The 57036-nt window shown below is 60.0% G+C and carries 51 protein-coding genes (1 of these 51 only partly in view); 25 read left to right on the top strand and 26 right to left on the bottom strand.

From position 1 onward, the window contains the following. The first annotated feature begins 69 nt into the window (after positions 1–69). From VFO93_RS14360 to VFO93_RS14370, 3 genes are all read left to right on the top strand, one after another. A complete protein-coding gene (locus VFO93_RS14360; protein WP_325135077.1) occupies positions 70–675 on the top strand; it encodes a pseudouridine synthase in 606 nt (201 codons plus the stop codon). Between the two features lie 151 nt (positions 676–826). Further along, a complete protein-coding gene (locus tag VFO93_RS14365) occupies positions 827–1279 on the top strand; it encodes a cold shock domain-containing protein (RefSeq protein WP_325135078.1) in 453 nt (150 codons plus the stop codon). 207 nt (positions 1280–1486) lie between these two features. Beyond that, the gene (locus VFO93_RS14370) at positions 1487–1966 is read left to right on the top strand and encodes a cold shock domain-containing protein (protein WP_325135079.1); all 480 of its coding nucleotides are present in this window, start codon (positions 1487–1489) and stop codon (positions 1964–1966) included. 270 nt (positions 1967–2236) lie between these two features. On the opposite strand, the gene VFO93_RS14375 is transcribed toward VFO93_RS14370, so the two are convergent. Continuing rightward, positions 2237–4243, bottom strand: coding sequence for an amidohydrolase family protein (locus tag VFO93_RS14375; protein WP_325135080.1), 2007 nt, complete (start codon positions 4241–4243; stop codon positions 2237–2239). Between the two features lie 153 nt (positions 4244–4396). Here VFO93_RS14375 and VFO93_RS14380 point away from each other — a divergent pair, with 153 nt between their 5' ends. After that, entirely contained in the window at positions 4397–6763 is a 2367-nt protein-coding gene (locus tag VFO93_RS14380) for an AAA family ATPase (RefSeq protein WP_325135081.1), read from the top strand. A gap of 82 nt (positions 6764–6845) precedes the next feature. Here VFO93_RS14380 and VFO93_RS14385 read toward each other — a convergent pair whose 3' ends face one another. The 14 genes from VFO93_RS14385 to VFO93_RS14450 all read right to left on the bottom strand — a co-directional run bounded on the left by VFO93_RS14385 (position 6846) and on the right by VFO93_RS14450 (position 21160). After that, a complete protein-coding gene (locus tag VFO93_RS14385) occupies positions 6846–7199 on the bottom strand; it encodes a nucleotidyltransferase domain-containing protein (RefSeq protein ID WP_325135082.1) in 354 nt (117 codons plus the stop codon). Beyond that, positions 7175–7567, bottom strand: coding sequence for a HEPN domain-containing protein (locus tag VFO93_RS14390; RefSeq protein WP_325135083.1), 393 nt, complete (start codon positions 7565–7567; stop codon positions 7175–7177). The genes VFO93_RS14385 and VFO93_RS14390 overlap by 25 nt, the downstream gene beginning before the upstream one ends. A gap of 80 nt (positions 7568–7647) precedes the next feature. Continuing rightward, entirely contained in the window at positions 7648–9054 is a 1407-nt protein-coding gene (gene lpdA / locus VFO93_RS14395; RefSeq protein WP_325135084.1) for a dihydrolipoyl dehydrogenase, read from the bottom strand. 167 nt (positions 9055–9221) lie between these two features. Continuing rightward, on the bottom strand, positions 9222–9725 hold the full coding sequence (locus tag VFO93_RS14400) for a DUF4126 domain-containing protein (protein ID WP_325135085.1): 504 nt from the start codon (positions 9723–9725) through the stop codon (positions 9222–9224). Between the two features lie 225 nt (positions 9726–9950). Further along, a complete protein-coding gene (locus VFO93_RS14405; RefSeq protein WP_325135086.1) occupies positions 9951–10619 on the bottom strand; it encodes a carboxypeptidase-like regulatory domain-containing protein in 669 nt (222 codons plus the stop codon). 77 nt (positions 10620–10696) lie between these two features. After that, positions 10697–11146, bottom strand: a complete 450-nt coding sequence (locus VFO93_RS14410) for a hypothetical protein (protein ID WP_325135087.1) — start codon at positions 11144–11146, stop codon at positions 10697–10699. A gap of 513 nt (positions 11147–11659) precedes the next feature. Beyond that, positions 11660–12367, bottom strand: a complete 708-nt coding sequence (locus VFO93_RS14415; protein WP_325135088.1) for a Crp/Fnr family transcriptional regulator — start codon at positions 12365–12367, stop codon at positions 11660–11662. 201 nt (positions 12368–12568) lie between these two features. Beyond that, positions 12569–14233 (bottom strand): 2-oxoglutarate dehydrogenase complex dihydrolipoyllysine-residue succinyltransferase, encoded by a 1665-nt coding sequence (gene odhB / locus VFO93_RS14420; protein ID WP_325135089.1) that lies wholly within the window; start codon positions 14231–14233, stop codon positions 12569–12571. Between the two features lie 33 nt (positions 14234–14266). Beyond that, positions 14267–14677, bottom strand: coding sequence for a HEPN domain-containing protein (locus tag VFO93_RS14425; RefSeq protein WP_325135090.1), 411 nt, complete (start codon positions 14675–14677; stop codon positions 14267–14269). Further along, a complete protein-coding gene (locus VFO93_RS14430) occupies positions 14667–14987 on the bottom strand; it encodes a nucleotidyltransferase domain-containing protein (RefSeq protein WP_325135091.1) in 321 nt (106 codons plus the stop codon). The genes VFO93_RS14425 and VFO93_RS14430 overlap by 11 nt, the downstream gene beginning before the upstream one ends. A 68-nt stretch (positions 14988–15055) precedes the next feature. Next, a complete protein-coding gene (locus VFO93_RS14435) occupies positions 15056–17986 on the bottom strand; it encodes a 2-oxoglutarate dehydrogenase E1 component (RefSeq protein WP_325135092.1) in 2931 nt (976 codons plus the stop codon). A 250-nt stretch (positions 17987–18236) separates the two neighbouring features. Then, complete coding sequence (locus VFO93_RS14440) at positions 18237–19427, bottom strand: SMP-30/gluconolactonase/LRE family protein (RefSeq protein WP_325135093.1); 1191 nt, start codon at positions 19425–19427, stop codon at positions 18237–18239. Positions 19428–19621: 194 nt separating this feature from the next. Continuing rightward, positions 19622–20638, bottom strand: coding sequence for a hypothetical protein (locus VFO93_RS14445; RefSeq protein ID WP_325135095.1), 1017 nt, complete (start codon positions 20636–20638; stop codon positions 19622–19624). A gap of 120 nt (positions 20639–20758) precedes the next feature. Continuing rightward, complete coding sequence (locus VFO93_RS14450) at positions 20759–21160, bottom strand: hypothetical protein (protein WP_325135096.1); 402 nt, start codon at positions 21158–21160, stop codon at positions 20759–20761. 148 nt (positions 21161–21308) lie between these two features. Between VFO93_RS14450 and VFO93_RS14455 the strand changes: the two genes are divergently transcribed. The 3 genes from VFO93_RS14455 to VFO93_RS14465 all read left to right on the top strand — a co-directional run bounded on the left by VFO93_RS14455 (position 21309) and on the right by VFO93_RS14465 (position 23695). Continuing rightward, complete coding sequence (locus VFO93_RS14455) at positions 21309–21716, top strand: hypothetical protein (protein WP_325135097.1); 408 nt, start codon at positions 21309–21311, stop codon at positions 21714–21716. Between the two features lie 165 nt (positions 21717–21881). Then, the gene (locus VFO93_RS14460) at positions 21882–22520 is read left to right on the top strand and encodes a sigma-70 family RNA polymerase sigma factor (RefSeq protein ID WP_325135098.1); all 639 of its coding nucleotides are present in this window, start codon (positions 21882–21884) and stop codon (positions 22518–22520) included. 71 nt (positions 22521–22591) lie between these two features. Then, complete coding sequence (locus VFO93_RS14465) at positions 22592–23695, top strand: energy transducer TonB (RefSeq protein WP_325135099.1); 1104 nt, start codon at positions 22592–22594, stop codon at positions 23693–23695. Positions 23696–23784: 89 nt separating this feature from the next. On the opposite strand, the gene VFO93_RS14470 is transcribed toward VFO93_RS14465, so the two are convergent. From VFO93_RS14470 to VFO93_RS14480, 3 genes are all read right to left on the bottom strand, one after another. Next, positions 23785–24270, bottom strand: coding sequence for a hypothetical protein (locus VFO93_RS14470; protein WP_325135100.1), 486 nt, complete (start codon positions 24268–24270; stop codon positions 23785–23787). Next, a complete protein-coding gene (locus VFO93_RS14475) occupies positions 24252–24854 on the bottom strand; it encodes a proline iminopeptidase-family hydrolase (RefSeq protein ID WP_325135101.1) in 603 nt (200 codons plus the stop codon). Before VFO93_RS14475 ends, VFO93_RS14470 begins: the two co-directional genes overlap by 19 nt. 139 nt (positions 24855–24993) lie before the next feature. Beyond that, a complete protein-coding gene (locus VFO93_RS14480; RefSeq protein ID WP_325135102.1) occupies positions 24994–25170 on the bottom strand; it encodes a hypothetical protein in 177 nt (58 codons plus the stop codon). 183 nt (positions 25171–25353) lie between these two features. Between VFO93_RS14480 and fumC the strand changes: the two genes are divergently transcribed. From fumC to VFO93_RS14510, 6 genes are all read left to right on the top strand, one after another. Beyond that, the gene (fumC, locus tag VFO93_RS14485; RefSeq protein WP_325135104.1) at positions 25354–26754 is read left to right on the top strand and encodes a class II fumarate hydratase; all 1401 of its coding nucleotides are present in this window, start codon (positions 25354–25356) and stop codon (positions 26752–26754) included. A 208-nt stretch (positions 26755–26962) separates the two neighbouring features. Further along, a complete protein-coding gene (locus tag VFO93_RS14490) occupies positions 26963–27178 on the top strand; it encodes a hypothetical protein (protein WP_325135105.1) in 216 nt (71 codons plus the stop codon). A 125-nt stretch (positions 27179–27303) separates the two neighbouring features. Beyond that, positions 27304–27897 carry a GNAT family protein gene (locus tag VFO93_RS14495; protein WP_325135106.1) on the top strand — a complete coding sequence of 198 codons (594 nt, stop codon included), beginning with the start codon at positions 27304–27306 and terminating at the stop codon, positions 27895–27897. Continuing rightward, entirely contained in the window at positions 27890–28309 is a 420-nt protein-coding gene (locus VFO93_RS14500) for a diacylglycerol kinase family protein (protein WP_325135107.1), read from the top strand. The genes VFO93_RS14495 and VFO93_RS14500 overlap by 8 nt, the downstream gene beginning before the upstream one ends. Before the next feature lie 76 nt (positions 28310–28385). Further along, the gene (locus tag VFO93_RS14505) at positions 28386–28853 is read left to right on the top strand and encodes a DUF6970 domain-containing protein (protein WP_325135108.1); all 468 of its coding nucleotides are present in this window, start codon (positions 28386–28388) and stop codon (positions 28851–28853) included. A 131-nt stretch (positions 28854–28984) separates the two neighbouring features. Continuing rightward, complete coding sequence (locus tag VFO93_RS14510) at positions 28985–29476, top strand: DinB family protein (RefSeq protein WP_325135109.1); 492 nt, start codon at positions 28985–28987, stop codon at positions 29474–29476. Between the two features lie 193 nt (positions 29477–29669). On the opposite strand, the gene VFO93_RS14515 is transcribed toward VFO93_RS14510, so the two are convergent. From VFO93_RS14515 to VFO93_RS14525, 3 genes are all read right to left on the bottom strand, one after another. Further along, positions 29670–31166: a TolC family protein gene (locus VFO93_RS14515; RefSeq protein WP_325135110.1), complete on the bottom strand. Its 1497-nt coding sequence runs from the start codon at positions 31164–31166 to the stop codon at positions 29670–29672. A gap of 114 nt (positions 31167–31280) precedes the next feature. Then, entirely contained in the window at positions 31281–32663 is a 1383-nt protein-coding gene (locus tag VFO93_RS14520) for an HlyD family secretion protein (protein WP_325135111.1), read from the bottom strand. Continuing rightward, entirely contained in the window at positions 32656–33678 is a 1023-nt protein-coding gene (locus tag VFO93_RS14525) for an ABC transporter transmembrane domain-containing protein (protein WP_325135112.1), read from the bottom strand. Before VFO93_RS14525 ends, VFO93_RS14520 begins: the two co-directional genes overlap by 8 nt. A 449-nt stretch (positions 33679–34127) precedes the next feature. Here VFO93_RS14525 and VFO93_RS14530 point away from each other — a divergent pair, with 449 nt between their 5' ends. Then, positions 34128–34742 carry a class I SAM-dependent methyltransferase gene (locus VFO93_RS14530; protein ID WP_325135113.1) on the top strand — a complete coding sequence of 205 codons (615 nt, stop codon included), beginning with the start codon at positions 34128–34130 and terminating at the stop codon, positions 34740–34742. A 76-nt stretch (positions 34743–34818) separates the two neighbouring features. Here VFO93_RS14530 and VFO93_RS14535 read toward each other — a convergent pair whose 3' ends face one another. After that, positions 34819–37869 (bottom strand): AsmA-like C-terminal region-containing protein, encoded by a 3051-nt coding sequence (locus tag VFO93_RS14535; RefSeq protein ID WP_325135114.1) that lies wholly within the window; start codon positions 37867–37869, stop codon positions 34819–34821. 371 nt (positions 37870–38240) lie between these two features. On the opposite strand from VFO93_RS14535, the gene VFO93_RS14540 reads away from it, so the two are divergent. Continuing rightward, positions 38241–39719, top strand: coding sequence for an alkaline phosphatase PhoX (locus tag VFO93_RS14540; RefSeq protein WP_325135115.1), 1479 nt, complete (start codon positions 38241–38243; stop codon positions 39717–39719). A 319-nt stretch (positions 39720–40038) separates the two neighbouring features. Next, positions 40039–41907, top strand: a complete 1869-nt coding sequence (locus VFO93_RS14545) for a cytochrome-c peroxidase (RefSeq protein ID WP_325135116.1) — start codon at positions 40039–40041, stop codon at positions 41905–41907. Between the two features lie 184 nt (positions 41908–42091). On the opposite strand, the gene VFO93_RS14550 is transcribed toward VFO93_RS14545, so the two are convergent. Then, entirely contained in the window at positions 42092–44137 is a 2046-nt protein-coding gene (locus VFO93_RS14550; protein ID WP_325135117.1) for a sensor histidine kinase, read from the bottom strand. 137 nt (positions 44138–44274) lie between these two features. Then, positions 44275–45897, bottom strand: a complete 1623-nt coding sequence (locus tag VFO93_RS14555; RefSeq protein WP_325135118.1) for a carboxylesterase/lipase family protein — start codon at positions 45895–45897, stop codon at positions 44275–44277. Between the two features lie 162 nt (positions 45898–46059). Between VFO93_RS14555 and VFO93_RS14560 the strand changes: the two genes are divergently transcribed. Beyond that, positions 46060–46509 (top strand): DUF7674 family protein, encoded by a 450-nt coding sequence (locus VFO93_RS14560; RefSeq protein ID WP_325135119.1) that lies wholly within the window; start codon positions 46060–46062, stop codon positions 46507–46509. 123 nt (positions 46510–46632) lie between these two features. On the opposite strand, the gene htpG is transcribed toward VFO93_RS14560, so the two are convergent. Further along, complete coding sequence (gene htpG / locus VFO93_RS14565) at positions 46633–48462, bottom strand: molecular chaperone HtpG (RefSeq protein ID WP_325135120.1); 1830 nt, start codon at positions 48460–48462, stop codon at positions 46633–46635. A gap of 123 nt (positions 48463–48585) precedes the next feature. Continuing rightward, positions 48586–49092 carry a hypothetical protein gene (locus VFO93_RS14570; RefSeq protein ID WP_325135121.1) on the bottom strand — a complete coding sequence of 169 codons (507 nt, stop codon included), beginning with the start codon at positions 49090–49092 and terminating at the stop codon, positions 48586–48588. Positions 49093–49558: 466 nt separating this feature from the next. Here VFO93_RS14570 and VFO93_RS14575 point away from each other — a divergent pair, with 466 nt between their 5' ends. The 8 genes from VFO93_RS14575 to VFO93_RS14610 all read left to right on the top strand — a co-directional run. Beyond that, positions 49559–49894, top strand: coding sequence for a hypothetical protein (locus tag VFO93_RS14575; protein ID WP_325135122.1), 336 nt, complete (start codon positions 49559–49561; stop codon positions 49892–49894). A gap of 277 nt (positions 49895–50171) precedes the next feature. Beyond that, positions 50172–52631 (top strand): TonB-dependent receptor, encoded by a 2460-nt coding sequence (locus tag VFO93_RS14580; RefSeq protein ID WP_325135124.1) that lies wholly within the window; start codon positions 50172–50174, stop codon positions 52629–52631. A 143-nt stretch (positions 52632–52774) separates the two neighbouring features. After that, positions 52775–53671, top strand: coding sequence for a hypothetical protein (locus tag VFO93_RS14585; protein ID WP_325135125.1), 897 nt, complete (start codon positions 52775–52777; stop codon positions 53669–53671). Positions 53672–53763: 92 nt separating this feature from the next. Beyond that, positions 53764–54720, top strand: coding sequence for a cation diffusion facilitator family transporter (locus tag VFO93_RS14590; protein WP_325135126.1), 957 nt, complete (start codon positions 53764–53766; stop codon positions 54718–54720). Between the two features lie 113 nt (positions 54721–54833). Further along, positions 54834–55220: a hypothetical protein gene (locus VFO93_RS14595; RefSeq protein WP_325135127.1), complete on the top strand. Its 387-nt coding sequence runs from the start codon at positions 54834–54836 to the stop codon at positions 55218–55220. A gap of 93 nt (positions 55221–55313) precedes the next feature. After that, complete coding sequence (locus tag VFO93_RS14600; RefSeq protein WP_325135128.1) at positions 55314–55754, top strand: DUF6526 family protein; 441 nt, start codon at positions 55314–55316, stop codon at positions 55752–55754. Positions 55755–55883: 129 nt separating this feature from the next. Next, the gene (locus VFO93_RS14605; RefSeq protein WP_325135129.1) at positions 55884–56186 is read left to right on the top strand and encodes a DUF4286 family protein; all 303 of its coding nucleotides are present in this window, start codon (positions 55884–55886) and stop codon (positions 56184–56186) included. Between the two features lie 289 nt (positions 56187–56475). Beyond that, positions 56476–57036 carry the 5' portion of an SDR family oxidoreductase gene (locus VFO93_RS14610; protein WP_325135130.1) on the top strand. It continues 435 nt past the right edge of the window, so only the first 561 of its 996 coding nucleotides appear in the window; its start codon is at positions 56476–56478; the stop codon falls past the right edge of the window.

Genomic DNA, 57036 nt, shown 5'->3' on the forward strand with positions numbered 1-57036 from the left:
TCGGCTCCCCCTCTTTTTTGGAGAGGGGGTTGGGGGGTGAGGTTCACCCGGTGGGGCTACTTTTGGGCAGTGAACCCCGAATCCGACTCCCCCACCGCCCACCGCCATTTCCTTCTCTACAAGCCCTACGGCTACCTCAGCCAGTTTGTGAGCGCCTTCGGGCGCGAGGCCCGCAAAAAGCGCTTTCTGGGCGAACTCTACGACTTTCCGGACGGCACGATGGCCATCGGCCGGCTCGATGAGGACAGTGAGGGCCTGCTGCTGCTCACCACCGACGGGCGCGTGAGCGAAACCATCCGCAGCCGGCACGTGGAGAAAGAGTACTACGTGCAGGCCGATGGGCTCGTGACGGACGAGGCGCTGGCGCGGCTGCGGGCGGGCGTCGACATCAGCATTCAGGGCGTAGGCTACCGCACGGGGCCGTGCCAGGCGCGGCGGCTGCCCGAGGTGCCCGCGCTACCCCCGCGCGCCCGCCCGGTGCGCGACGACCGCCACGGCCCCACCAGCTGGCTTTCCCTCACGCTCACCGAAGGTAAGTTTCGGCAAGTCAGGAAGATGACGGCCGCCGTGGGCTTCCCCACGCTGCGGCTGGTGCGGGTCCGCATCGGGGCGCACGGGCTGGCGGGGCTGCTGCCCGGCGGCGTGCGCGAGGTGCCCGACCCGGCAGCGAGCTGAATTTTAAGTAGTCGCCCTATTTCTTAAGACTATAAGCTGGTTTGGGGCGCGATTTATCCCGTATCTTGGCCCCCAATAGCGGGAATCTATCAGCTCGCTTTTTCCTTTGTTAACGAAAGCCTAACCGGCTATTCCGCGACCAGTACCCCTCATGGCAAAAGCACAGACTAATTTCGGCAAACAGGAAGCCGAAAAAAAGCGTCAGCAAAAGAAAAACGAGAAAGAGGAACGCCGCCTCGCCCGCCAGGCCAACAAGGGCCAGGGCGAAGAGGACATGATTGCCTACGTCGATGAAAACGGCAACATCACCTCGACCCCGCCCGACCCCACCAAGAAAAAAGAAGTTGCCCTCGAAAGCATCCGCATCGGCGTGGCCCGGCAAGAAGACCGTGAGCCCGAGGATGCTACCCGCACGGGCACCGTCACGTTCTTCAACTCGGCCAAGGGCTACGGCTTCATCAAGGATGCCGCCAGCCAGGAGAGCATTTTCGTGCACGCCAACAACCTGGGCGGCCTCACCATCACGGAAGGCGACAAGGTCACCTTTGAAACGGAGCCCGGCATGAAAGGCCCCACCGCCGTGCGCGTGAAAAAAACCGCCTAGCGGCGCACGGCCGGGTAGCCGCCCGCCTTTTGTTTTTAGTACTTCCCAAAGGCCGACCAGCTTTTTGCAGCTGGTCGGCCTTTGTTTTTAGTGGCAGGGCCGAGCGCGTTTTTTGTGCCGCCGACGGAATTTAAAGCCGCCCCAATCGCTTATTACTAGTTGCCTGCTTGCGCGCAAGCCGGTTTTTTGACCACCCAATCCCCCTTCATGGCCAGAGCCCAAACCTCATTCGGTAAAAAAGAAAACGAGAAGAAGCGTTTGCAGAAACGTAACGAAAAAGAAGAAAAGCGCAAAGAGCGCCAGGCCAACGCCGTTTCGGGCCAAGGCCTGGAGGAAATGCTGGCCTACGTGGATGAGAACGGCAACATCACTTCGACGCCGCCCGACCCCACGCGCAAGCGCAAGGAAATCAGCGCCGAAAGCATCCAAATCGGCGTACCCAAGCAGGAAGACCGTGAGCCCGAGGACACGCTGCGCACCGGCACGGTGTCGTTTTTCAACGACTCGAAAGGCTACGGTTTCATCCGCGATGCGGCCAGCCAGGAAAGCATCTTCGTGCACGCCAACAACCTGGGCGGCCTCACCATCACGGAGGGCAACAAAGTGACCTTCGAGGTCGAGCCGGGCATGAAAGGCCCCACCGCCGTGCGCGTGAAAATGGCCAGCACCGTCCCGGCGGCTTCGTAGTTTTTGAGGTGTTAAGGCTGCCTGTTGCGCCTTTCGTCTCGCATTATCAACACGCCCCGCGCTACTTTGGTAGCGCGGGGCGTGTTGGGTTTTGCTGATTTCTGTTGGGGGTAACTACTCGACCGCAGCGCCTCACCCCCCGGCCCCCTCTCCGAAAAGGAGAGGGGGAGCCGACTGTTAGCGGACGCGAGTAGTCGTTGAGTAGTCGTCAGGCTCCCCCTCTCCTTTTCGGAGAGGGGGCCGGGGGGTGAGGCGACCACGCTCGCACAATTATCGCGGCCCCGCCAGCTCCGAATAATCAGCCAACTGCCGCATCTGGGCGGGCTCGTACACCTGCCCGGCCTTCACTACCAGCCGCACCTGCCGGATAGCGCGGATGTTGGCCAGCGGGTCGCCGTCGATAATGACCAAATCGGCCTGCTTGCCCACGTCGAGCGAGCCGGCGCGGGCGTCGAGGTTCATGGCGCGAGCGGCATTGATGGTGGCCGTTTGCAGGGCCTGCATGGGCGTGAGGCCGCCCTGCACGTACAGTTCCAGCTCGCGAGCGAGGCTGGTGCCGGGAAAACCCATGTCGGTGCCCGCCACGATGGGGATGCCGTGGTCGTAGAGCGCCTTCACGAGGCGCGGGTAGCTGGCGATGTACGGGACCGCCTTAGCGGCATCGGCCGGTTCCTGGCCCATGTTCACGTACAGCGCCTGCAAGGGCTGCGGCAGCCGCAGGTAGCCGGGCTCGATGGCCATAATATCGTCTTTATTCGAGCGATAGGCCAGCTCAAACACGCCCACCGTGGGGTCGATAACGGTGCGGTGGGCTTTCAGAAAAGCAAACACGCGGGCGGCCGTAGTATCGGTGAGGATAAGCGAGCCATCGGCATTGCGCCGCAACGGCCGCACCACGTAGTTGAGGTGGTTGACTTGGTCCATGCCCGCCGCCACGCCCTGCGTAATGGTCATCTCGTCGGGGATGTGGCCCGTGACGGTGAGCCCCAGGCGGTGCGCCTCGGCGCACACGGCCCGCACAATTTCCGGCTTCACCGAGCTGTAGAGCTTGATTTGGGCAAAGCCATTGGCCTTATAGCGCTGCACCAGGCGCACGGCCTCGGCGGGCGTGTTGGCCAGCTCGATGCCCAGCGTGCGCGGCCCACTGCCGTCGATGAGGCCGGCCTTGAGGATGCGCGGCCCCACGCCCTGCCCCGTGTCGATGGCGCGCTGCACGGCATTGAGGTAGGCAAACTCGTTGCCGCAGTCGCGCACCGTAGTCACGCCGGCCGCCAGGTAGGCCGGCCCCCACTCGGCCTGCTGAAAGTGGGCGTGCATGTCCCAGAGGCCCGGCAGCACGGTTTGGCCCTCGGCGTGCAGCACGCGGGCACCTTTCGGGATGGGCACGGCAGCGGCCGGGCCTACGCGCAGCACCTTGCCGCCTTGCAGCAGCACCGTGGCCTGGGGGATGCGGCGGCCCCGCATCACGTCGACCACCGTGCCGCCCACCACGGCCAGCAGCGGGACCGGGGCGGCAGTTTTGGCGGTGGCCGCCGCGCCCATCTCGGCTCGAAAAAGCCGCATACCGTGCCGGGCCGCCCGCCCCACCAGCGCCGGTAGCAGCGCCGCGTAGGGCTGGGCCAGCAGCTCTAGCTTGTCGCCCTCAGCATCGATGGTGATGAGGCCCACGAGGCGGCCCTGCTGGTCGGTCCAGAGCAGCTCGTTTCCCCACACGAGGCCCTTGAGCACGTAGCGCCGCAGTAGCAGCGGTCGGCTCTGAAATTGCAGCGTGTCCGTCCCGTCTTCGCGGATGCGGACCGTGCCGCCGGGCAGCAGCGCCAGGCGGGCGGGGCGGCCGTGCTGCTGCCAGTAGCGCAGCAGCAGCCACTGCCCCGTGCCCGGCGCGTAGCCCGCCACCGGGAAGCTCAGGGCCGGCCGCGGCTCCGTCCGCACGGCGTCATCGACGCGGATGCGGGCCTGCCCATCGGCCCCCAGGCGCACCGTGTCGTTGATGCTGCTGAAGCGCGAGGTCTGCCCCTTCACGGCCAGGCGCAGCGGCTCGCCGGCGGGCGTGGTGGCGATTTGGGCGGTGAGCGCCACCGGCGAGCCCCGGTCTACGAACCGGAACGCGACGTCGTAGGTGCAGGCTTGCGGGGTGCGCGTGAGGCGGTAGGTTTCCTTACCGATGCGCTGCGCGAACTTGTGCAGCAGGAAGGTGGCCGTGTCGGCGGGGGCCGTTTGGGCGCGGGCGGCGAGCGGGAGGGCTAGGGCGGCGGCGAGAAGGAGCGGAGGGCGCATGAGTTTTACTAATGGCACAGACAACAAAATAAAAATTGTGCTAACTTGGCTTCTCTAAGCCCTTACTAACCTTTTGCTAGCTTAGCCTTAACGATTTAATTTGACTTAGAGCCGTTATTGCCAACCTCTACCTACCTTCTCATAAGCAGAGCCATGATACAAAAGATAAACATCAAAAAGTTTGGCATCTTCTCTTCCTACAAATGGAACAACAATTTATCAGGAGATACAAATTTTAACCTTTTGAATATAATATACGGGCGTAACTATTCAGGCAAAACCACTTTGTCTAGAATATTCAGGTGCATTGAAAAACAGGAATTACACAAACACCATTTAGATGGAGATTTCATCATTGACTGTCGAGACGGAAAATCTATAAGTCATGTCACTCTCGACTCACCAATTGAAGAGAACCAGGTAAGAGTTTATAATACTGACTTTGTTAGCGAAAATCTCAGCTGGATTCATAATGAAGACGGCCTTATTCTACCATTCACAATTCTGGGCGCTAAAAATATTGAAATAGACAACGAAATTAAACAGATAACAAAAGAACTCGGTACCAACACTACTAATGGACTTTTATTTGACTTGACAAAGTTACAAGACAAATATAAGACCGGAATCAAAAAGCTTAATTCCTTAAAACTAGACTTAGAAAACAAGCTTAAGACTAAGGCGAATGATAAGGTCAAATTAGATAAGACCCTATTTTTAGCATCTACCGGCAAAAAAACTTATAATATAAGAGATATCGAAGCAGAAATCGAAAGTATAAAATCAGATTTTTCATCTAGTATACTGAGCCCTGCCCAGAAGGAATTCAGAAAAAAGTTCCTTACTGAGGAACCAAGATTATTTATCAATCTTTTCCCTGAGCAAAAGCCAAATTTCAGTAAGTACAGCCAGGAAGCGGAAGCTCTGTTACTCAAAGAAATCAAGCCAAATGAGCAGATTAGCATTTTAATAAATGACAGCCTCTTGCAAGAATGGGTCAGACATGGAATCGACAATCACAAAGGCAAGCATGAAAAATGCGCATTCTGTGGGGGTACCTTACCGCTCGATATTTGGACAAAGCTTGATGCTCATTTCAACAAGGAATCTGAGGAGCTAAGAGAAAGTATTACTAGCTTAATCGCAACTATCAACAGCGCAATTGAGCGCATAAATAATTTTATATTCATAAATAAGGACAATTACTATTCTAGCTTACACGACAAAATTTCCCCACTGATAATTCGCTGGGAGCAGGCAAAAGCAAATTACTCACAAAGCTTACGGCTACTTGTTGATGAACTTGACATTAGAAAGCAAAACATATTTAAATCACGCCAAATAAAGGATACGGAGGATTTTTCAACTGAAATATTAAACCTAATAGTCGAAATCAATTTGGTTGCAAAGGAGAATAATGCAAAAGCAAACACATTAATAAACGACCAACATCAAGCTCGTTACGAACTCAGAATATCTGAAGTCGCACAATTTGCTATTGATATTGATTTTATCAAGAGGACCTCTGATATTGCATCCCTAAATAGCAGCAACCAATTATTAAATAACGAAATATCAGCTAAAAAGGCGCAAGCAAATCAACTTGTATTGCGAAAAGAGCTTCTAGAATCTCAAGCTAGAGATGAGACCAAAGGAGCTCAATTAGTTAATCAACATATTTCAGATTTTTTCGGACATGGCGAGTTGAAGCTAATTGCTGAAGGCGAATCACCTAATATAAAATTCAAAATAACTAGAGAGGGAACAGACGCCAAAAATCTTAGCGAGGGCGAATGCAGCTTGATTTCTTTCTGTTACTTTATAGCAAAGCTTGAGGATGAAATTCAAGGTCAAGAGGAAACAAGGAACCTCATCGTTTATATTGACGACCCAATATCGAGCCTTGATAGCAATCACATATTTTTCGTATTTAGTCTCATTGAAAAAATTATTGCCAAGCCAAATAGATATAAGCAATTATTTATTTCTACACATAATTTAGATTTTTTAAAATACCTAAAAAGACTAACATCACCCAACGGCAAAGGCAGTGTGAGTCATTATCTTATAGAGAGAAGGCAAAAAGGAAATGAGAAAGGAAGCTTTCTTGTACCTATGCCTATTCATTTAAAAGACTATGTAACTGAATTCAATTACCTTTTCAATGAGATATACAAGGTATACAAAGAAGTAGGTGGCGATAAAAAGGCCATGATATCGAATACATACAACCAGTTTTATAATCTACCAAATAACATGAGGAAATTTCTTGAATGTTATTTATTCTACAAGTTTCCTAATAGTGAAAGCCCTTTAGATAATCTAAGCAAAATATTTAATGGAAATACTCCTATTATCATTAACAGATTCATTAATGAGTATTCTCATTTAACATATATAGATAGAGGATGGAAGCCTATTGATGTTGATGAAGCAGAGGAATGCGCTAAACTTTTAATTGAAAAAATAAAAGAGCAAGACCCTGAGCAATTTGAAGCTCTGCTTCAAAGCGTTATGTAAAGCAGGTTATCTTAGTAACACAAAAGAGGCTGAAGCTACAGGAGCTTCAGCCTCTTTTGCGTTTCTGCCGCAGGGCAGGGGACTACATATGAGTGGCTCGGTTTTCCGTGGCGGCCGGCTCCCACTCGCCCACCACAATACCCGTGCGCTTGATTTCCTGCACGAACGGATTCCAGTCGGTGAATTGCTCGGGCGAGAAGGTATGCGGCTCGATGTCGATGTGCCGAGCCAATGACCGCACAAACGGTTGAATGTCCTCGGCCCGAAAGCCGGTGAAGGAATCGGCAATCAACGCTACATCAATATCCGACCACTCATGCTGCTCGTTGCGGGCAAACGACCCGAACAGAATAACCTGACGCAGGGGAATGGCAAGTTGTCGCAGTTCGCTGGCGAACTGATTGACCTCTATTAAGGCAGTTTGCTGAGTAACCATGAGCGTAAATCATCAGTGTCTTGCAACAACGCACGGGTAAACGATTCAGTTGCCCGCTGGTAAGCAATGCGTTGGTAGTCGGGATAGCGACCATCCATCTGAAATGTATTCAAGGTGCTACCTATACCTTCTTGTGCCGGAGTAGGCGCTAAGGTAGTGGCACTCCATAAACGCAGAATGTCGTGAATACGCGGCGGATGGTCGCTGGCGTTATCCTGTATCCAATGCGCCTTGCTTAGCTTCTCGATAGCCAAATGTGCGAAAAACAAGCTTTGAAGAAAGCGCTTGCTTCTGAACAAGTCCTGCGCCGCTAGCCAGTCTTCTTCGGCCGTGTTTTTCCAGTGGGCAACGTGGTCTTGTTTTGTCATGATTAGCAATCTATTAAGTACTCCATATAACTAGGGTACCGCTGGGCTATTCCATTTGTTACCAAGACCACGTTCACTTTTTACATATGAATGGCCCGGTTTTCCGTAGCCGCCAGGCAGGCTTCCTTCATGGCCTCGGCGTAGGTGGGGTGCGAGTGGCTCATGCGGGCCACGTCCTCGGCCGAGGCGCGGAACTCCATGGCCGTCACGGCTTCGGCGATGAGGTCGGCGATGCGCGGCCCTATCATGTGTACGCCCAGGATTTCGTCGGTGGTTTTGTCGGCCAGCACCTTCACGAAGCCATCGGTGTCGCCGCTGGCGCGGGCGCGGCCGCTGGCTTTGAACGGGAACGAGCCCACTTTGTAGGCCTTGCCCTGCTCCTTGAGTTGCTCCTCGGTGTAGCCCACGCCGGCCACCTCGGGCCAGGTGTACACCACGCCGGGAATGAGCAGGTAGTTGATGTGCGGCTTCTGGCCCACGATGGTTTCGGCCACGAACACGCCTTCTTCCTCGGCCTTGTGGGCCAGCATGGCACCGCGCACCACGTCGCCGATGGCGTAGATGCCGGGCACGTTGGTTTGCAGGTGCTCATCGACCTTGATGCGGCCGCGCTCTTCCATCTGCACACCGGCGGCCTCCAGGTTGAGGCCGGCGGTGTAGGGCACGCGGCCCACGGCCACGAGGCAGTAGTCACCCTCAAATTTCACCTCCTCGCCCTTGGCGTTGGTGGCGGTCACGGTCACGTTGTCGCCGTCGCGGGTGGCGCCGGTCACTTTGTGCGAAAAGAAGAACTCGATGCCGATTTTGCCCAGCACACGGCGCAGCTCCTTGCCCAGGCCCCGGTCCATGGTCGGGATGATGCTGTCCATGAACTCCACCACCGATACTTTGGCACCTAGGCGGGCGTACACGGAGGCCATTTCCAGGCCAATCACGCCGCCGCCAATCACTATCATGTGCTTGGGCACTTCGCGGATGTTCAGCGCCTCGGTGCTCGTGATGATGCGCTGCTTGTCCTGCTTGATGAACGGCAGCACCGTGGGCTTCGAGCCGGTAGCGATGATGACGTTCTTGGTTTCAATCTGCTTGGCTTCACCACCTTCGAGCGGCGTGATGCTGAGGTGATTTTTATCAACAAAAGCGCCGACGCCTTGCAGCACGTCGATTTTGTTCTTTTTCATCAGGTAGGCGATGCCGTCCACGTTGGCCTTCACCACGCCCGCCTTGCGGTCTATCATGCGGTTCATGTCCACCGTCAGGTTGTCGAGCCCGATGCCGTGGTCGGCAAACGCCGTGTGGGCGTTGTGGTAGTGCTCGCTGGAGTCGAGCAGCGCCTTGCTCGGGATGCAGCCCACGTTGAGGCAGGTGCCGCCCAGGGTCGGGTATTTCTCGATGAGGGCGGTCTTCAGGCCCAGCTGGGCGCAGCGGATGGCGGCTACATATCCGCCAGGGCCCGAGCCGATGACGGTGACATCGTATTGATTCATACTCACAAAAGACAAGTTCAACCAGCCAGCCGGCCAGCCCGGCAAAGATACGCTAGGCTGTAGCTTGGACTTTGTAGTCCGAGCGCGCTTAGCGCGCATTCACGGGCGAACGGCTACAGACGTTGATGCGCGCTGCGCGCGCGCTCGGGCTACAAAGTCCAAGCTACTTAGCTCGCCTGGCTCTTAGACAATAGCGCGCCCAGGCCCAGCACCAGCGCATCTTCACCCGCCCCCACGAGGCCCGTGTCTACGTCGGCTTTTTCGCTGATGGTCTTGCGCAGGTAGAAGGTCAAATACGTGGCCGCCACCGCGCCCAGCGCGCCCACCAGCGCGCCACTCACGAGGCTGCCGCCCTTGGCTTTGTAGAGGGTAGCGCCCACCAGCGCCCCCGATACGGCCCGCGCGCCCAGCTGCTGCGGTACGATGCGGTCGGGCGTGTTGGGCAGCTTATCGCCCACAAACTCGCCGGCAATCAAGAACTTGAGGGCCGTGCCCACGCCGGGCTTGCCCAAAAAGCGCAGCGGCGAGCCCGCTAGCGCCGGGGCCAGTGCCTGTTGCGAAAGAAACTGGCTGAGAAAGGCCGGCCCGGAAGTAGCCCGCGAGCCCGCCAGCGCGGCAAAGCCCAGCGCGGGCCAGAATTTAGCCCCACGGGGCTGAGAAGAAGATTTCATCAGAAGAGGTATCAATTAGGAATGCAGCCGTAGTACGCGAAAAAGCTACTGGCTGACTAACCGACCGCCCCCAAAACGCACAAAAGCCCACCCGAAGCCGGATGAGCTTTTGTACGGACAAGTCGGGTCGCCACCGACTAGTTCTGCGTGGCCACGGGCGGGTGGGCCGCCGGGGCAAAATCTGGCGTTGGCTTTTGGTAAGCCCGAAAGCGCTGCTTTCAGCGGCTAGAAAAACAGCCAGCGCTTACGCTTGGCCTGCTTGGGCTGGAGCACCACTGGGGCGCTGGTGGGGCTGGCAGCGCTCATTTCCTGCTCTACGTAGCCGCCGTAGCCGTATTGTAGCGTGGCCTGGCGCCCAGCCGGCACGGGCAGGCTGTAGTTGCCGTTGGCGTCGGTGGTAGTGCCGTGGGCGGTGCCTTTTTGCAGCACGGTAGCGCCGGCCAGCGGCTCGCCTTTCTCGTTGAGAATACGGCCGTGCAGCACCACAGTGCGCACTTTGCTGAGTTCGGGCATTTCGCTAGCGGCGGCCAGCGAGGCCGACACCCCGGCCACCGGGCGGTTGGCGGTGGGCAGGTGGTTGGCGGCCATAGAAGCGCCGGCCAGCAGCAGCCCCACCAGCCCGAAGCTGAGGGCGCGGCGGCGCAGGCGCTGCGGCTGCTGCCGCACAAAGTGCAGCTGCTTGCCCACCCAGCCGGGGGCCACGGTAGCGTCTTCATCGGCTTGCAGGTGGTGCCAGCGCGTTACCGTCGCGTGGGCTTCGCCGGCATCGCGGCGCAGGTAGTCTTCCACGGCCTGGGCCGACGAGCGGGCGAGGTCGCCGCGCAGGTAGGCATCGCGGTACACGGGCAGCAGTTCGCCGGTGGTAGCGTCGAAGGGGGTAGCGGTCAATTTCATAAGAAGAGAAAAAGAAGTGGAAATCTGGATAGAAGTAAACTAAATAAAATAAGGTAAAAGCTAATTTACTTAAAACGTTACTCACTAGTAGTAAGCTCGTTCACGGCCTGGCGAACCAACTCGCGCGCCAGCGCTAGGTTGGTATCGTGGGCATCTACTACCAGGCCCAGCACGTGCTGGCCGCCGGGCTGCACCCGCAGCAGGTGCAGCTGCGTGGGCAGGGTAGTCAGGATTTCGGCGGGCTGCTCGGCGGGGGCGGCCTGGGCCGCCTGGTGGGCTTGCACCTGCCGCACGGCGGCCGCCCAAAAGGGCGCGACGCTACCCGGCGTCAAGTGCTCGTGGCTGGTGTAGCTGGCCAGCACCTGCCCCGAGGCTGGGGCTACCACTGCCGCCATCAGCAGCTCGGGCAGTTCGGCCAGCAGGTGCCGTAGCGCGGCCTCGGCGGCGGGGGCCCCTGGGGCTGCTACCAGGCGGTGCAGCGGTGGCCGCCCCAGGCTTGGCGAGCGACGTAGAAACGGAAGATTCATACTAGCCGGGCCAACAGATGCCCGGTAGGCTAGGTAAAGGATGGCGTAAAGTTAAGAGAAGTAATGCAGTTACCAAGCAGCATTATTTTCTTCACATAATACAATTATTGCAAACAGATAACCCATTGACGAGCAAAGCATATTTTCCTCAACCAACCACACATTTGTTTTATTCTTAACGACAGCAAATCTCGAACCGCAATAGGTTTAAAAAAATGACCAAAATCATTTATGCTCCTGATTCTACTTAAAATTTGCGCAAAAGTGTCGCAATTAAATCTTGCTTAAATTCAAAAAATAGCTTATTAGCCGATTTCAGTAGCACCACCTATGTGCAATGCACTGATTAGCATTCAAAAACTGGTGGCACAACTTCCCGTTGGTAAGAAAAGCGCCGGACTGCTCTGCGCGCCACTGCCAGTAGGGCACAGGTACTCTATGCCCAGCCCGGTATTACCAGGCCGTAGGTCGCCCACTACCCCAAAAATTAGCCTAAAGCTGGCTAGGCCGGTGCTAGTCGTACATGGTCGCTATCTCGACCAGGCGGTTGGGCTTGAGAATGGTAATCTGGCTGCCCCGCGTGGTGATGATACCCATGTCTTTTAGCTCGGAAAGTAGCCGGCTCACGGTTTCCTTGGCCGTGCCTACCAGCGCGGCCAGGTCTTCGCGGCCCAGCGCTATCCGGAAGGGCAGCTCTTCGCCTTCGCGCCGGAAGGTTTGCATCACAAATAGCAGCGCGCCAGCCAGGCGCTCGCGCACGGGCTTGTAGGCCAGGTGCAGCATGCGCTCTTCGGCCCAACCCAACGAGTGGGCCAGCAGTTGCATGAGGGCCGTGGAAAACTGCGCGTTGGCTTGTACCAGCCGCAAAAAGTCGGGCCGGGGCACTAGGCACACCACGCAGTCTTCGAGGGCCACCGCCGACGACGTATAGCGCGTGCCGGCCAGCAGCGCCCGGTAGCCCAGCACATCGCCCTCGCGGTAAAGCTGCACTATCTGCTCCTTCTGGTCGCCCCCGGCTTTCGAGAGCTTTATCTTGCCCTGATACACGCAGTAGAGGCCCATGGCCGGGCTACCCTCCTGGTAGATTACCTGGCCTTTCTGGTAGTGCTGCGTCACCTTGTTGGCGGCAACAAATTCCAGTTCGTCTAGAGCGCAGCAGCCCATCAGCGGGTTGCTGCGGTGTGGGCACGACTGGCACTGGGGGTTGGTGAATCGTAACATGTAGATTTGTAGACTTGTAAGAAAATATAGCGGACATATCAAAATTACTAAATTTACGAAAAAGTACAAGCTGGAGGATACGTATTTTACGAAACCGCTTACGTATTTCACACAGATTATCAGCCGTTAAATTTACCCTAAAAAAGAAAAAGGTCTGCTCTCTTGTGAGAGCAGACCTTTTGAAAAGACAACTTATGCTGGCTATACGCCCAGTAGCAAGCGCGTCGGGTCCTCAAGGAGTTCTTTCACGCGCACCAAGAACGATACCGATTCGCGGCCGTCGATGATGCGGTGGTCGTAGCTCAAGGCTAGGTACATCATGGGGCGGATAACCACTTGGCCGTTTTCGGCTACGGGACGCTGGATGATGTTGTGCATCCCTAAGATGGCTGACTGCGGAGCGTTGATGATGGGCGTGCTCATCATCGAGCCAAAGATGCCGCCGTTGGTGATAGTGAACGTACCGCCCGTCATTTGCTCGATGGTGAGCTTGTTGTCGCGGGCCAGGCCGGCGAGGCGCACCACTTCCTTCTCCACACCATCGAAGCTTAGCTTCTCGGCATTGCGAATAACTGGTACTACCAAGCCTTTCGGGGCCGATACAGCGATGCTGATGTCGCAGAAATCCGAGTACACGATGCTATCGCCGTCGATGTAAGCGTTCACGGCGGGCCACTCTTTCAGGGCTACGCACACGGCCTTGGTGAAGAATGACATGAAGCCTAAGCCCACGCCGTTTTTCTCCTTGAACTTGTCTTTGAACTTGTTGCGCAGGTCCATGATGGGCTGCATGTTCACCTCGTTGAAGGTGGTGAGCATGGCCGTCTCGTTTTTCACCGACACCAGGCGGCGGGCTACCGTCTTGCGCAGGTTGCTCATGCGCTCGCGGCGCTGGCCGCGCTCGCCGGCCGGGGCGGCAGCAGGTGCCGAAGCAGCAGGAGCAGGAGCAGGAGCCGGGGCCGGGGCCGGAGCAGCCGCCGGGGCAGCGGGCTTAGCCTGGGCATTTTGCGCGTCTTCCTTCGTGATGCGGCCATCGCGGCCCGTGCCGTTTACATCGGCAGCGTTGATGCCTTTCTCACCCAGGATTTTGCCAGCGGCCGGTGAGGGCACGCCGGTGGCGTAGGTAGCCGCGCCACTGGTAGCAGCCTGGGCCGTGGCTGCCGGGGCCGGCGCTGCCGCAGCGGGCGCGCTGGCGGCCGGGGCCGCAGCCGCTCCATTACCACCTTCGATGTGCGCAATAGTAGCGCCGATGCTGATGGTATCGCCTTCCTTCACGGCGTGGCGCAGCGTGCCGCTACCCTCGGCGGGCAGCTCAAACGTGGCTTTGTCCGACTCCAGCTCGGCAATCACTTCATCGCGCGATACTTGCGCGCCGTCGGGCTTCAGCCACTTGGCCACCGTTACTTCGGTGATGGACTCGCCCACGGCGGGAATCTTCATTTCAACCGAGCTGCTGCCAGCCGCGGGGGCAGTAGTGGGGGCGCCGGGAGTAGAAGGGTCAGCGGCGGGGCGGTCGGCGGGCTGGCCGCCGTAGCCGGCCTGGTCGCTGGCCTGGGGGTTTTGCTCGCCCTGGGCGAGGGCGTCGCCGCCGGCGGCGGGCGCGGCCGCCTGGCTGGTGCCGGCCGGGGCGCCAGCGCCATCGAGCTCAGCAATGACGGTCCCAATGCCAATCGTTTCACCTTCCGCCACGCGGATTTTCAGCGTGCCGTCGGCTTCGGCGGGCAGCTCAAACGTGGCTTTGTCCGATTCGAGCTCGGCGATTACCTCGTCGCGCTTCACGGCGTCGCCATCAGCTTTCAGCCACTTGGCAATGGTTACTTCGGTGATGGATTCGCCAACGGCGGGAATTTTGATTTCGGTGGGCATGGGAGGCGGGTGGTAGAAAAGCGTATTTTAAGATTAAATCAAAAAAGCCTGCGCCAGCGGGCGCAGCTTGGTGCGAAAGCGGTCGGCCATCGCCACGAGGTCGGCTGAAATGAAGCTGGGGGCGTCGTCGGTTTCGTAGCGCCATGTTACCGCAAAATCCTGGAGTGCTGCGGCGTTATCCATTTCGGCGGTACTCAGTACAACAATGCCCGCCTGGGTCAATGGTAGAAGCAGCTTGACCAGCACGTGAATAAATGGCGCAGGCAAACCACTGGCAATTAGTACCGCTTTTATGTACTTCTCAACTGCTTGTTGGCAGCTAAAGCCTATGCTTTCGTACAAGTGTGGGGAGTTTTGCATCAACGAGTTCGCGGCTTCCATATCCCGGTCTGCGGCCCGGAGCATAGTTGCAACACGCTGTTGAACTGAGGAGCTAGGCTGCATATAGTAACCGGCCTTGCGTTTCCGCGATTGTTTCTACCGACTGAAATATACCAGCGGCCTTCTCCATTTCCGCTGGTGTACGAATCAGAATATCCATTGCAGGAAACTCGTCATCCCACAGAAGACGCCAGACTTTAATAGCTCGCTCGGCGCGCTTGGCCTCCGCTTTTTCCTTGATAATGAGCAAATCCAGGTCGCTGTGCTCGTGCGGCACGCCGTAGGCATACGAGCCAAACAAGATAATCTTGTCGGGCGCGTAGCCTTCAACGATACGCCGCACTACAGCCTGGATTTGCTCTTCTGAAATCATCGAGTGTAGGGTAAGCTTTGGCTTGCCGATGCGTGGAAAGGCAAGCTAAAGCTTACCCTACACGCTGGCTATTCTTGTTTTTTGGCAATTTCGGCGGTTTCCTCAATTTGCTCGGCGGCTACTTCTTCGCGGCGCTCGCCAAAGGCGCGGGCCACGATTTCCTTTTGCTCTTTTACGTGCACTTTGTTGTAGCCGGTGGCGGGCGAGGCCGAGGGCTTGCGGGCCACCACGTCTTCGAGCTCGCGGCGCATGAAGCGCAGCAGGTAGTTCCAGTAACCCATGTTTTCGGGCTCTTCCTGTACCCAGTATATTTTGGCGTTGGGGTACTTGGCCAGCTCCACGTCAAGCTGCTTTTTGGGGAAGGGATGCAGCTGTTCGAGGCGCACGATGGCCACGTCTTTGCGGTCAGACTTCTGCTGCTCGTCGAGCAGGTCGTAGTACACTTTGCCCGAGCACAGCAGCACTTTCTCTACCTGGCCGGCATCGGCGAAATTATCGCCCAGTACCTCCTGGAAGCGGCCGCTCGTGAAGTCTTCCACCGGCGACACGCACAGCGGGTTGCGCAGCATTGACTTGGGCGACATCACTACCAGCGGTTTGCGGAAGCTCCAGGTGAGCTGGCGGCGCAGAGCGTGGAAGAAGTTGGCCGGCGTAGTGATGTTGGCCACCACGATGTTGTTTTCGGCAGCCAGTTGCAGGAAGCGCTCAGGGCGGGCGTTGGAGTGCTCGGGGCCCTGGCCCTCGTAGCCGTGGGGCAGCTGCATCACCACGCCGTTCATGCGCTGCCATTTGCTCTCGGAGCTCACCACAAACTGGTCAATCATGGTCTGCGCGCCGTTGGCGAAGTCGCCGAACTGCGCTTCCCAAATCACGAGCGCCGTGGGGTTGGCCATCGCGTAGCCAAACTCAAAGCCCAGCACCGCGTACTCGCTCAGCAGCGAGTTGTAGATGTTCAGCGGCTGGTGTTCGCCCTCCAGGTGGTTGAGCGAGTTGTACGGGGCCGACGTTTCGGCGTCGTGCAGCACCGCGTGGCGGTGCGAGAACGTGCCGCGCTGCACGTCCTGGCCGCTCACGCGCACCGTGTGGTTTTCGCTCATCAGCGAGCCGTAGGCCAGCAGCTCGCCGGCGGCCCAGTTGAGGGTGCGGGTTTCGTAGAACATCTTGCGGCGCTCCTTCAGCAGGTTATCAATCTGCTTGATAGGCCGGAAATTCTCGGGAATCGTGGTCAGGGCCTTAGCTACGCGCTCCACGATTTCCTCGCTGATGCCGGTTTCCGGCGATTGGTCAAAGTCTTCGTTGGTGCTGCGGCGCAGGGTGCGCCACTCGTTTTCGAGGGCCTGATATTTATAAGGTAGCGGCTGCTGCTTTACCTGGTCGAGGCGGGCTTGCAGCATGTCACGAAACTCCTTGTCCATCTGGTTGGCCAGTTCGGCGTCTACATCGCCGCGCTTCACGAGCGTGGCGTTGTACACCTCGCGCGGGTTGGGGTGCTTCGAGATGACGTTGTAGAGCGTGGGCTGCGTGAACTTGGGCTCGTCCGACTCGTTGTGGCCGTGGCGGCGGTAGCACACCATATCAATGAAGATATCGGCGTGGAACTGCTGGCGGTACTCAGCCGCCAGGCGCACCGCAAACACGACTGCCTCGGGGTCGTCGCCGTTCACGTGAATTACCGGCGCGTCGATAATCTTGGCTAGGTCGGTGCTGTAAATCGACGAGCGAGCGTCCTCAAAATCAGTCGTAAAGCCGACTTGGTTGTTAATCACGAAGTGAATCGTACCGCCCGTCTTGTAGCCTTCCAGCTGCGACATCTGCGTCAGTTCGTAGCCAATGCCCTGCCCCGCCAGCGCCGCGTCGCCGTGGATGAGAATGGGCAGAATCTGGTGGTAGTCACCGTCGTACTGGTGCTCGATTTTGGCCCGCACGAAGCCTTCTACTACCGGGTTCACCGCTTCCAGGTGCGAAGGGTTAGGCGCTAGCTTCAGGTTGACTTTCTCGCCGTTAGTGGTCGTTACCTCCGACGAGTAGCCCATGTGGTACTTCACGTCGCCATCACCCATCGTGAGGTCGGGCGTGGCTGTGCCTTCAAACTCGCTGAAAATCTGCTCATAGGTTTTGCCCATAATGTTGGCGAGCACATTCAGGCGGCCGCGGTGGGCCATGCCAATCATCACTTCCTTCACGCCCAATTCGGCGCCCCGGTTGATGATGGCATCCAGCGCCGGAATGGCCGTTTCGCCGCCTTCCAGCGAGAAGCGTTTCTGGCCCAAAAACTTGGTGTGCAGGAAGTTTTCGAAAACTACCGCCTCGTTCAACTTCTTCAGAATACGTTTCTTGTACTCTACATCGGGGTTGAAAGCCAACGCGCCGTGCTCGGCTTTCTCCTGAAACCAGTCCAGAATCTGGGGGTCGCGGATGTAAGTGAATTCGAAGCCCACCGTACCGGCGTAGATGCTCGTGAGCGCGGCCACAATCTCGCGGAGCGTTGCGCCTTGGCCCAGACCCAGCAATTCGCCCTGGCGAAATTTTGTATCCAGGTCGCTGTCGCTCAAGCCGAAATCGGCCAGATTGAGGCGCTCTTTGCGGTCTTTGCGCTCGCGCACGGGGTTGGTTTTGGCGCGCAAGTGGCCACGGCTGCGGTAGGCGTGGATGAGGTTGCGCACGGCCGTTTCCTTGTCGCTGGCAGGTGCACCTTTGGCGATGGGGCCGGCATCGTTAGTCGAAGCCTCCGTTTGGAGTACGCCGTAGCCATCGGGCTGGGGCACGGGGCCGGGCGCTGGGGCAGCGCTGGTTTTGCCGGCCGGAGCCGCGCCGCCATTGGTGGCGGGTGCTTGGCCGGGTACTACTGGCGCACCTTCGGGGAACTGCTGCGAGAAATCGTAGCCTTCAAAAAACTTACGCCAGCCAAAATCGACCGATTCGGGGTTCTGCTGATACGCCTCGTACAGCGTTTCGATGGCCGCCACATCAGCATTGGCGATATAGGAGTAAGAATCCATAAGGAGTGGGAATTGAAAAGGCTACGACAAGCAGTGCAAAAGTAAACTAGCTGAGAATAAACTAAAAACCTACATGCGGTTACGCAAATAAGCCTGGTAGCCAATCAAATGACTTCTCCAGACGCTGCTTTATTACTTTAAAAGCTTACCAAGCTAACGTAAAAAACTGGATTTTCCCGTAGCCTTTCTTGCTAAAAAGCCCACTACTTGGCACCTAGGGGCAGCAGTGGGCTTTGTGCTAAGCTGAACTTTACTTGGTAGCTGCCATTTTGTAGATGCGGAAGGGCTCATGTGCTGGGGCTACACCTTTGTTCCAATTGGGCGTGAGGTCGAGCTCCGATACGGTGAAGTAGAGGCTCTTGCCATCGGGGCCCCAGGCGAAGGTATCGGGCCATTGCAGGCGCGCTTCCTGCACCAGCGTTTCGGTTTTGCCGTCGGGGGTGCGGCGCAGGATGGCACCGGTCTCGAAGGCGGTGAGGTAGAGGTTGCCTTTGCTGTCGATTTCCATACCATCGCAGGCGGGTGCGTCGGGTAGCTTTTCGGGGGCCGCATTCACTTGAGCAGCGGTAAGGGCCGGGTTGCGTAGTACCTCGGTTTTGATGCGGTAGAGCTCGTGGCCCGACAGCGCCCGGTAGTACAGGTACTGGTTATCGGTGCTCAGGGCGATGCCATCGGCCTTGAACGAGCCGGGCTTGCCCGTGGGGTCGATGAGGGCGTGGCCCTGCGCCTTGGTCACGAAGCCGGGGGTAGGCAGAGTCGAGGGCTGCTGCTTGAGCAGGGCGCGCGAGGTGCCGGTTTTGAGGTCAACTACCACCAGCGCGCCAGTGCCCGACTCGGTCATGTAGGCGTAGTTGTTTTGCAGGTCGATGCGCACGTCGTTGAGGTACGACTTGCGCGGGGCCACGCTTTCCGGGATGGCGATGGTGCGCACTACCGTGCTGGTGGCGGGGTCAGTTTCGACCAGCTTGGGGCCGCCGGGCACGGTGTATTTGAGGCCGGGCGAGGCGGGGTCTACTATCCAGAGGTGGCCTTTGGTATCGACGTAGCCAGCCTGCGGGCAAATCCAGTGCTTTTGGGGCTCGTTGCGGAGCGAGTCGTTCCACATGCACCACTTGGCGTCGGGGTAGGGCGCGAGGGTGTTTTTACCCGTCACGAGCGCCACCGGGTTGGTGGGGTTGTAATCCCAGCGCGGCGAAAAGGCGAATATTTTGCCGCCCGGCGCTACGGCCACGCCCGTGATTTGGGGGGCATTGATTTCGGCCACGATGGTGAGCGGCGAATTGGCGGGCGCGGGGGCCGGCACGTGGGCGGCGGTCGAGTCGGCGGGCATGGTGCCGCGGGCCTGGTTATCGGTGGCGCTGTTGCCGTTGCAGGCACCTAGGAGCAAGCCGGCGGCCACAGCCGTAGCGGGTGCCGCCGCTTTGGCGAAGAAAGAAGACATAGAAATAAGTGAGTAGGAAAACGAAAGCCCCGGCCGGCTACCGGCTGGGGCTTTGCATACGGGCAGCGCGGGGCGTCCGTTCGGTTGGGGTTAGGGTAGCGTAGGCTTTAGCTAGCGTAGTGTCGGCCTGCGGCTGCCTATCCTAGGTTTGCCTAATGTGTCTTAACGACACGCTGCCCAAAAACTAAGACACGCTATCCCTTGAAGGATAACACGTTGAGCTGCTCGGTCGCTGCCTCGGCAGGCTGCGGCTGCATGGCAGCGTCGTAGAGCAAGCTCAAGGGCTGGAAGGGATTGCGCAGAATAACCTCTTCGGAGATGCCCCAGCGCGCCCACAGGCCGGTGAGCACGTGGCCGTAGGACAGGTTTTCCCAAGGATTGAAAATGGTCGCCGTCACATCGTCGACCAGCGCATCGAGCACCAGCTCGGCACTGGGCGGGTCGAGCGGGCCGGGCCGGCGCGGGTAGATATCGGGAATGGCCGCCAGTAAGTAGGCCGCGTAGTACACACGGGCCTTAAACTCGGCTACCTGCACAGGGTGCAGTGGGCGCTGGGCCTCGGCATACACCTGGCGCATAGCCTGGCCGATAAAGCCGATGTCGATAAGCGAAGCCACTACCACGGCATTACCTAGCTTAATGCTAAAAACCAGCGTATTGAGGTCGTCGTCATATTCAAAAACCGGCGCCTCGTAGTGGTCGTCCACCTCTAGCACGAACACCGAGCCGGGTACGAAATCGGCGTAGTCGGTGGGCACGCGCAGGCCTTGCAGCAGCTGAAAAAACGGCCGGAACTTGCGCAGCAGCTGCACATTCTCGGCTAGCGGATACTGGGGCTTGATGAGCGGCTGCTGCTGCTGCACCAGCTCGGCGGCGAAGATGCCGTAGAACATTTTGGCGGCCCACTGCCACAGGCGGGCGGGTGGCAGGGCGCGCAAGGCGGCAGGGCCACCCAGGGCGGCCTGCTGCACCTCGTCTTCGAGAGCTTGCAGGCGCGGGCGCAGCGCGGGGGTTAGCGGCAGGCGCAGGGCAGCGTAGGTAGTCTGGCTTTGGTCGAGCAGGTAGATGGGGCGCTCGGCCAGGCCGTAGGCAGCCTGCACCCACTCGGCAAAAACCGGAACGGTATCAGCGGGGCCAACGGGCTGGCCGGTAAGAAAGCAGCGGCCGGGGCCAAACTGCATGCCCTCGAAAGGGTCGTAGAGGGTAATCATGGGCGACGCGAATTGCGGCGCAAAGGTCGGGGCAAAAAAATAGCGCGGCCCCCGGAGGGGTCCGCGCCGAAGCGGCGTGCAAGTAGCAAACCGCAGAGTTAGAGTACCTAGGGCTTGCGCTTAGCGCGAAAGCAGGTTGCTGGCTTTGATGAGCAGGCGGCTCAGCTTATGCAGCGAGTCGGAATAGCCGTTGGCGGCTTCCTCGCTCACTTTCTGGGTTTCGGCACCGAGGCTGGCCAGGATTTCGGCGATTTCGTGGGCCTGGGTATCGGAGGCGCTGAGGCGCTCGCGCAGCAGCTTCACTTCCTGGCACACTTTGGCCAGGCCGGGGCGGTCGCTGGCTTCGAGCACCACTTCCCAGCGCTCCAGTTCGTGCAGGCCGCTGGCCCCGTCGGAGTTGGGCAGGCCCTCGCCGAGCAGGCCCAGGGTATCGGTGAGCAGGGCCGTGCTTTGCTCGTCGCTGATGTGCAGCGGCTCGGTGCGGGCGGGAGGAGTGTGCGGGGTGGAGGCGGTGGAATCCATGAGAATAAAGAAAAGACAAATCGGAGTGCAACTCGGCTATACTTGCGCCAAGCAAAAAAAGTTGGTAAGCCCGAGCGCGGGCGAAGGTTACCTTTTGCAGGGAGCCTTCATTAAGCAGCACAATTTCACTTTCCCAACCCTTTCTCCCATGACTACTTCGTTTAAAACCCTGCTCGCCGCCGCTACCCTCAGCCTGAGCCTCGGCGCTTGCTCGACCGACACCGACACCACCAAAAACGCCGACGGCAGCACCACCACGACCACCGAGGTAACTACCCCCAGCGCCGAGCAAGTAGGCGACAAGATGGAGGCCGCCGGCGATAAAGCCGAAGCCAAAATGGAAGCCGCTGGCGACAAGATGGAAGCTGCCGCCGACAAAGCCGGCGACAAAATGGAAGCCGCCGCTGACAATGCCAAAGCCAATGCCCAGGAAGCCGGCGCTAAAATGGACGCCAAGCTAGACGCCGCTGGCAACAAAATGGACGCCATGGGCGACGCCGCTGCCAAATCGGCCAGCCAGACCAAAGAAAACATGAAAGCTGCTGCCAAGCAGTAATTTCAGCTTACTGCCCAAGCACTTGGCAGGATACTAAAAAGGAGCATCGGCCCGCTGCGTGGCCGGTGCTCCTTTTTTCGTGGCCGGGCGTGTGCAATCGGGGCCGGAGCGGCATCCTGCCAGCGGCAGGCCGCGGGTGTTTGCGCCCACCCGTACCTTGCCGCCGTGTTGTTTCGCCGCCGCGCCCCCGTCGTCCCGTCCGTAGCCCTCTCCGACCAGGAGGTGCTGGCGCGCTATCGCCAGGGCGGCGACGTGGCTGACCTAGGGCTGCTCTACGAGCGGCACCTGCCCGAGGTGTTTGCGGTGTGCCGCCGCTACCTGGCCCCGCCCGACGAGGACGCCCAGGATGCAACCATGCAGCTATTCGAGCACTTGGTGGTGAAGCTGCGCACCCACGTGCCCGACAACTTTGGGGCCTGGCTGTATGCCACGGCCCGCAACCACTGCCTCATGGAGCTGCGCGCCCGGCAGCGCGGCACCGCCAGCGGCGGCCCCCTCCTACTGCTGCCCGACGCCGCCGATGTGGAAACCGCCGCCGCCCGGCATCTACCCAATGCCGCCGAGGAGGCCGAAGAAAACCAGCAGCACGAAGCCGACCTGCAAGCCCTGGAGCTGGCCCTGGCCCAACTTCCACCCGACCAGCGCCGCTGCCTCGAGCTGTTTTATCTGGAAGAAAAATCGTATCAGGAAATAGTGGCCTCCACCGGCCTGGCTTTGAATTTAGTGAAAAGCCATTTGCAAAACGGCCGCCGAATGCTCAAGCGCACGATGCACAAAGAATTGAGAATGAATAAGGAGGAATAGCAAAAACATCTGTCATTGCGAGCACCTACTCTAACTCAAAACTCAGAACCCGAAACTCTTAACTCCCCGAAATGCTGCCCACCAACCCGCTGCTGAACGCTACTGCCCCGGCCGGCCCGCACCTGCCCGTGGGCTTGTTGCGCCAGTACGCGGCGGGCACGCTGGCCCCGGCCGCTCAGCACCGCGTAGAGGCCCACACGCTGGCCTGCCCGCGCTGCGCCGACATCCTGGCCGGCTTGCAGCAAACCCCACCCGCCACCACCGACCAGGCGCTGGCCCAGCTACAGCAGCGCCTGCGCCAGCGAGTGCAGGCGCAGGCCGCCCCCGCCCGCTACGAGCGCGAGGCCCGGCGCAACCGCTGGCTGATACCGCAGCTGGCCGCCGCCGCCGCCCTGCTGCTGGGCCTGGTGGCCGGCGGCTGGTGGGCCGGGCAGCAGCGCCACCTCGCCACCAAAGCCACTGAGGTAGCCACCAAAGTCGCGCCCAATCTGCCGGCCGCCCCCGCTGCCCCGGCTCCCACGGCGGCCCCGCCTGCTGCTGCGCCACCCGCCACCGTGGCGGTGGCCCCCGCCGCCCCCGCACTACCGACTGCCCGGCCGCGCACCAGCCCGGCTCGCCGCGCGCAGTCACCGCTGGCCAGCCCCGCCCCGCTGCCCCAGGGTAGCTTGCCGCCGCTGGCAACGCCCGACACAACCACCACCCTGGCAACAGTGGCGGCAGAGCCCGCCCCAGCGGCAAAGGTTGGTGCGCCGCTGGCTAGCACCCGCCTCCCCGCCGACTCGCTGCGCCTGGCCGAAAACCTGGCGAGCCGGCTGGCGAGTGGGCCCGCACGCAAGCAGGTCGAAACCTACGCTGCCCCCCTGGCCCGCATGCCCGCCGCGCCCAGGATACCCCCAGCGCCGCAGGGCGGCTACGCGGCCCTGCGCGAAAAGCTGCGCCGCGAAGCCACCGAGTTCCGGCCCGCAGAAGGCGAGCAGTCGCTGTCGGGCACGGTGCAGCTGCGCCTCACCATCGGGGCCGACGGCAAGATTCAGCAAACCAAGGTATTGCGCGGCCTGCGCGACGACTACGACGCCGAGGCCCAACGCCTCGTGTGCGATGGGCCGGGCTGGGTGCCGGGCATCAGCGGCGGCAAGCGCGCCCCGCTGGAAATCGACATCGCGGTGCCGTTTTAGGTATCGGGTATTGGGTGTTGGGTGTTTAGAATAGATGTTATGAAACTACCTAATACATAATACCCGACACCCGACACTACCTATCCAACTTACAATCTGGCACCCGGCTTAAAAGAGCCATCCTCCACCGATTTCAGGTACTTGATGAGGCCCGTCATGTACACCTGCTGGTCGTCGTACATAGCCATGTGGCTGCCGTTGGGGCAGATGAGCGAATTGCCGTTTTTAACTTGGGTCGCAATCCAGGCCATGTGCGCGGGGTCCATGGTGTCGTAGTTGCCCCCGATGCTAAGCACCGGAATGGTCAGCTTGGGCAAGTCTTTGGTGCGGTCCCAGGTAGTGAGCTTGCCCGAGATACCGAACTCGCTTGGGCCCTGCATCGTCACGTAGAGCGACTGGTTGATTTTGCTCATGGCTCGCGTCACGGGCTCGGGATTAGGCACGATGCGACACAAGTGTTGGGCGTAGAAATTGGGCTCCAGCAAGCCCATGTAGCGCGGGTTACTAAAATCCTTTTTGGCCTCGATTTGGCGGATTTCGGCCAGCACTTCGGGTTTTAGCTGCTTGGCCAGCACCTCGTCGGCGTAGCGGCCGTAGGCGGGCAGCTCATCATCATGTTGGAGATAATGAGGCCTTTCAGATTTTGCTGGTACTTGAAGGCGTACTCGGCCGCCAGAATACCGCCCCACGAGTGCCCTAGGAGGTAGAAATTATCCTTATTCAAATTCAGGGCTTTCCGCACCTGCTCTACCTCCTCCACGTAGCGCGGCAAACTCCACATGCTGGTGTCGCGCGGGTTGTCGGAGTTGCCGCAGCCCAGCTGGTCGTAGTAAATAAACTCGATGCCCTCCTGCGGCAGAAAGCTTTCCAGGCACTCGAAATACTCGTGCGTAGCGCCCGGCCCACCATTGAGCAGCAGAATTTTAGTTTTCGGGTTGTTGCCGAAGCGCTTGGTCCAGACCTTGAACGTACCCTTGGGAGTAGTGATGGGGATGACCTGCACGCCGCCCGTTTTTACGCCGGTTTCGGGCGCGGGGAAGTAGGTAGTCAGGCCGGGGCTGGCTGAGGCGCTGGCAGTGGTGGAAGCGTTAGGCTGGCAGCCGGCCAGCGCGGCCGCCAGCAGCAGGCCGGCGGTGCGGGCAAGGGTAGCAAATGTCATAAAGCAGAACTAGCGATACAGGCATTTGTACCGACCTGCCAAGCTAATACGAATTTTGGTAGTACCTCAAACCCCGGCAGTCATGCTGCGCAAGTTCAGCATGACTGCCGGGGTTTCGACAAGTGCGCGTGGCCCTGGGCTAGCCGCTGTAGCCACCGCCGCTTTCGGGCTCGGTAGCGCTGCCGCCGGCTTTGTCGGGGGTGGGTAGGCCCGATTCGGTTTTGATTTCGACATCGCTATAATCGGGCACCCCGTCGCCTTGCACGGGTACGGGCGGCTGGGTGTGCGGGTCGGGGGTGGGCGTGGGCTCGTTCATCGGGGTAAGGAGGCAATGGAGTGAAGAAGTGAGAGGGCTTACGGGCTGGGGCTGATTATGGCTGCCTGCCACCAAGCGGAAGCCTTACTTTTGCGCTGATGCAACGGGACCTTGCCACCCTGGCTTTTCCCCGATTTGCCTTGTCACCGCCTCACTTTCTCACCCCATTACCTCCTCACCAAAATGAGCTTCCGCACCGAAAAAGACACCATGGGCCAGGTGCAAGTGCCCGCCGACGCCTACTGGGGCGCCCAAACCCAGCGCAGCATCGAGAACTTCCCTATCGCGCAGGACATCAACAAGATGCCGAAGGAAATCATCAAAGCCTTCGCTTACCTCAAGAAAGCCGCCGCCCTCACCAACCGCGACGCGGGCGTGCTCGACGCCGAGAAGGCCGAGCTAATTGGGAAAGTAGCCGACGAAATTCTGGAAGGCAAACTCGCCGACGCCTTTCCGCTGGTAGTGTGGCAAACCGGCTCGGGCACCCAGAGCAACATGAACGTGAACGAGGTAATCGCCTACCGCGGCCACGTGCTGCACGGCGGCCAGCTGAGCGACGAGAAGAAGTTTCTGGCCCCCAACGACGACGTGAATAAGAGCCAGAGCTCGAACGACACCTTCCCGACGGCCATGCACATCGCGGCCTATAAGATACTGGTCGAAACCACCGTGCCGGGCATCGAGAAGCTACGCGATACGCTGAAAAAGAAGTCGGAAGAGTTTAAGCACATCGTTAAAATTGGCCGCACCCACTTCATGGATGCCACGCCGCTGACCCTGGGCCAGGAGTTTTCGGGCTACGTATCGCAGCTCGACCACGGCCTGCGCGCCATCAACAACACGCTGCCGCACCTGAGCGAGCTGGCGCTCGGCGGCACCGCCGTGGGCACGGGCATCAACACGCCCGCCGGCTATTCCGAAAACGTGGCCAGGTACATTGCCGAGCTCACGGGCCTGCCCTTCGTCACGGCCGAAAACAAGTTTGAGGCCCTGGCCGCCCACGACGCCATCGTGGAAGCCCACGGCGCGCTCAAGACCGTGGCCGTGAGCCTGATGAAAATTGCCAACGACATCCGGATGCTGAGCAGCGGCCCGCGCGCGGGCATCGGCGAGCTGCACATCCCCGACAACGAGCCGGGCAGCAGCATCATGCCGGGCAAGGTGAACCCCACGCAGTGCGAGGCCATGACGATGGTATCGGCCCAAGTGATGGGCAACGACGTGGCCATCACGGTGGGCGGCTCGCTGGGCCACTTCGAGCTCAACGTGTTCAAGCCCGTCATGATTTACAACTTCCTGCACTCGGCCCGCCTCATCGGCGACGTGTGCGTGGCCTTCAACGACAAGTGCGCCGTGGGCATCGAGCCCATCCTGCCCAATATCAAGAAGCACGTTGATTCATCGCTGATGCTGGTAACGGCCCTCAACCCGCACATCGGCTACTACAAAGCCGCCGAAATCGCCCAGACGGCCCACAAAAACGGCTCGACCCTGAAGGAAACCGCCGTGCAGCTCGGCTACCTCACCCCCGAGGAGTTTGACCAGTGGCTGAAGCCCGAGGACATGGTCGGCGAGGTGAAGTAGGTTTTTAGTTTTTAGTGCATTGTGCCTGGTGCTTAGCAAAGATGCTTGCCCATTACGAAGCACCAAGCACAGTGCGCTAAGCGCTAAAAAGCTATGTTCAATACCGTCCTGCCCTTCCGCCGCGTGCAGCGCAACCGCAACCCGACGGCCGGACGCAAAAGCTGATGTCGTATCTTCATCACATCGCTGCATCAAACACGGAATCTGTATGTACGCCAAGAAATCAGCAGCTTTTATAGAAAAATCTTCCTCAAAGCATTCTAAAAAGCCTGACGCCCGCCAAGCCGTGCGCGAGGCTCGAAAGCGAGCGCAGCCCGTTTTCAAGCCCGGCGAAGCAGAGCTTCTATATATTGATAAGAGTGGCCACGAAGTCTGGAGGCTACTGCCGCAGCCGCAGATTCCCGGTTATACCTACTCGTTTTAGTTGAGCGCCTTCGAAGCACCAGAACCCCGCCCGGCCCCGTGCCGGGCGGGGTTCTTTTTTGGGCCAGCAGTCTAGCCCGGCTTTCAGGCGCATCTTTGCGGCCTGCTATATACCAACTCTGCGCCATGGATTTTTCCCAGCACGTAGTACTCGAAAACCGCCGGGTGCGCCTGCGCCCGCTCGAAGCTTCTGATTTTGAAGCGCTGAAAGCCGTCGCGTTCGACCCGTTTATCTGGCGCTACACCATCACGCGGGCCGACGATGCGGTGAGTTTGGCCGCCTACATCGCGGCGGCGCTACAAGAACGGGCAGCCGGCCTGCGCTACCCCTTCGTGATTATCGACCGCGAGACGGGGCGGCTAGCGGGCAGCACCAGCTACTATAATGTGAGCGAGGCCAACCAGAGCCTGAGCATCGGCTACACCTGGGTAGGCACCGATTTTCAGCGCACGGGCCTCAACCGGGCGGCCAAGCACCTACTGCTGTGCCACGCCTTTGGGGCATTGGCCTGCGAGCGCGTAGAACTCGAAACCGACAGCCGCAACCATCAGTCGCAAGAGGCTATGCGCCGCATGGGTGCCACCGAGGAGGGTGTGCTGCGCAGCCACCGCGTCACGCAGGGCGGGCTACGGCGCGATACGGTTATTTTCAGCATCCTGCGCCCCGAGTGGGACGAGCTGCGGCGCACTGTTTTTGCCGAGTACGACGCCCGTGGCTGATTTTGAGCCCGCCTCCAACCCCGTGCCGCCCGCCGCGCGGCCGGGCTTGCTGCGCCGCCGCGCCGCCAGCTTCGGGCACGCGCTGCGCGGCGTGGGGGCCGCGTTGCGCTCGGAGGTGCATTTGCAGTTGCACGCGGTGGCCACGGTGGTAGTAATCGGGCTGGGTTTCTACTTTAAAATCAGCCCGATTGAATGGGCGCTGGTGGCGCTGTCGGTGGCCAGCGTGTGGGCGGCCGAACTGTTCAACACGGCCATCGAAACGTTGACCAACCTCGTGTCACCGGGCTACCACCCGCTGGCGGGCAAAGCCAAGGACGTGGCCGCCGGGGCCGTGCTGCTGGCCGCGCTGGGCGCGCTGGTGGTAGGCGGGCTGGTGTTTGGGCCGCGGGTGTGGGAGTTGGTTGGGCTGTAGGGTAACTTTAGCTTGCCGGGCATTTCAACCATTCGGGGCGGTTGGCGTAAGCCCAGGCACGCTACTATTTTACGCTATGCGCTGCTTCGCTACTCCCCTTTTCGCTACCGCTCTGACCCTACTGCTCGCCGCCTGCCAGCAAGACGTGGTAGTGAACACCCCCACTACCCCGCCCGCCGAGGGCTTTGTGCGCGACGCCGACACGCCCGCCCCTACCAGCACCAACACCGTGGACGCCGTGCCCGAGCGCGACCTGCGCGTGGATAGCACCGCCCGGCCGCTGTGGCTGCGCCAGCGCATCCAAACCATCCTGAGCGAGCGCAAGCGTAACCCCGTCATCCGCATCATGCGCTACCAGTACGGCGGCGAAGCGGTGTACTACGAGTCGGCTCCGTGCTGCGACCAGCAATCGACGGTGTACGACACCAAAGGCAACGTGCTGTGCCACCCCGAAGGCGGCATTACGGGCCGGGGCGACGGTAAATGCGCCAACTTCGACAAGCGCAAAACCAACGAGCTGCTGGTGTGGCAAGACCCACGCTGACAGGCAGTTTTAAGCTAGGGGTTAGGAGTTTTGAGTTTAAGACTACCAAGGGCCTGCCGTGGGCAGAGTAGCTTTGGCACACGGGTTGGCTTCGCCAACTCAAAACCCCGAACTCACAACTCAAAACTCTCATGGTAAATACCATCGAAAAGCTCGGCGTGTTCAACGTGTGGGCCAACGAAACGCTGCTGCGCCGCCTCGACTCGTCGGCCGCCGCCGGCAAAGAGCTGCCCACGGCCGCGCTACGCATTTTCAGCCACGTTATCAATGCCCAGGCTATCTGGATTGCGCGCCTCTCGGGCAACGCCAGCCCCCTGAAAGTGTGGCAGGAGCACGACCTGGCCGGTCTGCACCACTGGCACGAGCAAACCTCGCAACGCTTTGCCGAGCTCTGCGCCAATGCCGACGACCCCGAGCTGCACCGCCACATTCAGTACAGCAATTCGCAGGGCGACGCCTTCGACTCGCAGGTGAGCGACATCTTGACGCACTGCGTGGTACACGCCAGCTACCACCGCGGCCAGGTAGCCACCAAGATGCGTGAGGGCGGCCTAGAGCCAGTCAATACCGACTTCATCACCTACTGCCGCGAGATGAGCGGCCAAGTTAAACCACAGAACTAAGACCGCAGATTCAAACGGATTAAACGGATTTCGCAGATACGCCCGCTGCGCGGGCTGACTACTCGGGCGCCGGGCGGCCTTCGGCCAGCCTCTTTGCTTATTGAGAGCTGGCGCAGCCACTCCTGCGCCCGAGTAGTCAGCCCGCGCAGCGGGCGTATCTGCGAAATCCGTTTAATCCGTTTGAATCTGCGGTCTATTCGGCGTTCACCGACCGGGTGCCGGCGTAGTAGTAGAGCTCGGCCCGGTATTTCTCGTAGCTGGACCGCATGCTTTCCTGCTTGATTCGCAAGTCAATGAGCTTGCTTTCGCGGGCATTGATGAGGAAGATGGTGCTTTCGCCCAACTCGAACTTTTGCAGTTCGGCCAGTAGTAGGATGCGTTGGTTTTTAATGGTTTGCGCCTGCAAAGCCAGTAGTTGCTCGTAGGTCTTGAGCGTGTTGTACACGTTGCCGACCTGCGTGACGATGGTGCGCCGGCTCTGCTGCTGCTCGTAGGCAAACTCCTTGAGCTGAATGCGGGCGTATTGCAGCTTGCCCCGCTCGGCGCGCAAAAACAGTGGGAACGAGAAATCGACGCCCAGCTTGTAGTTGTCCATGCCGAAGTTGTAGTAGCTGGGCACCTCGCTGCGGTAAAAATTACCCTGGCTGATGAGCGTGCCGCTCACGTTGAGCTTGGGCTTGAGCATCTCGCGCCGGTATTGCTCTTCGATGCGGTACTGGGCTATTTTGGCCCCCAGCTTTTGCAGCGTAGGGTGGTTGGCCGCCGCCTGGTCGGCCAACTGCTGAAACTGGGCCCGGCTCACGGTGTCGAGCACGGGGGTTTGGGGAGCAGCGTAGTCGGGCAGCTCCACGGGCTGGCCATCCTTGTTCCAGAGGTGGTTGGACAGCACCCGGCGGGCATTCAGCAGCTCTACCTGTAGCTGGGTCGACTGCACCAGGCGGTCCTGAACCGTAATCTGGGCTTCTACCGAGTCGATGGGAGCCTGGTCGCCAATCTGGGCGCGGCGGGCCGTGGCCTGAAAGCGCCGGTTGGCCAGCGCGATGCCCTCCTGGATAAGCTGAATTTGCTGGTACTGGTAGTACCAGTTCCAGTAGTCTTTGGCGGCTTGCAGCCACACCTCGTTTATCTGCTTCACGCGGTCGGCCTCGGCGGCGGAGAGCAGGGCCTTGGCCTGGCGCAAGGTGCTGCGGCGGGCATCAATAAAGAGCCCCGCCCCGATGGGCACCGACAGCCCGATGCCGGCCAGCCCCATCACCGGCGTGCGGGTTTCGGGGTTGGTGTACACGCCCACGTAGCGGTCGTAGCCGGCCTTGAGGTCAATGCCACCCGGCCACAGCGGTACTTTCAGCTGGTTGCCCCAGTTGTTGTAGTACTCGGTGCCGCCAAACAGCTTGCGGTGAAAATCAGCTTCCAGCTTGGGGTCGAAGCCGCCGCGGGCTTGTAGCACCTGGCTACGGCCTTCTTCGCTGAGCAGCGCGGCCTGCTTCACGATGGGGTGGTTGGCAAATACCAGCTCGGCCAGGTCTTGCAGCGAAAACACCTTGGCCGTGTCGGCCGGGCGTACTTCTTCGAGCTGCATGGTTTGCAGCGGGGCACGCTCGATGCCCGAGCGCCGGGCCGGTAGCTGGGGGTCTTGGGCAAATGCTGGGAGGCTGAGGAGTAGCAGCAGAACTGTAAAACGGAGTGGCACTCCGTTTCCGCGCCTGGGCGCTACCTCGCGCCAAACGGAGTGCCACTCCGTTTTACAGGCTTGCGCCAGCCGTTGCCAAGTAGTGAAATTAAAAAGATGCAGTAGCATAAGCGACTATTTGGCTTTCTCCTTGCCCGTTTCGCCCTTGGTAGGCGTCACGTCGGGCTCTTTGCTGAGGGTGGGCGGGAAGCCGTTGAGCTGGCGCCAGATTTCGTACCACACGGGCACCGAATCCAGAATAACCCAGCCCTGCACGCCCGAGCCCACGCGCAGCTGCCGGGGCCAGGGCTTGTCGCCGGCCATGGGCTGGGTGGGGCGCACCAGCAGGCGGTACTTGCCGCCGGGGCTGTTCACCACGTCTATCACCGTGACCTCGCCGCCGAAGGTGCCCACCGCCGCCGAAGGCCAGCCCGAAAACTGAATGGCCGGGAAACCTTCGAACTGCAAGCGCACCGTGCGCCCGCGCTGAATGAGCGGCACGTCCATGGCCCGCACGTAGACTTCAGCGGCCAGCGCCGGGGCTTCGGGCTGGAGCGTGGCAATGCTTTCACCTTCTTTTATCGTTTCACCGATACCCGCCTTGAGGGCGCGCACGATGTAGCCCGTCTGGGGCGCGCGTACGATGTAGAGGTCGCGGCGCACGGCCACGTTGGCGATTTTATTGCGGGTAGCGGCTACCTCGCCTTCGTAGGTTTCCCGGTTGGCCACGGCCGTGCTGCGGTCCGAGTTGGCCTTGGCCAAATCCTGGCCGTACTTGGCGCGCAGGTTGGCCAGCTCGATGCGGGCGTTGGCCAGGTTCTGGATGCTGGTATTCACCTTGTTGCGCTGCGAAGTTACCTTGGCCAGGTCTTCTTGCAGCTTGAGGCGGCGGGTTTCGATGTCGGTGAGTGAGAACAGGCCGTTTTTGTAGCCTTCCTCGTAGCGTAGCAGCCGGGCTTTGGCCGTTTCGTAGAAGGTAGTGATGGCCACCAGGTCGGCGCGGTCGCTGTTGAGGTAGTTCTGGGCCTGCTCTACCTTGTTGGCAGCGGCTTCGAGCTGCACTTCCAGCGTGGCGCGCAGGGCGGCAATCTGCTGGTCGGTGGCGGCGATTTTGGCCTGGTAGGCCACTACGTTGCCCTGCTTGGCGGCCAGCTGCTCGCGCAGGCGCTGGGGTAGGTTGGGGTCAAAGTACTCGTCTTTTACCTCCGACAGCATCAGCAGCGTGTCGCCTTTGCGTACCAGCTGGCCCTCGCGCACGTTCCAGTGCTCGATGCGGCCGGCTATCTGGTTCTGAATGTTTTGCGGCCGGTCTTGCGGCGTGAGGGCCGTGAGCGTGCCAAAGCCCTCAATGGTTTGGCGCCAGGGCAAAAACAGGATAATCAGAAACGCGATGCCGATAACCAGCAGCACGCGGCCCATTTTGCGGCTGGCGTAGGTGCGCAGCAGCTCGGGGCGCGTTTGCCGGGGCACGTGCTCCCACACCTCATCTCTAACACTTTGATTGGATATATTAAGCATTCTCGAAGGCAATGGAATTCTTGTGCTCGTCCATGGGCAGGTCGGTCACGACGGCCACTTTTTCTACCGCCGTCAGCACGTCGAAGATGGTGTTGATGCTGGTCATCAGCTTTTCTATCGAGCCGCTAATCATCACGATAAGTACCTCGGCGGCCACAAACTGGCCCAGCGTCATCTGGCGCGACACCACGAAGAGCGTGCCCGCTATCAGCAGCCCCGCCGTGAGGATGGTGCGCAGCGCAATAGCGTAGGCGTAGTACGACTTGAGCACGCGGAAATGCGAGTTGCGGGCGTGCAGGTACTCCGAGGTCAGCTCGTCGGCGCGGGCCAGGGTTTTGTGCTCCTCGGCGTCGTCGCCGCGCACCTCGTCGAGGCGGCCGGCCACTTCTTCAAGCCAGGCTACCAGCTCGTACTTGTAGGCCGATTCTTCGATGCTCGTGCGCAGGGCGCGCTGATAGTTAAGCATATACACCCCAACCAAGGCCAGGATGGTGAAGAGCCCAAACCCAATGAAAATGGGGTGGTAGAAGGACAGCACAATCACGCCCATCAAAATCTGGAGCCCCGCGAACATGACATCGACCAGCAGCTTGGTGAGGCCCTTCTGCACGGTCAGGATGTCGAAAAAGCGGTTGACCAGCTCGCGGGCGTCCAGGCCGTGCAGGGCTTCGGGCTTGATGCGCGGCAGCCGGTAAGCATATTCGATGGCCGCTTTGGCAAAAATGCGCTGCTCGATGGCCTCGACCAAGGTCATTTGGCCCACCAGCAAAATGCCGCCCAGCAGCACGCCACCCACCACCACCGCCACCAAGATGTAGGTGGAGCTGAACACCGCCCCCGTCGAAACCAGGTTGAATACCGCCTGCGTGCCCAGCGGCAGCGACAAGCTGATGAGGCCCGTGAGGGTAGCGTAAAAAATGATGTAGCGAATCGTTTCGCGCTCGGTGTCGAGCATGCGGGTGAGGCGTTGCCAGGGGGTAGGCGGCGGCAAGCCGGCCGTAGCGTGATGGGCCATATAAGAAAGTAAGAGGGCTAAAATCAGTGCGCTTAACCGAGCGGAAGAAGAAGCGGAAAAGAACCGCTAGAGGCTAAAATTAAAAATGAAGAAATAATGAATTTTACCACAAATTTATCACGAATCGGCAAAAAACAAGTGCTTTTGTGCGCAGCCTCATATTTCTGGGTGGTTGTACGGCTCAGCTATGTTGCTCGTTGGGCAGGCGGGCGAGCTAGTTAGCAGTTGGCCGGGCGGGCGCGGCAAGGCCCTACCCGCCAGCGGGTAGGGCCAACTTTTAGGGGCGCGGCCGGTATAGCTTGCCTACCCGCTCGCCCGGCCTGCTGCTTATTTCATTCGCGCTCGCGCGCACGGTCATCTGGCCTTTCGGCGCGGCTTAAGCCAGCACGTGGCTGAGGGGCACGCTGCCGCACAGGTTAAGGCACGGGCGCGGCAATTAGTTTAATTTGATGCGTAATCCTTTTGGCCGGCTGCTCGACACGGCAGCCGTTTTTCGCTACCACCGCGCCCGCATCCAGGAGTTTGGCACGGGCAGCCCCGGCGCGCTGGGCTGGCACCCCGAGGGCCAGCAAATCCGCTTCCGCACCCTGGCCCAAATCGGCGACTTATCGCACCGCTCGGTGCTCGACGTGGGCTGCGGCTACGCCGATTTATATCCGTATCTGCATCAGCGCTTTGCCAACGTGCAGTACACCGGCGTTGAGCAGATGCCCGAGCTACTCGACGTGGCCCGCGCCCGCTACCTGCACGCCCCCGGCGTGGTACTGCGGCGCGATGACTTTCTGCGCGCGCCGCTGCCGCCCCACGACTACGTGCTGGCCAGCGGCGCGCTCAACTACCGCCAGCGCCACTCTCGCTTCATCTACCAGGCCATTGAGAAGCTATATGCCAGTTGTCGGCTAGGCCTGGGGTTTAATCTGCTCAGCGCGGAGCAGCCGAGCAATGGCTCTTTAGCGGCTTATGAGCCTATGGTTATTAAGGCTTTTTGCGAGACGCTGGGCGCTCGGGTAGTTTTACTGGACGGGTATTGGGAGGGAGATTTTACGGTATTTATGTATCGGTGAGGCACTCACGCAAGGCGAACCGAAAAGGCCCCATTCTCAGGCGAGAATAGGGCCTCTAACTACCATAAAAAAAGCCTTATTTCTTAGTCGTATCAGCTGGGGCCGTGGTAGCCGGCGCGGGAGCGGGCGTAGCCTTGCGCGGGCCACCAAACAGGCTATTCAGCCCTTTGCCGATGGCCTGCTTGGCCTTCTCCTGGGCTTCCATCTTGCGCTTCTGAATCTCCAGGTTGAGCTGCTCCTGGGCATTTTGCTGGGTGATGGCAGTAGCCTTTTGGGTGCTGTCGGTTTTTGCGCGGTTCTTGTTGGCGAGGTCGAGCAGGGTATTGGTGAGCTTGGTTTTCACCACGTTGGTCACAATGGCTTTGCCTTGGTCTTTGAGGCTGCCGCTGGTCAGCTTCACGCTGGGGCTAGCAATGTTGCCGCCAATGTTGAGGCCCAGCGTCACGCGGTCGGTGCCCTGGATGTTCTGCACGCCGGTCAGCTGGGTCAGCTTGCTGCTCACCGCCGAGCCGAGCTTGCCCGTAGGTGCGTTGATAGCGGCCACGTAGGACAAGATGCCTTGCAGGCTGTTCGAGCCACCTAGGGTCATTTTTACGTCGCCCACCGTCAGGTCGAAGGGCTGCACCACGAGGTTGCCGTTCACGATTTGGGCTTTCACTTCGCGGTTCAGCACTTGCAGGTTTTTAAGCTCGGGCAAGGTCGTGAGGCTGGCAATCTGGGTGAGCGTGGGCGATTGCAGCACGGCCGCTTTCACGATGTCAAACAAGCCGCTGCCGCTCAGGGTACTCAGCTTGGGCAGCATGTCCTGGCCCATTTCGCCGCTGGCCGAAAATTTGGTATTAAACACGCCCTGTACCGTGGAAGCCAGCGGCACCAGCGCCTTCACCGTGTTAAACGCACTAAATGCCTTCTGGAAATCGAGCTGCTTGATGTCCAGCCCCAGGTCAAACTTAGGGTGCGCCAGGTCTTGGGTGTTGTAGCTGCCCGTGGTGCCGAAGGTGGCCCCTAGGGTATTAAAGGTGAGATTTTTGAGCGTCGCCACCTCATTTTTCACCGTCACGGTGCCGCTGGCATTTTGCAGCTTCAGGTTGTCGTAGGTCACGTTATCGACCTTGCTATTCAGCACGAGGTCGAAGAACTTGGGTATCGGCACTACGCCGTCGGCCTTGGCGGGGGCGGCTTTCACGGCGCCGGCGGTGGGCTTCTCGCTCACTGGGTCCACCATAAACTCGTTGACGTTGAAGTTGTGCGAGGTCACATTCATCGTACCGCGCAGCGGCTGGCCGGGCGTGAAAAGGTACCCTAGGTAGTTGCTGATGGTGCCATTGGCGGCAAAGTCGGAAGACCCGGCCGTACCATTCAGGCTCTGAATAGTAATCTGGTTGTTGTTGAACGTACCGGCCGCGCTACTGATTTTTACGCCCTGCGGCAACTCCTTGCTCTTGTACGTGATGTTGCTGGCTTTCACCGCACCGCTGGCTTTCACGTTCTGGTAGCGGCCGGCTTCCACGTCGGCCATGTTGCCGGCGGCGGCGATGTCGCCGCTCACGCGGCCCGTCACGGTCATGCCTTCGAGCGGGAAGATTTTGGTCATCTTCGTGAGGTCCACGGTGCCCTTCACGTTGGCGTCGAAGATGGGCGAGTTGATGTTGTGCGCCGCAAGGCGGCCGTCGAGCGGCTCACCTTCCAGCACCATGTGGAACTGCGGCAGATTTACGTAGGTGTCGTTGACCTGCCCGGTCTTGTTCACCACTGTGCCGCTCAAGTTAATATCCTCAATGGGGGCCGGAAACTGGTTCGATTTCACGTAACCGTTGGTCATCTTGATGGCCGCATTCACCACCGGCATCTGGGTTTTTGAGTAGATGCCCTTGGCCACGGCATCCACGAAGAATTGCCCGCGCATATTGATGCCGGCCACCGGGTACACCTTCAGCGCCTCGGCTAGGTTCACGTTGGCTTTCACGCGGCCGTCCACCTTCATGGGCTCCAGGCCGTCGATGGTCACGTTGCCATCCACGGGGTCGTTGCCGAGGTCGAGGTGAAACTTCGACACGTTGACTTTCACGTTGTTGGTAAAGCCCGAGGGGTTATCCACCACCATCGCCACGTTGATGTTCTTGGCCTCCCTAGGTAGCTGCGGGTAGTGAAAGCGGGCGTTGGTCACGGTCAGGTTCACGCCGTAGCCGGGCATGCGCAGCTTGTTTTGCACGCCTTTGTAGTAGCCGTTAAAAGCGACTTGGCCGCTGGCCTGCACGTCCTTAAACTGCTCGTTGAACACGCCCGGCACTAGGCTCAGAATATTCTTAAAGTCGGTTTGCAGCGCCTTGAAGGTGATGTCGTAGGTGATGTCCGTGGCGTTGGGCAGCCCAATGGCGCCCGCGAAGCTGAACGGAAAGTCATTCAGCTTCACCTGGTTTTCTTTGAAGGTGTAGAGGCTCTTGCCTAGGTCCATCGCCATGGCAATGTCAGCATCTACCTGCTTGTCGGTGAGGTAGTCCACGCCCGCATAATTAGCCGTGAGCTTGGCGATTTTGGTATTCGAAGTCAGGTCGAAGATGTTCTTCGCAAAGTCGCCCTTGCCGGTGTGGTTGATGCCGCGTGCATCCATCCGAAAGGGGATGCTGCGGTCGTCGTAGCGCAGGCGGCCGTTGTCTATCTTCCAGCCCTGGATGGCGAGGTTCACGGCGCTGGTATCCTGGCCCTCGGCGGCGGCGGCCGAGTCCGAAATCATGATATCCCAGTTGGCCCGGCCGCTTTTCAGCACCTTCACCGCGATGTCGGGCTGGTCGAGGTTCACACTCTTAATGTCAATCTGCTGGCCTTTGATAACGCTCATCAGGTCGAGGCCCACGCGCAGGCGGGGTAAGTAGGCCAGCGTATCGCGGCTGAAGGAATCGACGCCAATCACGCGCAGGTTCTTGATATCCAGGCCTAGGTCAGGAAACGTGCTGAGCAGCGTCACGTCGATGTCGGCGGGGTTATACTGCACCTTGGCGCGCACGCGCTGGGCTATCTGCTTGTCGGCCAGCGCGCGCAGCTTGTCCTTGAAAAGGAAGGGCGCCAGCGCGGCGGCCGCTACCAGCACCACCAGAAACAGCAGAAAACCAAAGAAAATCTTACGCATCAGGAAGAGGCAATTAGGGGTCGTGGGCAAAAATAACCGCCCAGCCAATTACGGTTAAACGCGAAAATGCGGCCAACTGCACCAAGTGGCCGCATTTTTTCTGCCAACTGGATAGGTTTACCCATTAACAATACTTGGCGCTGGATACCCCATGGCGCGGGGCAGCGCCCCTTGTCCTGGCTGCAATACCGCCTAGCAGCTGTGCACCTAGGAGGCAGGCTGGTTTATGAGCGCTCGAAGCCTATGATAGAATTGCTTTTTTAACGACTTGAAGCTTAATCAAATTTTCATAATTGGCGCTTGACGTTGGCGTAACACTAAGCGAGGAATTTTGCGGGGCTGTCAGAACCTTGTTTTTTCTCGTTTTATTTATGACCAACGTTACTCTTCTTCGCTCGGCCCGCTTGGCGGCCCTCGGGCTGCTACCCCTGCTGGCGGCCTGCGGCAACGACAACAACGAGCCCGCCAACCCCATCGAGCTGAAGGCGCAGTCTGTGACCCCGTCGTTGGTGAAGACCATGTCGGGCTTCGAGAGCCTGCAAATCCTGCCCCTGATTTCGTCGGACGACGTGCTGGCTGGCTCGCCCAACTTCGTGTTTGGGCCCCAGCCCGACGGCGCTGGCCTACTGAAAAACCCCGCCGCTGAGGGTGGCTACGTGCTGATTAATAACCACGAGATTTCGCAATCGGTATCGCGCGTGTACCTCGACCGTACCTTTAAGCCGGTGCGCGGCGAGTATATTCTGGACTACAACGGCGGTGTTACCCGCCTGTGCTCGGCCACGCTGGCCACGCCAGAAGAGCACGGCTTCCCGATGCCCACCTTCTTGACGGCCGGTGAAAGCGGCTCGGAGAGCATGGTGCACGCCCTCGACCCGCTGGGCACGGCCAACAAGAGCAATTCGAGCCGCCGCAAGCCCGCCCTAGGTAAGGCCAGCATGGAAAATGCCGTGCCGCTCAGCAAGCAGGCCTACCCCGGCAAAACGGTTATCGTGATTGGCGAAGACGACTCTAACGGCCAGGTGCTGCTCTACGTGAGCAACACGCCCGGCGACCTCGACAACGGCAAGCTTTACATGATGAAGCGCACCAACGGCGACCCCGTTGAAACCAACATGAGCGCCGGCACCAGCTACGACGTGCAGTGGGTAGAAGTGCCCAACGTGACGACCATGACGGGCACTCAAATTGCGGCTTTCTCGGTGACCAACAATGCCTTGCAGCTGGCCCGCGTAGAAGACCTGGACTACCGCAAGGGCAGCGCCGCCAACAACCGCGAAATCTACTTCACGGCTACCGGCGTGAGCGCGTCGGATAAAATCACGCCCGTGGCTGGCAAAACCATGTGGGGCCGCGTGTATAAGCTGAACCTGAACGCCACCGACCCCACGGCCGCCGCCAAGCTCGAAGTGGTGGTAGACGGTGCCACCGACCCCGGCAACTACATCGTGAACCCGGACAACATCTGCGTGACCGATAACTACGTCTACATTCAGGAAGACGGCGACTCGTACTACGTGGCCAACAACCACGACGGCCGCATCTGGCAGTGGGCCATCAACAACCCCAGCCAACGCGCCAAGGCCATGCTCGAAATGGACCACCGCCGCAGCGATGCCACCTTCAACGCCAAGTATAACCCCGGCAACAACCAGCAGAAAAGCTCCTGGGAATACGGCGCGATGTACGACATCAGCGACCTCGTGAACACGCCCAACACCTTCTTGGTGAACATTCACCCCCACACCTGGCAGGATGCCAAGTTCCGCAACGCCGACGGCTCGGGCGCTACTTCTAACACCAACAGCGAGGGCGGCCAGGTCGTTATCGTGCGCGGCGTAGCCAAGTAGTTTTCAGGGCCTAGGGCCTTTGCAGCACCCTCCGCCGGCCCCGGTGGGGGGTGCTGTTGTTAGGGAGCTATTTGCTGAAGTTCAGATAGCTCAACTAACTGTCATGCTGAGCTTGCCGAAGCATCTCTACCGCTTCGTTGAACGGTTTGGATGAAGCGGTAGAGATGCTTCGACTCCGCTACGCTGCGCTCAGCATGACGAACGTTTTTCAATTGCAGAAATGCCTAGCTTCTGCATTAGCCATCAGCGGCCACGGCTTGGCACTTTTATGAAACAGCCTCTTTTTCAATTTTTGAGCTTAACTCTGCTATTAGCAAGCGTGCTGACTTATTGCACGCCCGCCACCGACGAACAGGCCACTCCCCCACCCGCCCCCACCGGCCAAACCACTCAGCAAGCCCACTCGCGCCCCGCCCAGGTAAAAACCGCCGTGGCCCGCGACCTAGGGCAGCTGCTGGCCCTCATTGATAAGGAGCTGCTGCCGCTGAGCCGCCGGCCCGCCGCGCAGCCGCTGCCCACCGACTCGCTGCGGCAGGCATTCCGGCGCTGCCGGCTGGCCTACAAGCGCGTCGAGCCGTTTACCGAATATTTTTTGCCCGCTACCAGCCGGCTGGTAAATGGCGCGCCTGTGGCCGAGGTGGAAGTAGAGGAAACGAAAATGTTTGAGCCGGCTGGCTTGCAGGTGATTGAGCCACTGCTGTACCCTAGCCCCGCCCCCGCCGCCCAGGACACGGCCAGCCGCACCGAGCTGCGCCGCCAGGTGGTGCGCCTGCGGCGGCAAGTGCGCTCGCTTCAGCTCTCATGGGCCGACCAGGAGTTTACTGATGCCCACGTCTTCGACGCGCTGCGGCAGCAAGTGTTTCGGGTGGTGGCGCTGGGCATCACGGGCTTCGATACGCCGCTGTGCCCCACTGCCACCCTGCCCGAAGCCGAGGCCGCCTTGGCTGCGCTCGAAGCGCCGCTGCGGCTGTACGCCCCGGCTGGCCCCGCCGCTGGCCAGCCAGCCGCACCCACCGCGCAAGCCCGGCTGGCGGCGGCCCGCACCGCCCTGCGCCGACAGCCCGATTTTGCCGCGTTCGACCGCCTAGGGTTTATCCGCAGCCACGCCAACCCGCTGGGGCGGAGCCTGCTGGCCTTACAGAAGCAGCTGGGCATCGCGCCGTTTCCGGGCGAGCTGCGGGCGCTGCGGCCCGATGCGGCCACGCTGTTTGACACGGGCGCATTCAACCCTGATTTTTACACTGGCAACCGGCAGTGGTTCAGTAACCCGGCCAAAGTGGCCCTAGGTCGCGCCCTCTTCCACGACCCCGTGCTGAGCGGCAACGGCGGCCGCTCCTGCGCCTCGTGCCACCAGCCGGGCCACGCCTTCACCGATGGGCTGGCCCTGAGCGCTACGCTCAGCGGCGGCACGCTGCGGCGCAACACGCCCACTATCCTCAACGCCGCGCTTCAGGCCGGGCAGTTCTACGACCTGCGCGCACCTAATCTTGAAAACCAAGCCATTGATGTAGTCGGTAGCCGCGACGAGATGCACGGCTCGCTGGATGCCGCCGCCGGCCGCCTGGCCCGGCAGCCGCGCTACGCCGCCCAGTTTCGCCAGGCCTTTCCTGGCACCGAGGCTGGGGCGCCGCTTGTGAGTCCCGTCCGCATCCAAAACGCGCTGGCCGCCTACGAGCGCAGCCTCGTGCGCCTCAACGCGCCCTTCGACCGCTACGTGCGCGGCGAAAAAGGCGCTGCCCTGAGCCCGGCAGCCGTGCGCGGCTTCAACCTCTACGCGGGCCGGGCGCGTTGCGCCACCTGCCACTTCTTGCCCCTCACCAATGGCACCGCGCCGCCCACCTTCCAGGACTCGGAGGCCGAGGTGCTGGGCGTGCCTACGCGCCCTGGCAGCCGGCAGCTCGACCCCGACCTAGGGCGCTACGCCCTCACCAAACTGGCTCCGCTGCGCCACTCTTTCAAGACGCCCACGCTGCGCAACGTGGCCCTCACCGCGCCCTACATGCACAACGGCCAGTTCCGCACCCTAGAGGAAGTCATCGCGTTCTACAACGAGGGCGGCGGCGTGGGCCAGGGCATCCAAGTCGCGAACCAGACCCTGCCGCCCGACAAACTGCACCTTTCTACCCGCGACGTGGCCGACCTCAAAGCGTTTTTGGTCACTCTTACCGACACCGCTCGCCTACGGTAAGCTCATTGAGCCGATGGCGCGGGGCTGTGCCCCGTGTTCACTATTTGGCCGGCATCCGGCCGGCACGTCAGGGCTCGTATTGCTCTTTGCTTACTACTCCTCGCAAGCAGGCCAGCGGCCTGCCACTAGCAGGCACGGGGCACAGCCCCGCGCCATCGGGGTTATCCGAGCAAGCAAGACTACCCTAGGCCGGAAAGCGGAGGCTAAACGTGGTGCCCACCTCTACCTGGCTTTCCACAGCGATGGTGCCGCCCGCGTTTTCCACTATCTTCTTTACCATGTACAGCCCCAGGCCCGAGCCCTCGACGTGGGTATGCAGGCGCTGAAACAGCTGAAACAGCCGCGCCTGCTGCCACTCGCTCACGCCCAGGCCATTGTCTTGCACTTTTAGCACGAGTTGGTCGCCCTCGGTGGCGCAGGTGAAATGGATGTGAGGCGGCCGGCCGGGGTGGCGGTACTTCAGGGCGTTGCTGACTAGGTTGTAAACGATGCTGCGCAGGTTTTTCTCGGAGAACACCCGCGGCTGGCAGTCGGCTACTGCTACGTCGAGCTGCGCGCCGGCCTCGGTGAGCTGGGGCAGCAAGTCCTGGCGCACCTCCTCTACTACCTCGGCCAGCGCTAGCGTCACGGGGGGCTGGGCAAACTCGGTTTGCAGCTTGGTGACGTCGGTGAGGTGGCCGATGGTGCGCGTGAAGCGCTCTACCGCCCCCTGCATGCGGTCGAGCGTGGTGGCCACCAGCCCATCGGCGCGCACGGCGGCGGGCAGGGCTTTCTTCAGCAAAATCAGCAGGCCCTCGATGTTGGTGATGGGCGCTTTGAGGTCGTGCGAGGCCGTGTAAATGAAGTTGTCGAGGTCGATGTTGGTACGCATGAGCTGCTTGTTAGCGGCACACAGCTCTTGGTTGGCGGCCGTCAGCTTTTCGTTGAGGCGCTGCACCTGCTCGTGCGCCCGCACTTGGCCCGTCACTTCAAAGCCAAATACATAGACGCCGTCAATTTCGCCGCGCTCGTTGTGGCGGGCCTGCTCGATGTAGGTAAAGTAGCGTTCCTCCACCACGCCATCGGGCCGGGTCACGGGCACCTCCTTGCTATCGGCCAGGTGCGTGCGGCCCGTTTCGTACACCCCGCGCAGGCCATGCCACACGGGCTGGCCCGCAAACTCGGGCACCGCATCCAGGATGGGCCGCCCAACCAAGGTGCGGTTATCAAACAGTGCCTGGTAGCGCGGGTTAACGAGCTCGTACACAAACTCGGGCCCCGCCAGCACGCAGATGGCGGCCGGGGCCTCGGCAATGAGCTGCGCCATACGGCCGCGCTGGCGCTCGGCCTCGGCTTGCGCGCGGTGGGCCTGCCCAGTGCGCTCCTGCACGCGGGCTTCCAGCTCCTGGTTGAGGCGTTCGAGTTGCTGGTGAGCCAGCACCTGGTCAGTTACTTCAATCGCCACGGCTATCGCACCCACTATTTCGCCGTCTTCGGCCCGCCAGGGCTGGTACGTCACGTGGTAGTACCCACGGTCGGGCTGCCCTAGGTGTGCGCGGTTAAGCTCAACCAGCACCTCCCGAAACACAATGGTTTCGCCCTGCAATACCCGTTGCAGCACCAAGTCGAAGCCCTGCCCTTGCAGCCGGGGCAGCGCCTCCATAATGGGCCGGCTCAGCAGCTTTTCGCGCGTGCTGCCCAGCAGCGTGGCGTTGGCCTCGTTCATGAGTTCTACCACGTGCTGGGGGCCGCGCAGCACGGCAATGGCCACGGGTGCCTGCTCAAACAGCCGGTTCACATCTTGCTGCTGGCGCTCGGCCCGCTGCCGGGCGGCCTGCTCGCGGGCCAAGCTGGCGTGCAGCTGCTCGGCTACGGCCTCGATGGGGTGGTCGGTGGTCGTGACGAAGCTAACGACCAGCCTAGGTCCTTGCCGCTGCGCTACCAGGCGGTAGGCAAATACCAGACCGGCAACCTCACGGGTGCCTTCGTACTCGGTTCGCTCGCCAGTGAGGTAAGCTTTTCGGTAAAATGCGAACAGCCCCTCATCGTCGGGATACAGCGTGCGCAACGAGGCGGAAGGTCGCGCTGGCAGCAGGGTTTTTCGCTGCGCTATGGGGTTGAGGTACTCAAAAGCTACATCGACGATAGCATCGCCCTCCGCCGCGTACACGGGGCGTAGCAACATCATCCCCGCGGGGGCTACCTCAAGCAGCACCTGCGCCAGCTCATCGGGCTCAGTTGCGTCAGTCAAAGAGGAGGGCTCCATGAAGTATCATACGGAAAGAGGAGCTAATTTGATATACCTTTTTTTCTATGCTCGCGCTCTAAAAGCCTGCTATTATCTTAGCAACCAAGCCTTCACGCGCATAGCCTACTGGCACTTGCTGCTTACTTCGTCGCCAGCTGCTCTAGCAGCAGGTAGCGGTCGCGGGTTTGGTCGGGCACGGCTTTGGTTTGCACGTCTAGGTGCAGCAATTGGCCACCCGCGCCGGGCTTCAGGGCCGGCCAGGTGGGCAGGCCCGCGCCGTTGGGGTTACCGGTTTTGATGAAGTTGGCGAAGTAGGCCTGCATGGTCTTCGACACTTGGTAGTCGTCGGGCGTCCAGGCATATACCTTATTGGTGCCTAGGTTGCCGAGTGCGTACTCAATCTCGGCCGAGTGCACAGCGCCCTTGGCGGGCGGCGCAGGCTTGGCGTTGGGGTCACCCTTAATGACGCCGCCCGCCAGGCCGGCGGTGGCGTTGCCCATTTCGGGCGTCATAGCCGGGCGCGGGCGGGCGTAGTAGTAGCGGTACACGGGCCGGCCGCTGGTGTTGGCGTGCGCATCGGCCCACTTCCAGGTACTGTAGCCCAGGAAGCGGTCGCCGGCCAGGTCGGTGGCGGCCTGCTCTACCTCAGCATCGGTGGCGGCGGGGTACAGGCGCAGCACATCGGCCGCGCGGTCGCCGAAGGTTTTCTGCACGGCGGCGCGGTAGTTCTCCACGGTTGGAGCAGCCTGGCCCAGGATGCCCTGGTAGCCGCTTTCCTGCGAGTTCCAGCCCACCAGCAGCGGCACCTTGGCCTGCTGCCCAGCCAGGAAAATTTCCTTGGGCGACTGCGGAAACAAGTAGCCATCCACAATGGCCGAAAAGCGCGGCGCACCCGGCTTGCCACTAGCCTCCAGCACCTGCTGGGCCGGCAGCGCCCGCAGCGCGGCCAACGAGCTCGCGCCTAGGCTGGTAGCCCAGGCGGCACCCGCCTGCTCGGCCTGCGCCAGCGCGGGCAGCGGTTGCAGACCTAGGAGCGAGCCGCTTTCGCCTATGGCACCAGCTATCAGATTTTTAGAAAGTGGTGATGCCATTTGAGCGCTCACCGAAAACGAGCCCGCCGACTCGCCCGCAATGGTAATATGCTGCGGGTCGCCGCCAAAGGCCGCAATATTGTCCTTCACCCACTTAATGGCCGCTGCCTGGTCGAGTAGGCCGTAGTTACCCGAGGCGTGGTGAGGCGATTCCTTGGTCAGTTCGGGGTGGGCCATAAAGCCAAACGCGCCCAGGCGGTAATTCACCGTCACGGCCACGATGCCCCGGCGGGCCATGCTCTCGCCGTCGTAGCGCGGCTCCGAGCCGTCGCCGGCCACTAGCCCCCCGCCGTAGAAGTACACCAGCACCGGGCGCTTTTCGCTGGCAGTTTTGGCCCCGGTCCACACGTTCAGGTACAGGCAGTCTTCGCTCACACCGTTCGAGCGGAAGTTCATGTCGCCAAACAAGGGCAGTTGCATGGCCCTAGGTCCGAACTGCGTGGCCGGGCGCACGGTGGTCCACTTGGCGGCGGGCTGGGGCTCGCGCCAGCGCAGGTTGCCCACCGGCGGGGCGGCGTAAGGTACGCCTTTGAAGGCGTGGATGCCAGTGGTAGTGCTGCCCTGGAGCATTCCGCCGACTACGTGGGCGCGGTCGTGGGCCAGGTCGGCGGGCACTTGGGCCACGGCGGCGGTGGCAAGGAGCAGGGTGGGGAAAAGGAAGGATAGGTTCATAGCAACAAGGTAGCTCAGCCAGCGGGCTTCGCGCTACCTCGCCGATAACTGGCCTCAAATTTCAGTAACACTCCGTCGATACAGCCTCCTTGGCTATTTTAGTAACCTGCCACTGAGGGCTGAAGACAGTTTAACGAATTAAATACTATCTACAATTTCCCCATGACACCTCAATCTTCCAATATTGAGTTTAGCCAGGACCATATCAACAAGGTTTTTTTAGCCCTTACTTCAACTGACGAGGAATTAACAAAACACTTCGATAAATACATTTTCGAAGAATATGACGACGACTTTCCGAATCGATTGGACTACTTAGACATAGCAGAAATTGCCAGATTTCTTATTGCCAAAATACAAACAGGACAAACAGGTTTCTTTCAGAAATTCTTTACACAAGTAGAAGTAATCCTTTCAAAATGCGATAGCTACGTTGGTGAATTCATAGTTATTGGCTTGTTTGAGAGTATTCAAAATAACTGCGGCCACAAAGGAATCGATTATTATCAAGGCTTCAACAAGTGGCTAAATCCTGTTTCAAAGCAAAAATGGGACGACCTAATTGACGGTTGGGAGGGAAAAGGTTGGAGAGAAAAAATTACTAACTCCTAGTAGTTACTACAGCTAGTATATTTCATAATTACTTTACTAGTTAAAAAAGCAAAACGCCCTTCCAGCTATACGGCCGGAAGGGCGTTCAATTATTAAAACAATACTAAGTTAGCACTCAGTAGCCTACAGCAGCTCGGTGCTGCGCTTCACGAAGGCCGTGAGGGCTTCGCCCTTCAGCAGGCCCTGGGCCAGCAGCGCCAGGTCGAAGGCTTGCTTGGCGATGGTGTCGCCACCGTCGGCCAGCACCTTGCTTACCAGCGGGCTGTTGGCATTCACGGTCACGTCAAACGAGTCGGGCATGTTGCCGAACATCTGCATGCCGCCTCCGCCACCCGTGCGCTGCATGTCCTTCATGCGGCGCATAAACTCGTTTTGGGTGATAACCACCGGCGCATCCTGCGGCGAGAGAGCCGCTACTTTCACGTGCATCGCGGGATTGCTGATGGCACCCGTAAATACTTCTTCCAGCTTCTTCTGGTCGTCCTCGCTCAGCACGCTGGCCGGGGCTTCTTCCTTCTCGATGAGCTGGCTAGCCGTGGCCGAGTCCACGCGCTTAAACGTGGTTTTTTCCAGCTTCTGCTCGAGCAGGCCGATGAAGTGCGCGTCGAGCACCTGGTCCATGTTCAGCACATCGTAGCCGCGCTCCTGAGCCGCCGCCACGAAGCCGTGCTGCGCCTCGGCATCGGTGGTGTAGAGCACCACGGTGTTGTCGGTTTTGTCCTTCTGATTGGCCTGCACATGCTCGGTGTACTCGGTGAGGGTACGCAGGGTGCCGTCCACGCTTTTCAGCAGCACGAAGTCCTTGGCGCGCTCGTAGAACTTATCGTCCGAGAGCATGCCGTACTTCACAAACAACCCAATGTCAGCCCACTTCTCCTCGTAGCCAGCGCGGTCCTTGCGGAACAGCTCGGCCAGCTTATCGGCTACCTTGCGGGTGATGTATGTGTTGATTTTGCGCACGTTAGCGTCGGCTTGCAGGAAGCTACGCGACACGTTCAGCGGAATGTCCGGCGAGTCAATCACACCGTGCAGCAGCATCAAGAACTCGGGCACCACGTCCTTCACTTCGTCGGTGATGAACACCTGGCGCGAGTACAGCTGAATCTTGTTGCGCTGAAATTGCAACTCGTCCTTCACCTTCGGGAAGTACAGAATACCCGTCAGGTTGAAGGGGTAGTCCACGTTCAGGTGAATCCAGAACAGCGGCTCATCCATGCTCATCGGGTAGAGCTCGCGGTAGAACTTCTTGTAGTCCTCGTCGGTCAGGTCGGCCGGCTGCTTGGTCCAGATGGGCGTGGTGTCGTTAATCAGCTCACCCTCAAACTCAATCGGAATGGGCAGGAACTTGCAGTACTTGGTGAGGATGGTGCGCAGCCGGGCCTCTTCCAAAAACTCATCCGAGTCTTCGGCCACGTGCAGCACCACGTCGGTGCCGCGCTCGGCCTTGGCGTGCTCGCCGGTAGGCTCGTCGATAGTGTACTGGGTCGAGCCGTCGCAAGTCCAGTGCGCGGTCAGGGCGCCCTCTTTGTACGACTGCGACCAGATTTCTACCTCTTTGGCCACCATGAAGGCCGAGTAGAAACCCAGGCCGAACTGCCCGATAATCTGGTCTTTGGCCTGCGCATCTTTCTCCTTGTATTTCTCCACAAACTCGGTGGCGCCGGAGAAAGCAATCTGGTTGATGTACTTCTTAATTTCCTCGGCCGTCATACCTAGGCCGTGGTCCGAAATCGTGATTTTGCGCTGGTCTTTGTCTACCGTCACGCGCACTTTCAGCTCGCCCAGCTCGCCTTTGTACTCGCCCAGCGCGGCCAGGCTCTTGAGCTTCTGGGTGGCATCGACGGCGTTGCTGACCAGCTCGCGCAGAAAAATCTCGTGGTCAGAATACAAGAACTTCTTGATAATCGGGAAGATGTTCTCGGTATGGATGGAGATGGAGCCGGTTTCGGACATCGGAAAAATGAGCTAAGTAAAAACAACAAAAGGCTGACTAACAGGCCGCGCCTGTCAGCCAGCCCCCTATTTCAAAGGCTGTTCCAAGGTGGCGGCGGCTGCCAGGTTGGCAGCCCCGCGCGGCTAATGCGGGCGGCCGTAGCGGGGCAGCGGCTCGGCTACCGCATCGTCAGCCGGCAGGGCCGGTCCGTAGGCCTCGGCCCACTCGGCAAATAGCAGGGGCAGGCGGGGCGAGTCGTTGGCCAGCCACTGCATACCCGTCGCGGCTTGTCTAAAAAACTGAAAATCAATACCCGGCTTGGGGCGGCTGAACATCAGCAGCGTTTCGATAGCTTGCTGGTTGTAAATCTGCCTGGCATCGAGCACCAGCACGGCCTGCCGGATGGCCAGGCGCTCGGCCCGGGGCAGCCACTGCGAGCCCAGCCAAATCTGGTCGTATGCCGAAATGTCGGGCAGGTTGGCAAAAGCCAGCAGCCCGTGCGTTACCTCCAGGCCATGCGCCAATTGGTGCAGCTGCTCGAGGGCCGGGCGCAGGCGGCGCATGTCGTGCCCCCCCGCCCACTCAACACGCAGCAGCCGCAGCGGCGCATCGTATTGAATGCGAAACTCTTTGATGTCCGTAATAATCATTAAAAGCGACTGGAAGGTAGAGGAGAGCTTAGCCTGCACAGCATGGGAAAACCGGCAGGTATCGTAATTTTTACGCAATAAAGTGGCCTAGCTACGTGGAAACAGCCTTTCTGGTCAATAAAAATCGCAGAAAATCAGTTAACTGTATTTAGTAGCTACTACGTGCAGCAGGCACTTGGCTACTGACATTTTTTTTACAAAACTATTTGATATATTTCATATTACACAGTTCCATTGCTGAGTTTTATGTAATTGTGCCTGGGCTGCATTAGAAGGCAGCTAATGCCAGCGGGCCGGTGCTGACTACCTTTCCCCATTACCTTCTTAAATTTGCATCATTGTTGCGCAAATCTAGCTACAGCGGTGGGCCGCTTGCAGTAGCTTTGCGCTCTGGTGCACGCACCTTTTCCGGCGTCCCGCTTGCGGGGCTTTTCCTTAGCTAGCTGCTACCGCGTTGCGACTCATTTTGCGCCCCTACCTTGCCCTGCTCTTGCTGCTCTGCCTGGGGCGGACGCTGCTGCCCGAGGCGTGGGTGCTGGCCCTGCACGCCCACGAGCACACCACCGAGGAGCCCGCGCGCGCCAAGCGCCCACCCGTGCGGGGCAAGCTGCTGCTGACCACCAAGCACACGCACTGCCAGACCGAGCAGTTCTACGAGGTACCTTTTCAGGCTGCCCCACCGGTGGCGGTGCCGTCGCCCCGGCTGGTGCGGCGCTACCGGGCGCTGGCCGTGCCAGCCACGCTGGCGTGCTCGGCCGCCGAGCTACGGCGCACGGCGCTGCGCGGCCCGCCCGCGGCTTAATACCATGATAAGTAGCTACCAGCTAACTACTTCACCTCCGCCTGCGCCTACTCGCCGGTGCGGGTAAGCCTGGTTTTCATTTTCACTTAGTGGGTTTCAAGCCAGCGGCTACGCTGGCTGGCAGTTGCTCGTGCTGCCGCGCCCCAGGCGCGGGTACGCTGGCCTTTCTCTGGTTTGGTTTTAGAGAAAATGCGAACAGACTCTGGCCGCTGGCCGGGGTTTGTTTGCGGGGCCAGGGCGCAGCTGTCTTTTACCGTTTTCTTTAAGGATTATTCTTATGCTTCGCGCATCTTCTATTTTACTACTTGCCAGCGCGTTGCCACTGGCGGCGGCCGGCCAGGCCGCGCCCACTACGGTAGCCCGCCCGCGGGCGGCGGCCGTCGTTACGGGCCGCCTCACCGACGCCGCTACTGGCGAGCCGCTACCGGGGGCCAACGTCGTTTTTCCCGACCTCAAGCAGGGCACGGCCACCGATGCCGACGGGCGCTTCAGCTTCGCCAACCTACCGCGCGGGCGGTTTACGGTGCAAATCACTTCGCTGGGCTACAATACGATAAGCCAGCTCGTGGACACCGGCAACGGCCAGCCGCTCGACTTCAAGCTGACGCCGGCCGCCACCGAAATCGGGCAGGTAGTGGTGACGGGCGTGAGCCAGGCCACCGAGCTGCGCCGCTCGCCGGTGCCCACTACGGTAGTCGACCGCACGCGCCTCAATCAAACCTCGGCCACCAACGTCATTGACGCCATCGCGCACACGCCGGGCATCAGCCAGATTACGACCGGGGCGGCCATCAGCAAGCCCGTGGTGCGCGGGCTGGGCTACAACCGCGTGGTGACGCTGAACAACGGCGCGCGGCAGGAAGGCCAGCAGTGGGGCGACGAGCACGGCATTGAGCTTGATGAGTTTAGCATCGACCGGGCCGAGATTATCAAGGGGCCGGGCTCGCTGCTGTATGGCTCGGATGCGATGGCCGGCGTCATCAACTTCCTCTCGCCCGACCCCATCGCCGAAGGCCGCATTACGGGGCAGGCCACGGCTAACTACCAGACCAACAACCGCCAGCAGGGCTACTCGCTCATGAATGCGGGCAACATCAACGGCCTGAACTGGCTGGTGCGCGGCACCCGCAAGGTGGCCGGCGACTACCGCAACCGCTACGACGGCCGGGTTTTCAACTCGGGCTTTAATGAGTGGGACGCCAACGGCTACGTGGGCCTGAATAAAAGCTGGGGCTACTCGCACCTCACGTTCAGCTCGTTCAACCAAAACGTGGGCCTGATAGAAGGCGGGCGCGACAGCCTGACGGGGCGCTTTTTGCGCGATGTGGCCGTGGGCGGGCAGGTCGAGTCGGCGGTGGTCGGCGACAACGGCTCGGGCTACACGTTGCAGGTGCCGCGCCAGCGCATCAACCACCTGCGCTTCGGGGTCGATAACAGCTTCATCATCGGGCAAAAGGGTGGCCGGCTGGCTATGCAGGTCAACTACCAGCAGAATCTGCGCCGCGAGTTTGGCAACGCCCTCGCGCCCGACACGCCCGACTTGTACTTCCAGCTGCGCACCGTGGACTACGCGCTGCGCTACTTTCTGCCCGAAATGAGCGGCTGGAACCTGGCCGTGGGCACCAGCGGCCTGCACCAGCAAAACCGCAACCTGGGCGCGGAATTTCTGATTCCGGCCTACAACCTGAGCGAGGGCGGCGTGTTTGGGGTGCTGAAAAAGTCGTTTGGCGGGCTCGACCTCAGCGGCGGGCTGCGCTACGACGTGCGCCGCATCCGGGCGCAAAGCCTCTACCTCGACGCCGACGAGCAGCCCGTGCCGGCCGGCACCGCCGGGGCCGAAACCAAGTTTCCGGGCTTCACAAGCAATTTCAACAACTACAGCGGCAGCCTGGGCGCGGCCTATAACCTGAGCGACCGGCTGACGGTGAAGGCTAACATTTCGCGCGGCTTCCGCGCGCCCAACATTGCCGAGCTGGGCTCGAACGGCGTGCACGAGGGCACCATTCGCTACGAGGTGGGCCAGCCGGGCCTCAAGGCCGAGACCAGCCTGCAGCTCGACGCCGGCGTGAGCTACTCGTCGGAGCATGTGCGCTTTAGCGTCGATGCTTTTGAGAACAGCATCGATGGCTACATCTTTTCGCGGCGCGTGCTGAACGCGGCCGGCCAGGACTCGCTGGTATCGACGGGGCCGGACATTGGGCTCTTCAACTACGTGCAGGGCTGGGCGCGGCTGCTGGGCGGCGAGGCCACGCTCGATTTTCACCCGCACCCGCTCGACTGGCTGCACTTCGAAAACTCGTTTTCGATGGTGCGCGCCCGCCAGCTCGGCGTATCCGAAGACCAGCAATTCCTACCCTTCATCCCGGCCGACCGCCTGCAATCGGAGCTGCGCGGCAACTTCCGCCGCCAGGGCAAGCGCCTCACCAACACCTACGTGCGCTTTCAGCTAGAGCAAACCTTCGCCCAAAACCGCTACTTCGCAGCGTTTGATACGGAAACGGCTACGCCGGCCTACACTTTGTTCAACGCTGGCGCGGGCACCGACGTGGCCGACAGCAAGGGGCGCACACTGTTTTCGGTGTTCGTCACGGCCAACAACCTGTTCGACGTAGCCTACCAGTCGCACCTGAGCCGCCTCAAATACGCCGATGTCAATTATACCACGGGCCGGCGCGGCGTGTTTAACATGGGCCGCACGGTGAGCGTGAAAGTGGTGGTGCCGCTGGCGTTTAAGTAAGGAGATTTCGCACGAAGTTGCGGGAAATAGAAAGAGGGATTCGCAGAATTTGAACGTTCTGTGAATCCCTCTTTTCTTGATAAGAAACAGGCAGTTGGTGCCGTTGTAACGTTTTGAGGACGTATGCTTTGCTTTACCTGCGTATGAAAACTGTGCTGTTACTATTACTGTGCTGGCTTCTAAACGGGCACTGGAACGAGTTGGCCGCGCAAAGCCGGGCGGCAGGACCGTGGCGGCTGAAATACCAAATGATTAGGGAAAGAGTAAGGGACGACTGGAGCCAACCAACCAATGATACTACGCGCATCGTAGCAACGGACTCGACCGCCGCTGTAGCCGACGACGGGCTTCTCACTACCACTGATACCACTACCACAGTGCGCTCGCAGCGGAAGCTGGAGTTAGTGCCCTGTAACGTCAACCCCGGTTCCATCACCTTATTTATCGGCTGCCAAAACCCATTGCTGTTCCCAACTGCCTTGCGTGGGCAGTTGCCTCCCGTTCGTTTCAAAGCCATGGGCGCTACCGTGCGTCTTGATACTAAACAACGGCGGTTACTGCTATGTCCCTTAGCTCCACTGGTAGTACTTTGGGCTTACCGAGGGCAACGATTGCTGTTTCGGCACGAGTTTAAGGCTGTGCCACCGCCGCTACCCATGATAAAATGCTACTCGAGCGGTTGTATAGAAGCGGATGATGCGCCACCCAACGAAGAGCGAATACTGCATACCCTTACTTTTCGCACTATTCCCGACAAGGATTTTGCCGAAATACTCCCCGAGGATGCTCGCTATCGGGTGGCCAGATTCCGAGCTAGGCTACTGCGCCAGGGCAAGGCTGTTGAATTGGTACCAGGGCAACTCGCCGAAAAGATGGTGCAGGGGCCGCAGGGAGATATGAGAGACTTGGCGAGTGTCAGCCAGCTTGGCGACCAATTGCAGCTTGATATTTTGCTCGTTCAGCGCCAGAGCTCTCAGGGTGTTATCATGGAAGTGCCACTAGTAAAACGGTTTGTCATTGAGGGGCCTAAGTGCCCTTAAAATTCTAACTTTCTAATTGTAAAAGGTTTATGCAGTCTTAAAATCTAAGTGCGCTATTTTGCGTTTAGCTGTGCTATCCCATTGCGCTCCTTATGCCCCACGACCACTCGCACGCCGGCCACGCCCACGCCGCCCCGCCGGCCGGGGGCAAGTTCAGCGCCGCCTTCGCCTTGGGCATCGGGCTCAATCTGGCCTTCGTGGTGGTCGAGGCCATCGGTGGGCTGTGGGCCAATTCGGCCGCGCTACTCTCCGATGCGGGCCACAACCTGAGCGATGTACTGAGCCTCGCCCTGGCCTGGGGCGCGGCCTGGCTGGCGGGGCGGCCGGCCACGGCGCGCTACACGTTTGGCTACCGGGGCGCTACCATTCAGGCGGCCTTGCTGAATGCGGCGCTGCTCTACGGCGCGCTGGGTTTCATCTTGTGGGAAACCATCGACCACCTACGCCACCCCGAGCCCGTGAAAACCGGCGCGGTAATGCTGCTGGCTGGCACCGGCATCGCCATCAATGGCTTCACGGCCTGGCTGTTCCGGGCGGGCCAGAAGGGCGACGTGAATGTGCGCGGGGCTTACCTGCACATGCTCACCGATGCGCTCGTGAGTTTGGGCGTGGTAGTGGGCGGGGCTATTACGCACTTTACCGGCTGGGCGTGGCTCGACCCCATTATCAGCCTGGGGCTGCTGGCGGTTATCGCGGTGGGCTCGTGGGGTTTGCTGCGCGACACCATCCGGCTGGGCTTGCAGGCCGTGCCCGATGGCATTGATTTAGAAAAGGTTCGGCAGTTTATGCTAAGCCGGCCGGGCGTGCAGAGTTTGCACGACCTGCACATCTGGAGCATGAGCAGCGACGGCCACGACACCGCCCTCATGGCTCACCTCGTGCGCCCCGGCGGGGCCGACGCGGCCTGGCTCGCCGACCTGTCGGCCGGGCTGCTGCGCGAGTTTCACATCCACCACAGCACGGTGCAGGTCGAAGACAGCGAGCTGCCCGACGGCTGCCGCAGCGGCTGCGCCGAAGCCCCGGCCGCCGTGGCCCACGCCCACCACTAAGTAGTACCAACTGGCCGCCGACACCTTGCTCAGTAGTGGCACGGCGGCATAACCTTTGGGCTAGTATTTCACGTTAAATAACTGCCAGCCAATTAGCTGTTCACACTATCTTCATGAAAAAATTTCTGCTGCTGGCCACCTTCGCCGTAGCCAGCCTGGCCGCTACCTCGGCCCACGCCCAGACCACCACGCCCGACCCCGCTACCGCCGCCCCCGCCCAAACCGTGCAGGGCGCGCAAGCCACCTACGACCAGCAGCGCGATGCCCGCAAGGCCTCTGAGGCCTCGGTGAAAGACAGCCGCCGCGCCCTCAAAGACCAGCAAAACCAGGCCGACGACCTCAAGCGCCAACTGAAAGAACAACGCCTCGCCGCCAAGCAGCAAAAGGAGCAGCTCAAGCAGCAGGAGCAGGCCAACAAAGCCGTCCGCGAGCAGGAAAAAGCCGCCCGCGAGCAGCTCAAAGCTCAAAAGCGCGCCGAAAAAGAAGCCCGCAAATCGTAGTTCCTGGCCCGCACTCCCGCCTTTTTTAGTGAAAACTCCGGCCCCGGCCGGAGTTTTTTCGTTTGGCTTACTTCCCTCACTCCTTTCCCCGCTATGGCCGCCAAAAACCCCGTTCGCTACTACCCGCTGCACCATTTTGTAGTGCTGCCACTCACGCTGGTAATGGTCATCTACACCATCCGGCGCTACGTAGGCGTGGCCGGCGACGACTCCGAAATTTCGCGCCTCTGGTTTTCACTGGCCGCCGTTACGCTGCTGTTCTTCGTGGCGGTCGTGATGCTGCGCCAGCACTACGCTCTTACCTTGCAGGACCGCATCGCCCGGCTCGAAGTGCGCCAACGTTACTTCGAAGTGAGCGGCCAGCGCTTCGCGGAGTTAGAGAAAATCCTCACGCTTAAGCAGATTCTGACTCTACGCCTGGCCGGCGACCAGGAGCTGCCCGCCCTGGCCCAGGCCGCCGCCCGCGAAAAGCTCTCGCCCAAAGACATTCAGGCCCGCATCACCGATTTTCAATTCGACCACATGCGGGTGTGAGTTGGATTGTTGAATGGTTGAACTGGTGAATGGTTGAATTGCTGAGTTGAAAGACCACCTGACAATTCGACCATTTACCAGTTCAACCATTCAACAATCCAAACATCCAGCAATTCAACCATTTAACTCATGATTCTCTACAACGTCACGACCAGCCTTGAGCCCCGCATTGCCGACGAATGGGTAGCTTATATGCGCGAGCACCACATGGCCGAGGTAGTCGGCACCGGCTGCTTTATCAAAAGCACCCTGTTGCGCCTGCTCAACGAGGAAGACAACGGCATCACCTACGCCGCCCAGTATTTTGCCGTGAGCCTGGAGCAACTAGAAGCCTACCAGGAGCACTTCGCGCCGGCCCTGCGCGCCGAGATGGATAAAAAATTCAAGGGTAATTACGTGTCTTTTCGCACCGTGCTGGAGGTGGTGGAGTAGCACCTGCTCCGCTGCCTTTTGTCTGTAAGATGCCCGGCCAAGTGTACTTGGCCGGGCATCTTTCGTTGGTTGACTGCTTGCGAAATACGCGGTGTTTTCGGCCCAGGTAATGGTTGCCTTTTGGCCCCGGCGCTGGGTCGGATTTCAGTCTACTTGCGCTCGCACTGTACCAACCGACAAGCCCGGCTATAGAGCACGAAAGCTCCACTATAAAGCTCAGCTGCTCACAGCCATAAAGCCGGGATTACGTATACCTGAAGCAAGCAATTTCAGTTACTATCCCCGCTTTATGGAACAAGAAAACATCAGCCGCCGCAAGCTGCTGGGTGGCCTGGGCGCCAGCCTGGCCGTGGCCGCCACCGCGCCCATCCTGGGGGCCGAGGCCGCCCCCGGCCCCACCGCCACCCCGCTGCAAGACCCCACCACCAAGTACCCGCGGCCGCCCTTCAAGGGGCAGTCGCAGCCCTGGCCCGGCCTGGCCGGCCAGATGGAGCCCCGACCCGACCACGGCGAAACCAGCTACAAAGGCTCGGGCCGCCTGCAAGGCCGTAAGGCGCTTATCACGGGCGGCGACTCGGGCATGGGCCGCGCCGCCGCCATCGCCTACGCCCGCGAAGGGGCCGACGTAGCCATCAACTACCTACCCGCCGAAGAGGCTGATGCCAAAGAGGTTATCGCCCTCATCAAGAAAGAAGGCCGCAAGGGCATTGCCATTCCGGGCGATTTGCGCGACGAGGCGTTCTGCAAAAAGCTGGTTGAGGACGCCGTGCGCCAGCTCGGCGGGCTCGATATCGTGGTCAGCAACGCGGCCCGGCAGCAGGCCCACGGCTCCATTCTGGACATCTCGACC

It is taken from the genome of Hymenobacter sp., assembly GCF_035709525.1.
Lineage (GTDB): Bacteria > Bacteroidota > Bacteroidia > Cytophagales > Hymenobacteraceae > Hymenobacter.

What these genes read in the sequence shown, in the direction of transcription:
- VFO93_RS14365 (WP_325135078.1), top strand. Translation starts at nt 827, where the DNA reads ATGGCAAAAGCACAGACTAATTTCGGCAAACAGGAAGCCGAAAAAAAG.
- VFO93_RS14370 (WP_325135079.1), top strand. Translation starts at nt 1,487, where the DNA reads ATGGCCAGAGCCCAAACCTCATTCGGTAAAAAAGAAAACGAGAAGAAG.
- VFO93_RS14375 (WP_325135080.1), bottom strand. Translation starts at nt 4,243, where the DNA reads ATGCGCCCTCCGCTCCTTCTCGCCGCCGCCCTAGCCCTCCCGCTCGCC.
- VFO93_RS14380 (WP_325135081.1), top strand. Translation starts at nt 4,397, where the DNA reads ATGATACAAAAGATAAACATCAAAAAGTTTGGCATCTTCTCTTCCTAC.
- VFO93_RS14385 (WP_325135082.1), bottom strand. Translation starts at nt 7,199, where the DNA reads ATGGTTACTCAGCAAACTGCCTTAATAGAGGTCAATCAGTTCGCCAGC.
- VFO93_RS14390 (WP_325135083.1), bottom strand. Translation starts at nt 7,567, where the DNA reads ATGACAAAACAAGACCACGTTGCCCACTGGAAAAACACGGCCGAAGAA.
- lpdA (WP_325135084.1), bottom strand. Translation starts at nt 9,054, where the DNA reads ATGAATCAATACGATGTCACCGTCATCGGCTCGGGCCCTGGCGGATAT.
- VFO93_RS14400 (WP_325135085.1), bottom strand. Translation starts at nt 9,725, where the DNA reads ATGAAATCTTCTTCTCAGCCCCGTGGGGCTAAATTCTGGCCCGCGCTG.
- VFO93_RS14405 (WP_325135086.1), bottom strand. Translation starts at nt 10,619, where the DNA reads ATGAAATTGACCGCTACCCCCTTCGACGCTACCACCGGCGAACTGCTG.
- VFO93_RS14410 (WP_325135087.1), bottom strand. Translation starts at nt 11,146, where the DNA reads ATGAATCTTCCGTTTCTACGTCGCTCGCCAAGCCTGGGGCGGCCACCG.
- VFO93_RS14415 (WP_325135088.1), bottom strand. Translation starts at nt 12,367, where the DNA reads ATGTTACGATTCACCAACCCCCAGTGCCAGTCGTGCCCACACCGCAGC.
- odhB (WP_325135089.1), bottom strand. Translation starts at nt 14,233, where the DNA reads ATGCCCACCGAAATCAAAATTCCCGCCGTTGGCGAATCCATCACCGAA.
- VFO93_RS14425 (WP_325135090.1), bottom strand. Translation starts at nt 14,677, where the DNA reads ATGCAGCCTAGCTCCTCAGTTCAACAGCGTGTTGCAACTATGCTCCGG.
- VFO93_RS14430 (WP_325135091.1), bottom strand. Translation starts at nt 14,987, where the DNA reads ATGATTTCAGAAGAGCAAATCCAGGCTGTAGTGCGGCGTATCGTTGAA.
- VFO93_RS14435 (WP_325135092.1), bottom strand. Translation starts at nt 17,986, where the DNA reads ATGGATTCTTACTCCTATATCGCCAATGCTGATGTGGCGGCCATCGAA.
- VFO93_RS14440 (WP_325135093.1), bottom strand. Translation starts at nt 19,427, where the DNA reads ATGTCTTCTTTCTTCGCCAAAGCGGCGGCACCCGCTACGGCTGTGGCC.
- VFO93_RS14445 (WP_325135095.1), bottom strand. Translation starts at nt 20,638, where the DNA reads ATGATTACCCTCTACGACCCTTTCGAGGGCATGCAGTTTGGCCCCGGC.
- VFO93_RS14450 (WP_325135096.1), bottom strand. Translation starts at nt 21,160, where the DNA reads ATGGATTCCACCGCCTCCACCCCGCACACTCCTCCCGCCCGCACCGAG.
- VFO93_RS14455 (WP_325135097.1), top strand. Translation starts at nt 21,309, where the DNA reads ATGACTACTTCGTTTAAAACCCTGCTCGCCGCCGCTACCCTCAGCCTG.
- VFO93_RS14465 (WP_325135099.1), top strand. Translation starts at nt 22,592, where the DNA reads ATGCTGCCCACCAACCCGCTGCTGAACGCTACTGCCCCGGCCGGCCCG.
- VFO93_RS14475 (WP_325135101.1), bottom strand. Translation starts at nt 24,854, where the DNA reads ATGACATTTGCTACCCTTGCCCGCACCGCCGGCCTGCTGCTGGCGGCC.
- VFO93_RS14480 (WP_325135102.1), bottom strand. Translation starts at nt 25,170, where the DNA reads ATGAACGAGCCCACGCCCACCCCCGACCCGCACACCCAGCCGCCCGTA.
- fumC (WP_325135104.1), top strand. Translation starts at nt 25,354, where the DNA reads ATGAGCTTCCGCACCGAAAAAGACACCATGGGCCAGGTGCAAGTGCCC.
- VFO93_RS14490 (WP_325135105.1), top strand. Translation starts at nt 26,963, where the DNA reads ATGTACGCCAAGAAATCAGCAGCTTTTATAGAAAAATCTTCCTCAAAG.
- VFO93_RS14495 (WP_325135106.1), top strand. Translation starts at nt 27,304, where the DNA reads ATGGATTTTTCCCAGCACGTAGTACTCGAAAACCGCCGGGTGCGCCTG.
- VFO93_RS14505 (WP_325135108.1), top strand. Translation starts at nt 28,386, where the DNA reads ATGCGCTGCTTCGCTACTCCCCTTTTCGCTACCGCTCTGACCCTACTG.
- VFO93_RS14510 (WP_325135109.1), top strand. Translation starts at nt 28,985, where the DNA reads ATGGTAAATACCATCGAAAAGCTCGGCGTGTTCAACGTGTGGGCCAAC.
- VFO93_RS14520 (WP_325135111.1), bottom strand. Translation starts at nt 32,663, where the DNA reads ATGCTTAATATATCCAATCAAAGTGTTAGAGATGAGGTGTGGGAGCAC.
- VFO93_RS14525 (WP_325135112.1), bottom strand. Translation starts at nt 33,678, where the DNA reads ATGGCCCATCACGCTACGGCCGGCTTGCCGCCGCCTACCCCCTGGCAA.
- VFO93_RS14530 (WP_325135113.1), top strand. Translation starts at nt 34,128, where the DNA reads ATGCGTAATCCTTTTGGCCGGCTGCTCGACACGGCAGCCGTTTTTCGC.
- VFO93_RS14535 (WP_325135114.1), bottom strand. Translation starts at nt 37,869, where the DNA reads ATGCGTAAGATTTTCTTTGGTTTTCTGCTGTTTCTGGTGGTGCTGGTA.
- VFO93_RS14540 (WP_325135115.1), top strand. Translation starts at nt 38,241, where the DNA reads ATGACCAACGTTACTCTTCTTCGCTCGGCCCGCTTGGCGGCCCTCGGG.
- VFO93_RS14555 (WP_325135118.1), bottom strand. Translation starts at nt 45,897, where the DNA reads ATGAACCTATCCTTCCTTTTCCCCACCCTGCTCCTTGCCACCGCCGCC.
- VFO93_RS14560 (WP_325135119.1), top strand. Translation starts at nt 46,060, where the DNA reads ATGACACCTCAATCTTCCAATATTGAGTTTAGCCAGGACCATATCAAC.
- htpG (WP_325135120.1), bottom strand. Translation starts at nt 48,462, where the DNA reads ATGTCCGAAACCGGCTCCATCTCCATCCATACCGAGAACATCTTCCCG.
- VFO93_RS14570 (WP_325135121.1), bottom strand. Translation starts at nt 49,092, where the DNA reads ATGATTATTACGGACATCAAAGAGTTTCGCATTCAATACGATGCGCCG.
- VFO93_RS14580 (WP_325135124.1), top strand. Translation starts at nt 50,172, where the DNA reads ATGCTTCGCGCATCTTCTATTTTACTACTTGCCAGCGCGTTGCCACTG.
- VFO93_RS14585 (WP_325135125.1), top strand. Translation starts at nt 52,775, where the DNA reads ATGAAAACTGTGCTGTTACTATTACTGTGCTGGCTTCTAAACGGGCAC.
- VFO93_RS14590 (WP_325135126.1), top strand. Translation starts at nt 53,764, where the DNA reads ATGCCCCACGACCACTCGCACGCCGGCCACGCCCACGCCGCCCCGCCG.
- VFO93_RS14595 (WP_325135127.1), top strand. Translation starts at nt 54,834, where the DNA reads ATGAAAAAATTTCTGCTGCTGGCCACCTTCGCCGTAGCCAGCCTGGCC.
- VFO93_RS14600 (WP_325135128.1), top strand. Translation starts at nt 55,314, where the DNA reads ATGGCCGCCAAAAACCCCGTTCGCTACTACCCGCTGCACCATTTTGTA.
- VFO93_RS14605 (WP_325135129.1), top strand. Translation starts at nt 55,884, where the DNA reads ATGATTCTCTACAACGTCACGACCAGCCTTGAGCCCCGCATTGCCGAC.